The organism is Hylemonella gracilis str. Niagara R (genome assembly GCF_000600295.1).
Classification (GTDB): domain Bacteria; phylum Pseudomonadota; class Gammaproteobacteria; order Burkholderiales; family Burkholderiaceae_C; genus Hylemonella; species Hylemonella gracilis_A.
This window is the reverse complement of the sequence record NZ_JEMG01000001.1, coordinates 2,096,477-2,153,141: the sequence shown is the minus strand read 5'-3', so window position 1 is coordinate 2,153,141 and position 56,665 is coordinate 2,096,477. Positions and strand designations below refer to the sequence as shown.

47 protein-coding genes and 1 tRNA gene (1 of these 48 only partly in view) are annotated in these 56,665 nt (G+C 65.2%); 20 read left to right on the top strand and 28 right to left on the bottom strand.

Features of this window, described 5'->3' with window-relative positions:
• Positions 1 to 381, top strand: the 3' portion of a protein-coding gene (locus AZ34_RS09955; RefSeq protein WP_035607631.1) for an RNA polymerase sigma factor. The gene continues 186 nt to the left of window position 1, outside the view; only the last 381 of its 567 coding nucleotides appear in the window; its start codon lies off the left edge, out of view; its stop codon occupies positions 379 to 381.
• 20 nt (positions 382 to 401) lie between these two features.
• A complete protein-coding gene (locus tag AZ34_RS09950; RefSeq protein ID WP_035607629.1) occupies positions 402 to 1,301 on the top strand; it encodes an anti-sigma factor family protein in 900 nt (299 codons plus the stop codon).
• A 9-nt stretch (positions 1,302 to 1,310) separates the two neighbouring features.
• Here the strand turns inward: AZ34_RS09950 and AZ34_RS09945 are convergent, their stop codons facing one another.
• From AZ34_RS09945 to AZ34_RS09905, 9 genes are all read right to left on the bottom strand, one after another.
• Positions 1,311 to 2,519 (bottom strand): enoyl-CoA hydratase/isomerase family protein, encoded by a 1,209-nt coding sequence (locus AZ34_RS09945; RefSeq protein ID WP_035607626.1) that lies wholly within the window; start codon positions 2,517 to 2,519, stop codon positions 1,311 to 1,313.
• On the bottom strand, positions 2,488 to 3,447 hold the full coding sequence (locus AZ34_RS09940) for a DMT family transporter (RefSeq protein ID WP_035607620.1): 960 nt from the start codon (positions 3,445 to 3,447) through the stop codon (positions 2,488 to 2,490). The genes AZ34_RS09945 and AZ34_RS09940 overlap by 32 nt, the downstream gene beginning before the upstream one ends.
• Positions 3,448 to 3,611: 164 nt before the next feature.
• Complete coding sequence (typA, locus tag AZ34_RS09935; protein WP_035607617.1) at positions 3,612 to 5,435, bottom strand: translational GTPase TypA; 1,824 nt, start codon at positions 5,433 to 5,435, stop codon at positions 3,612 to 3,614.
• A gap of 2 nt (positions 5,436 to 5,437) precedes the next feature.
• Positions 5,438 to 6,418: a tRNA pseudouridine(55) synthase TruB gene (gene truB, locus AZ34_RS09930; protein WP_035607614.1), complete on the bottom strand. Its 981-nt coding sequence runs from the start codon at positions 6,416 to 6,418 to the stop codon at positions 5,438 to 5,440.
• Positions 6,419 to 6,424: 6 nt separating this feature from the next.
• Positions 6,425 to 6,799, bottom strand: a complete 375-nt coding sequence (gene rbfA, locus AZ34_RS09925) for a 30S ribosome-binding factor RbfA (protein ID WP_035607611.1) — start codon at positions 6,797 to 6,799, stop codon at positions 6,425 to 6,427.
• 21 nt (positions 6,800 to 6,820) lie between these two features.
• Positions 6,821 to 9,670 (bottom strand): translation initiation factor IF-2, encoded by a 2,850-nt coding sequence (gene infB, locus AZ34_RS09920; RefSeq protein WP_035607607.1) that lies wholly within the window; start codon positions 9,668 to 9,670, stop codon positions 6,821 to 6,823.
• Positions 9,671 to 9,831: 161 nt separating this feature from the next.
• Positions 9,832 to 11,367 carry a transcription termination factor NusA gene (gene nusA / locus AZ34_RS09915; protein WP_035607604.1) on the bottom strand — a complete coding sequence of 512 codons (1,536 nt, stop codon included), beginning with the start codon at positions 11,365 to 11,367 and terminating at the stop codon, positions 9,832 to 9,834.
• Positions 11,368 to 11,423: 56 nt separating this feature from the next.
• Complete coding sequence (gene rimP / locus AZ34_RS09910; protein WP_419670229.1) at positions 11,424 to 12,044, bottom strand: ribosome maturation factor RimP; 621 nt, start codon at positions 12,042 to 12,044, stop codon at positions 11,424 to 11,426.
• Positions 12,045 to 12,224: 180 nt separating this feature from the next.
• Positions 12,225 to 12,665, bottom strand: a complete 441-nt coding sequence (locus AZ34_RS09905; protein ID WP_035607601.1) for a Cd(II)/Pb(II)-responsive transcriptional regulator — start codon at positions 12,663 to 12,665, stop codon at positions 12,225 to 12,227.
• A 74-nt stretch (positions 12,666 to 12,739) separates the two neighbouring features.
• On the opposite strand from AZ34_RS09905, the gene AZ34_RS09900 reads away from it, so the two are divergent.
• Positions 12,740 to 13,378 carry a cation transporter gene (locus AZ34_RS09900; RefSeq protein WP_051509667.1) on the top strand — a complete coding sequence of 213 codons (639 nt, stop codon included), beginning with the start codon at positions 12,740 to 12,742 and terminating at the stop codon, positions 13,376 to 13,378.
• A gap of 294 nt (positions 13,379 to 13,672) precedes the next feature.
• On the opposite strand, the gene AZ34_RS09895 is transcribed toward AZ34_RS09900, so the two are convergent.
• The 4 genes from AZ34_RS09895 to AZ34_RS09880 are packed head-to-tail and all read right to left on the bottom strand — an operon-like array spanning position 13,673 to position 19,288.
• Positions 13,673 to 15,304: an ABC transporter ATP-binding protein gene (locus AZ34_RS09895; protein ID WP_035607599.1), complete on the bottom strand. Its 1,632-nt coding sequence runs from the start codon at positions 15,302 to 15,304 to the stop codon at positions 13,673 to 13,675.
• Entirely contained in the window at positions 15,301 to 16,410 is a 1,110-nt protein-coding gene (locus AZ34_RS09890; protein ID WP_081767323.1) for an ABC transporter permease, read from the bottom strand. The genes AZ34_RS09895 and AZ34_RS09890 overlap by 4 nt, the downstream gene beginning before the upstream one ends.
• A 28-nt stretch (positions 16,411 to 16,438) precedes the next feature.
• Positions 16,439 to 17,470 carry a microcin C ABC transporter permease YejB gene (locus AZ34_RS09885; RefSeq protein ID WP_035607596.1) on the bottom strand — a complete coding sequence of 344 codons (1,032 nt, stop codon included), beginning with the start codon at positions 17,468 to 17,470 and terminating at the stop codon, positions 16,439 to 16,441.
• A gap of 6 nt (positions 17,471 to 17,476) precedes the next feature.
• The gene (locus AZ34_RS09880; RefSeq protein ID WP_035611396.1) at positions 17,477 to 19,288 is read right to left on the bottom strand and encodes an extracellular solute-binding protein; all 1,812 of its coding nucleotides are present in this window, start codon (positions 19,286 to 19,288) and stop codon (positions 17,477 to 17,479) included.
• 121 nt (positions 19,289 to 19,409) lie between these two features.
• Here AZ34_RS09880 and fabI point away from each other — a divergent pair, with 121 nt between their 5' ends.
• Entirely contained in the window at positions 19,410 to 20,195 is a 786-nt protein-coding gene (fabI, locus tag AZ34_RS09875) for an enoyl-ACP reductase FabI (protein WP_035607593.1), read from the top strand.
• A gap of 219 nt (positions 20,196 to 20,414) precedes the next feature.
• On the opposite strand, the gene AZ34_RS09870 is transcribed toward fabI, so the two are convergent.
• Positions 20,415 to 21,200: a MipA/OmpV family protein gene (locus AZ34_RS09870; protein WP_081767163.1), complete on the bottom strand. Its 786-nt coding sequence runs from the start codon at positions 21,198 to 21,200 to the stop codon at positions 20,415 to 20,417.
• Positions 21,201 to 21,393: 193 nt separating this feature from the next.
• Between AZ34_RS09870 and AZ34_RS09865 the strand changes: the two genes are divergently transcribed.
• The gene (locus tag AZ34_RS09865; RefSeq protein ID WP_035607590.1) at positions 21,394 to 22,122 is read left to right on the top strand and encodes a response regulator; all 729 of its coding nucleotides are present in this window, start codon (positions 21,394 to 21,396) and stop codon (positions 22,120 to 22,122) included.
• Positions 22,123 to 23,505: an ATP-binding protein gene (locus AZ34_RS09860; protein ID WP_081767162.1), complete on the top strand. Its 1,383-nt coding sequence runs from the start codon at positions 22,123 to 22,125 to the stop codon at positions 23,503 to 23,505.
• Here the strand turns inward: AZ34_RS09860 and AZ34_RS09855 are convergent.
• Together AZ34_RS09855 and AZ34_RS09850 are read right to left on the bottom strand one after the other, a co-directional pair.
• On the bottom strand, positions 23,498 to 24,442 hold the full coding sequence (locus AZ34_RS09855; RefSeq protein WP_035607588.1) for a patatin-like phospholipase family protein: 945 nt from the start codon (positions 24,440 to 24,442) through the stop codon (positions 23,498 to 23,500). The two genes, AZ34_RS09860 and AZ34_RS09855, sit on opposite strands and share 8 nt — an antisense overlap.
• Positions 24,443 to 24,555: 113 nt before the next feature.
• Complete coding sequence (locus AZ34_RS09850) at positions 24,556 to 25,491, bottom strand: DNA ligase (protein ID WP_081767322.1); 936 nt, start codon at positions 25,489 to 25,491, stop codon at positions 24,556 to 24,558.
• A gap of 212 nt (positions 25,492 to 25,703) precedes the next feature.
• Here AZ34_RS09850 and AZ34_RS09845 point away from each other — a divergent pair, with 212 nt between their 5' ends.
• Positions 25,704 to 26,678 (top strand): helix-turn-helix domain-containing protein, encoded by a 975-nt coding sequence (locus AZ34_RS09845; RefSeq protein WP_035607586.1) that lies wholly within the window; start codon positions 25,704 to 25,706, stop codon positions 26,676 to 26,678.
• 21 nt (positions 26,679 to 26,699) lie between these two features.
• Here AZ34_RS09845 and AZ34_RS09840 read toward each other — a convergent pair whose 3' ends face one another.
• Positions 26,700 to 28,976, bottom strand: a complete 2,277-nt coding sequence (locus AZ34_RS09840) for an arginine/lysine/ornithine decarboxylase (protein ID WP_035607583.1) — start codon at positions 28,974 to 28,976, stop codon at positions 26,700 to 26,702.
• 96 nt (positions 28,977 to 29,072) lie between these two features.
• On the opposite strand from AZ34_RS09840, the gene AZ34_RS09835 reads away from it, so the two are divergent.
• The 4 genes from AZ34_RS09835 to AZ34_RS09820 all read left to right on the top strand — a co-directional run bounded on the left by AZ34_RS09835 (position 29,073) and on the right by AZ34_RS09820 (position 32,218).
• A complete protein-coding gene (locus AZ34_RS09835; protein WP_035611388.1) occupies positions 29,073 to 29,522 on the top strand; it encodes an NfeD family protein in 450 nt (149 codons plus the stop codon).
• 49 nt (positions 29,523 to 29,571) lie between these two features.
• Positions 29,572 to 30,486, top strand: coding sequence for an SPFH domain-containing protein (locus AZ34_RS09830; protein WP_035607580.1), 915 nt, complete (start codon positions 29,572 to 29,574; stop codon positions 30,484 to 30,486).
• A gap of 142 nt (positions 30,487 to 30,628) precedes the next feature.
• The gene (rarD, locus tag AZ34_RS09825) at positions 30,629 to 31,534 is read left to right on the top strand and encodes an EamA family transporter RarD (protein WP_035607577.1); all 906 of its coding nucleotides are present in this window, start codon (positions 30,629 to 30,631) and stop codon (positions 31,532 to 31,534) included.
• A 264-nt stretch (positions 31,535 to 31,798) separates the two neighbouring features.
• Entirely contained in the window at positions 31,799 to 32,218 is a 420-nt protein-coding gene (locus AZ34_RS09820; RefSeq protein ID WP_155831774.1) for a Spy/CpxP family protein refolding chaperone, read from the top strand.
• Positions 32,219 to 32,733: 515 nt separating this feature from the next.
• Here the strand turns inward: AZ34_RS09820 and AZ34_RS09815 are convergent.
• From AZ34_RS09815 to AZ34_RS09800, 4 genes are all read right to left on the bottom strand, one after another.
• Positions 32,734 to 32,823 (bottom strand) — tRNA-Ser (locus tag AZ34_RS09815).
• A gap of 109 nt (positions 32,824 to 32,932) precedes the next feature.
• Positions 32,933 to 34,093 (bottom strand): branched-chain amino acid ABC transporter substrate-binding protein, encoded by a 1,161-nt coding sequence (locus AZ34_RS09810; RefSeq protein WP_035607573.1) that lies wholly within the window; start codon positions 34,091 to 34,093, stop codon positions 32,933 to 32,935.
• A 234-nt stretch (positions 34,094 to 34,327) separates the two neighbouring features.
• Positions 34,328 to 34,786: a DNA polymerase III subunit chi gene (locus tag AZ34_RS09805; RefSeq protein WP_035607570.1), complete on the bottom strand. Its 459-nt coding sequence runs from the start codon at positions 34,784 to 34,786 to the stop codon at positions 34,328 to 34,330.
• 11 nt (positions 34,787 to 34,797) lie between these two features.
• A complete protein-coding gene (locus AZ34_RS09800) occupies positions 34,798 to 36,303 on the bottom strand; it encodes a leucyl aminopeptidase (RefSeq protein WP_035607567.1) in 1,506 nt (501 codons plus the stop codon).
• 24 nt (positions 36,304 to 36,327) lie between these two features.
• Between AZ34_RS09800 and lptF the strand changes: the two genes are divergently transcribed.
• The 4 genes from lptF to AZ34_RS18900 all read left to right on the top strand — a co-directional run bounded on the left by lptF (position 36,328) and on the right by AZ34_RS18900 (position 40,766).
• Complete coding sequence (gene lptF, locus AZ34_RS09795) at positions 36,328 to 37,449, top strand: LPS export ABC transporter permease LptF (RefSeq protein ID WP_035607563.1); 1,122 nt, start codon at positions 36,328 to 36,330, stop codon at positions 37,447 to 37,449.
• Entirely contained in the window at positions 37,446 to 38,564 is a 1,119-nt protein-coding gene (gene lptG / locus AZ34_RS09790; protein WP_081767159.1) for an LPS export ABC transporter permease LptG, read from the top strand. The genes lptF and lptG overlap by 4 nt, the downstream gene beginning before the upstream one ends.
• A 13-nt stretch (positions 38,565 to 38,577) precedes the next feature.
• Positions 38,578 to 38,955 (top strand): sirohydrochlorin chelatase, encoded by a 378-nt coding sequence (locus AZ34_RS09785; protein ID WP_035607560.1) that lies wholly within the window; start codon positions 38,578 to 38,580, stop codon positions 38,953 to 38,955.
• Positions 38,956 to 39,104: 149 nt separating this feature from the next.
• Positions 39,105 to 40,766 carry a methyl-accepting chemotaxis protein gene (locus AZ34_RS18900; protein WP_051509664.1) on the top strand — a complete coding sequence of 554 codons (1,662 nt, stop codon included), beginning with the start codon at positions 39,105 to 39,107 and terminating at the stop codon, positions 40,764 to 40,766.
• Positions 40,767 to 40,853: 87 nt separating this feature from the next.
• On the opposite strand, the gene AZ34_RS09775 is transcribed toward AZ34_RS18900, so the two are convergent.
• From AZ34_RS09775 to AZ34_RS09760, 4 genes are all read right to left on the bottom strand, one after another.
• Positions 40,854 to 41,969 (bottom strand): patatin-like phospholipase family protein, encoded by a 1,116-nt coding sequence (locus AZ34_RS09775; protein WP_035611382.1) that lies wholly within the window; start codon positions 41,967 to 41,969, stop codon positions 40,854 to 40,856.
• A gap of 64 nt (positions 41,970 to 42,033) precedes the next feature.
• Positions 42,034 to 42,843, bottom strand: a complete 810-nt coding sequence (locus tag AZ34_RS09770) for an HDOD domain-containing protein (RefSeq protein ID WP_035607557.1) — start codon at positions 42,841 to 42,843, stop codon at positions 42,034 to 42,036.
• 145 nt (positions 42,844 to 42,988) lie between these two features.
• Complete coding sequence (locus AZ34_RS09765) at positions 42,989 to 45,379, bottom strand: Tex family protein (RefSeq protein ID WP_035607554.1); 2,391 nt, start codon at positions 45,377 to 45,379, stop codon at positions 42,989 to 42,991.
• Between the two features lie 141 nt (positions 45,380 to 45,520).
• Positions 45,521 to 46,444 carry a LysR substrate-binding domain-containing protein gene (locus tag AZ34_RS09760; RefSeq protein WP_035607552.1) on the bottom strand — a complete coding sequence of 308 codons (924 nt, stop codon included), beginning with the start codon at positions 46,442 to 46,444 and terminating at the stop codon, positions 45,521 to 45,523.
• Positions 46,445 to 46,589: 145 nt separating this feature from the next.
• Here AZ34_RS09760 and AZ34_RS09755 point away from each other — a divergent pair, with 145 nt between their 5' ends.
• Genes AZ34_RS09755 through upp form a run of 3 tightly spaced genes read left to right on the top strand, consistent with a single transcriptional unit; the run spans position 46,590 to position 49,819 of the window.
• On the top strand, positions 46,590 to 47,864 hold the full coding sequence (locus AZ34_RS09755; protein ID WP_035607549.1) for a GTP cyclohydrolase II: 1,275 nt from the start codon (positions 46,590 to 46,592) through the stop codon (positions 47,862 to 47,864).
• 6 nt (positions 47,865 to 47,870) lie between these two features.
• Positions 47,871 to 49,145 carry a URC4/urg3 family protein gene (locus AZ34_RS09750; protein ID WP_051509663.1) on the top strand — a complete coding sequence of 425 codons (1,275 nt, stop codon included), beginning with the start codon at positions 47,871 to 47,873 and terminating at the stop codon, positions 49,143 to 49,145.
• A gap of 23 nt (positions 49,146 to 49,168) precedes the next feature.
• Positions 49,169 to 49,819 carry a uracil phosphoribosyltransferase gene (gene upp, locus AZ34_RS09745; protein ID WP_035607546.1) on the top strand — a complete coding sequence of 217 codons (651 nt, stop codon included), beginning with the start codon at positions 49,169 to 49,171 and terminating at the stop codon, positions 49,817 to 49,819.
• Here the strand turns inward: upp and AZ34_RS09740 are convergent.
• The 3 genes from AZ34_RS09740 to AZ34_RS09730 form a co-directional block, all read right to left on the bottom strand.
• On the bottom strand, positions 49,804 to 51,360 hold the full coding sequence (locus tag AZ34_RS09740) for a PepSY-associated TM helix domain-containing protein (protein ID WP_081767158.1): 1,557 nt from the start codon (positions 51,358 to 51,360) through the stop codon (positions 49,804 to 49,806). The two genes, upp and AZ34_RS09740, sit on opposite strands and share 16 nt — an antisense overlap.
• Before the next feature lie 25 nt (positions 51,361 to 51,385).
• The gene (locus AZ34_RS09735) at positions 51,386 to 53,467 is read right to left on the bottom strand and encodes a TonB-dependent receptor family protein (protein ID WP_231495503.1); all 2,082 of its coding nucleotides are present in this window, start codon (positions 53,465 to 53,467) and stop codon (positions 51,386 to 51,388) included.
• 188 nt (positions 53,468 to 53,655) lie between these two features.
• Positions 53,656 to 54,105 (bottom strand): hypothetical protein, encoded by a 450-nt coding sequence (locus tag AZ34_RS09730; RefSeq protein WP_051509662.1) that lies wholly within the window; start codon positions 54,103 to 54,105, stop codon positions 53,656 to 53,658.
• A gap of 147 nt (positions 54,106 to 54,252) precedes the next feature.
• On the opposite strand from AZ34_RS09730, the gene AZ34_RS09725 reads away from it, so the two are divergent.
• Together AZ34_RS09725 and AZ34_RS09720 are read left to right on the top strand one after the other, a co-directional pair.
• A complete protein-coding gene (locus AZ34_RS09725; RefSeq protein WP_035607540.1) occupies positions 54,253 to 55,248 on the top strand; it encodes a BMP family protein in 996 nt (331 codons plus the stop codon).
• 91 nt (positions 55,249 to 55,339) lie between these two features.
• On the top strand, positions 55,340 to 56,665 hold a 1,326-nt coding region (locus tag AZ34_RS09720), incomplete at its 3' end, for an ABC transporter ATP-binding protein (protein ID WP_081767157.1).

Here is a 56,665-nt window from a genome sequence, read left to right as displayed (position 1 = left end):
CATGTGGATCAGGTGCGCCGGCGAGTGCGCCAGGGTGGCCTGAACGACGCGAGTGACTGGTCAGAGCTGGACCTGGAGCCGGCGGCGCCCGAGACGACGATAGACGGCGCGCTGGACATGCAGCGCTGCCTGCTGCGCCTGCCCCCGGAGCAGCGCGAGACCTTGCTGCTCGTGACCTTGGAAGACCTCAGTTATGCCGAGGTGGCGCGCATCACCCGCGTGCCGGTGGGCACGGTGATGTCGCGCTTGTCGCGGGCGCGGCACCGGCTGCAAGCCTTGCTGGACGGCGCGCCCACGAGCGCCGGCCCTGCGGTGCCACCGGCCATGCCAGGGAGCGCCACCGAACTGCCCTCGCCCTCCCCTTTGCGCCGCTTGAAATGACAGGAAAGCCCAGAACCGCCATGGACCCGCAAGCCGAACATCGCCAGAACGAGGACGCACTGCACGCCCTGCTCGATGGCCGGCTGCCGGCCGATGCGCGCGCGGCGCTGGAGCGCCGCCTCGCGCAGGATGTGCAAGCCAGCGCCACCTTGGAGGCTTGGCGACAACAGAGCGACGCGCTGCGCCAATTGCACAAGGCCGTGCTGACCGAGCCCGTGCCCGCCTCCCTGCTGGCGGCCGCGCAACATGCGCAACAGGCTCGGCAACAGGTCTGGCAGGTGGGACGTTGGGCTGGCATGGCGGCCAGCCTGCTGCTTGCCTTCGGTCTGGGCTGGTTCACGCATGGCCGCTTGCTGCTCCCGGGGTCTGGGGCGGAGCCGCGTCTGGCGCACAGGCCTTGGCCAGATTTCATCCAGCAGGCTACCTTGGCCCATGCTGTGTATGTGCCCGAAGTGCGGCACCCGGTCGAAGTGGATGCGGCCCAGGAAGCCCATCTGGTGCAGTGGCTCTCCAAGCGGCTGGGACGCGCACTCAAGGCGCCAAAGCTGACGGAACTTGGTTTTGAACTGGTGGGTGGACGCCTGCTGCCCGGCACGGAGGGTGCACGCGCCTTGTTCATGTACCAGGACGCACGTGGCGAACGGGTCACGCTCTACCTCGGTGGCGAGCCCCTGGGCTTGCGTGATGTTGCGCCGACACATGGTGTGCCACAGCCCGTGTCGGCGGACGGCAACGCCCGCCAGGGAAATCCAGGACTTTCTGCGTCAGGGCCTGGCGCCGAGTTTCGTTACGCCCAGGACGGCGCGATCGTCAGCTTCTACTGGGTGGACGAGGGCATGGCCTATGCCTTATCGGGCCAGCTGAACCGATCGGCCTTGCTGCAACTCGCGCAGCAGGTCCACGCGCAGTTGCGGCTCTGAGACAAGCGCTCAGTCTGCCAGGTACCGCAGGGGATGGGCATGCGGTGGCCAGGGCGAGACAAAGAAGCCCGCCACCATCTCGGGAGTGACTTCCTCCAAGGTCGCCGGATGCCATTTCGGCTGGCGGTCCTTGTCGATGACCAGGGCACGTATGCCTTCCATGGTGTCCGTGGCCGCAGCGTAGCGGCCAAGGTGCCGCGTGTTGAAGCAGTGGCGCACGAGGTCACGCTCCAGACGCAGTTCCTCGGCCAGGCCCATGCCGGCGCCCCTGCGTATCAGCCGCAGCGTCACTTCGAGCATCAAGGGCGAATGGGTGCGCAGGGCCTTGAGCGTGGCTGCGGCCCAGGCAGAGTGCCCAGCGTCTTGCGCCACCTCCCGCTCCAGCGCCTGCACGATGCCGAGCACGGTGCTTGGGTCGAAGCAGCGTTCGACCGCGTCCAGAGGCAATACCGCCGCTGGCGCAGCGACCTCGTAGGCTGCGCGCCAACCCTGCAAAGATGCGCTGTCAAAGACGGGCAGACCCGCCAGCGTTTCCCAGGCTTGCGGCAGTCGCGCCGCATCAAAGCACACGTCAGCCAACCTCAGGGCCAGGGCGTCACCCGCGCCGATGACTTCACTGGTCAAGGCCAACCATTCCCCGCCCCGCTGCGGGCAACGGGCAAGAAACCAACCGCCGCCCACGTCCGGAAACAGGCCGATGTTGGTCTCAGGCATGGCCATCTTCGTGCGTGGCGTCACGATGCGCAGTGTGCGCGCTTGGGCATGCCCGAACGGGCCTGCCCGGTTCGCGCTGTCGCATTCGTTTCCCGGGGACGCCAAGGCGTTGCCTTGGCTCAGCCCCATGCCTCCGCCCATGACCACGCCGTCCATGAAGGCAATGTAGGGCTTGGGGTAATGGTGGATCAGGTGGTTGAGCGCGTATTCCTCGGTGAAGAAATCCTCCACCTCTGCATCACCGCGCAAGACCGCTTCGTGGAAGAAGCGGATGTCGCCGCCCGCGCAGAAGGCCCCATAAGGACCCTCCTTGCCTTGACCGCGAATGGCCACGGCCTGGATGGCGGGATCGTCGCGCCAGACTCGCAAAGCCTGCGTCAGGGCGCGCACCATCGGGAGCGACAGCGCGTTCAGTGCCCGGGGTCGGTTGAGCGTGATGCAGCCCAGGGTGCCGCGCACCTCCAGCAGAACTTCAGGACAGGATGGAAGGCGGGAAGTCGTCATGCTGCTTGTCCTTGTGCTGCCGGGCCCAGCCCAGGGCTTCGTTCGTGGCCAATGCACCGATGACCAGGAGGCCACCGGTCAAGGCATTCGCACCAGGAGCCTCGCCTGCGCCCAGCCAGGCCCAAAGAATGCCGAAGATCACCTCCAGCAGACCGAGCAAGGCCAACTCCGGCGCCTTGAGCACACGCGCACAGAAGACGGCCAGGACGCACGGAATACCCAGTTGCACCACGCCCAGCAAACCCAGCCAACCCAAGTCCGTGACGTCGGCCTGCCAAGGCAGCGTCAATGGCAAGGTGGCCAGGGCTGACAAGGTCGCGCCGATCAGCACCGAGGGCACCAACCCGATCGTCGCGGCGGCTTTGTCCGTCGCCGCCTGCCGGGACTGATGCTGCGCCACCGTCCATTGCACGGAGCCAGCGACGGGCACGATCAGGGCGATCAAGGAGCCCAACAGCAGTCCGCCAGATGGCCCGCCTGCATCACCGCCGAAGTTGAGTTGCGCGCCGTACATCCACACGATGCCCGCCCCCGCCACGACGATGGCGACCCAGGTGCGCAAGGGCAGTCGGTGCCCGAGCACGAAACGCGACATCAGGGCCGTGAACAAGGGCCCCAGTGCCATGGTGATCAACACATTGGCCACCGTGGTCAAGGTCAGCGCGAACATGAAGGCCGTGAACATGATGCCCCAGCACAGACCGGACAACCAGAGCGAGGGGCTGCGCCAAGGGATGCGCCGGAACACACTCCAGCCCTGCCACAGCGGCAGGATGGCGAGCAGCGTCAGCACGGTGAAGAAGCTGCGCCAGAACGTGACTTCCAGTCCTTGCGCGTGCGTGAGCTGGCGTGAAACGAGGCCCGCGATCGACCACATCAGGGTCACGAGCAACATCAGCCAGACGGCGTTTCTGTGTGTAAGACGCATAGGTTTTTCCTGTCGCGGGCTCCCGTGGAGCTGGCTTTGCCAGGCCACTGGGAGCGCCCCTTGCCACCGAAGGATGGGTTCAAGGGGCTGAAGGCTGCGGCTCCAAGCCTGAAGAACCAATGGCCTCTGGCAATGGGTACCGAGGCGCGCAGCGCCTCAGGAGGTTACTCTCTGGACGCGCGCTTGCGCTCGTGTTCCTTCAGGAAGCGCTTGCGCAAGCGGATGCTCTTGGGCGTGATCTCGACCAGCTCGTCGTCCTCGATGAATTCCACGCCGTATTCCAGCGTCAGCTCGATCGGGGGCGTGATCTTGATCGCGTCTTCCTTGCCGCTGACGCGGAAGTTGGTCAGCTGCTTGGTGCGCGTGGCGTTGACCACGAGGTCGTTGTCGCGGCTGTGGATGCCGACGATCATGCCCTCGTACACCGGGTCGTTGGCCTTGACGAACATGCGGCCACGGTCGTCCAGCTTGCCCAGGGCGTAGGTGAAGATTTCACCGTCGTCCATGGAGATCAGCACGCCGTTCTTGCGCCCACCGATGTCACCCTTGTGCGGTTCGTAGCTGTCGAAGATGTTGCTGATCAGGCCGGAACCGCGCGTCAGATTCATGAATTCGTTGGTGAAACCGATCAGGCCGCGCGCCGGAATGCGGTATTCCAGGCGCACACGGCCACGGCCGTCCGGCTCCATGTTCACCAGTTCACCCTTGCGCTCGCCCAGGGCTTGCATCACGCCGCCCTGGTGCTGTTCTTCGATATCGGCCGTGACGAGTTCGATCGGTTCGTGCTTCTCGCCATTGATGGTGCGGAACACCACGCGCGGTTTGCTCACGGCCATTTCGTAACCTTCGCGGCGCATGTTCTCCAGCAAGATGGTCAGGTGCAGTTCACCGCGGCCCATGACCTCGAACACGCCTTCTTCATCGGTCTCGTTCACGCGCAGCGCGACGTTGTGCTGCAGTTCCTTTTGCAGGCGGTCCCAGATCTGGCGGCTGGTAACGAACTTGCCTTCACGGCCGGCCAGCGGGCTGGTGTTGACGCAGAAATTCATGGTCAGGGTCGGCTCGTCGACCTTGAGCATGGGCAGGGGCGCGGGGTTGACCGGGTCGGTCACGGTGACGCCGATGCCGATGTCCTCGATGCCGTTGATCAGGACAATGTCGCCTGGGCCGGCCTCGGGGGTTTGCATGCGGTCCAGGCCTTGGAAGGTCAGCACCTGGTTAACGCGGCCTTTCACGGACTTGCCGCCCGGGCCTTCCATGACGACGACGTCCATCATGGGTTTGATCGTGCCTTGGCTCACGCGACCCACGCCGATGCGGCCCACGAAGGTGGAGAAGTCCAGCGCCGAGATCTGCAACTGCAGCGGCGCGGTCGGATCACCCGAGTTCGCGGGGACGTGCTTGAGGATGGTGTCGAACAGGGCCGACATGTCGGGACCCCACTGCTCACCCGGCGTGCCTTCGGTCAGCGAAGACCATCCGTTGATGCCCGAGGCGTAGACCACGGGAAAGTCGAGCTGCTCGTCGGTCGCGCCCAGCTTGTCGAACAGGTCGAAGGCGGCGTTGACCACCTTGTCGGGGTTGGCGCCGGGTTTGTCGACCTTGTTGACGACCACGATAGGACGCAGTCCCAGGGCCAGGGCTTTCTTGGTCACGAAGCGCGTCTGCGGCATGGGGCCTTCCTGCGCGTCGATCAACAGCAGCACACTGTCCACCATGGACAGGGCACGCTCCACTTCGCCGCCGAAGTCCGCGTGGCCGGGGGTGTCCACGATGTTGATGTGGGTGCCTTTCCAGCTGACGGCGCAGTTCTTGGCCAGAATGGTGATGCCGCGCTCCTTTTCGATGGCGTTGTTGTCCATCACGGTGTCGACGACCTTTTCGTGCTCGGCGAAGGTGCCGGACTGGCGCAGGAGTTGGTCGACCATGGTGGTCTTGCCATGGTCGACGTGGGCGATGATGGCGATGTTGCGGATTTGCTTGCTCATGGTTACGGTTCGCTTGGTGCTTGGTTTTCCAGAATCTGTTGAATTTCAATGGGACTCAACAGTCGTCCCGGTATCAGTTCGCAGGCTTTCACGTGGGCCGTGCCGAGCAGCGCGCGCGACGCCGTCTCTTTGTCTCGGGCGGGGCCGAACACAGCCACGCGCGGCGCGTCCGGCCAGGAGCCGCGGCGACGCATGCCGGACAGAAAACGTCCGGCATTGTCCGCATCCAGCATGATGGCCTCATGACCATCGAGCAGGATCTCGGCGGGACGCAGCGCACGGTGACGCCCAGTCTCCTCCAACGCTTCAAGGGTCGCCAAGTCGATGCACTGCGACTGGTCAAACGGACCCGTGGCGATGCGGCGCAGCGCGACCAGATGGCCGCCGCAGCCCAGCGCCTCCCCGATGTCCTCGCCCAGGGTACGGATGTAGGTGCCCTTGCTGCACAGCACGCGCAGGCGCAGGAACGGGGTGTCGCCCTGCAATTGCAGGTCCAGCAGCTCCAGTTCGTGGATCACGACCTCGCGGGGGGGGCGCTCAACGGTTTCGCCATCGCGGGCGTATTCGTACAGCGCCTTGCCGTCCTTCTTGAGAGCGCTGTGCATGGGTGGCACTTGTTGGATCGGCCCCATGAAGCGGTCCAGCACCTCCACCACCTGGCCGGGGGTGCAGCGCACGGGCCGCGTGGAGATCACCTCGCCCTCTGCGTCGGCGGTGCTGGTCTTGATGCCCAGGCGCACCGTGGTTTCATAGGTCTTGTCGGCGTCGAGGTGCAATTGGCTGAACTTGGTGGCCGCGCCGAAGCACAGTGGCAGCACTCCGGTGGCCAAAGGGTCCAGGGTGCCCGTGTGCCCCGCCTTTTCGGCGCGCAGCAGCCACTTGGCCTTCTGCAAAGCCTGGTTGCTGGACAGGCCCAGGGGCTTGTCCAGCAACAGCACCCCGTGCACGGGGCGCCTCACGACCCGTGCACGTGGAGCGTTCATGCCGGGTTAAACCTCGTCGTCTTTCGCACGGGACGCCACGGCCTTGGCGATCAAGGCATTCATGTCGGACGCGCGCTCGGTGGTGCGGTCGAACACGAAGTGCAGCGTGGGCACGGTGTGGATGTGCAAGCGCTTGAAGAGGCCGTTGCGCAAGAAACCCGCGGCCTGGTTCAGCGCATCCTGGGTTTCCTGCGGCTCGCCGATCAGCACGCTGAAGTACACCTTGGCGTGGGCATAGTCGGGCGTGACATCCACGCCCTGCAACGTGACCATGCCGACGCGGGGATCCTTCAGCTCGCGCGCGATCAGCTCCGACAGATCGCGCTGGATCTGGTCGGCGACCTTGTGGCCGCGGTTGACGGAAGACTTCTTCGCCGGCATGGTGGTTTGAGCGTATTGCGCTTACAGCGTGCGCGCGATTTCCTTGACCTCGAAGAACTCCAGCTGATCACCTTCCTTGATGTCGTTGTAGTTCTTGAGTTTGATACCGCACTCGAAGCCTTCCTTGACCTCGCGCACATCGTCCTTCATGCGCTTGAGGGAGTCCAGCTCGCCCGTGTAAATCACCACATTGTCGCGCAGCAGGCGGAAATGCGCGCTGCGCGTGACGTGGCCCGAGGTGACCATGCAACCCGCGACCGTGCCGATCTTGGAGGCGACGAAGACGGTGCGGATCTCGGCCATGCCAATGACTTCTTCCCGCTTCTCGGGCGCCAGCATGCCGGACATCGCCGCCTTCAACTCGTCCACGGCGTCGTAGATGATGTTGTAGTAGCGGATGTCGATGCCGTTGCCCTCGGCCAGCTTGCGCGCGCCAGCGTCGGCGCGCGTGTTGAAGCCGATGACCACGGCCTTGGAGGCGATGGCGAGGTTGATGTCGGACTCGCTGATACCGCCCACGGCAGCATAAACGAGCTGCACCTTGACCTCGTCGGTCGAGAGCTTGAGCAGGGATGCGGCCAGCGCTTCCTGCGAGCCCTGCACGTCGGCCTTGACAATGATGGGCAGGGTCTTGACCTCGCCAGCGGCGATGTCGGAGAACATGTTTTCCAGCTTGGCAGCCTGCTGCCGGGCCAGCTTGGTGTTGCGGAACTTGCCGGCACGGTAGGTCGCGATCTCGCGGGCGCGGCGCTCGTCGGTCAACACCATGAATTCGTCACCAGCCTGCGGGACCTCGGTCAGGCCCTGGATTTCGACCGGGATCGAGGGGCCAGCACTGTCGACCTTGCGGCCACTTTCGTCCAGCATGGCGCGCACGCGGCCATAGGTCTGGCCGGCCAACACCACATCACCCGCCTTGAGTGTGCCGCTTTGCACCAGCACGGTGGCCACGGGACCACGTCCCTTGTCCAGCTGGGCTTCGATGACCAAGCCCTTGGCCGCTGCGTCGACCGGCGCCTTGAGCTCCAGCACCTCAGCCTGCAGCAGCACCTGCTCCAGCAACTCGTCGATGCCCATGCCGGTCTTGGAAGACACGGCCACAAAGGGCGACTCGCCGCCGAAGTCTTCGGGCACAACCGATTCGGCCACGAGTTCGGCCTTGACCTTCTCGATATTGGCTTCGGGCTTGTCGGCCTTGGTCATGGCCACCACGATCGGGACGCCCGCTGCCTTGGCGTGCTTGACGGCTTCCTTGGTCTGCGGCATCACGCCATCGTCGGCAGCGCAGACCAGGATCACGATGTCCGTGGCCTGGGCACCGCGCGCACGCATGGCCGTGAAGGCCTCGTGACCGGGGGTGTCGAGGAAGGAGATCATGCCGCGCGGCGTCTCGACGTGGTATGCGCCAATGTGCTGCGTGATGCCGCCGGCTTCACCGGCCGCAACCTTGGTACGGCGGATGTAGTCCAGCAGCGAGGTTTTGCCGTGGTCGACGTGGCCCATGACGGTGACCACCGGGGCACGCGGCAGCGCCTCGGCCTGGTGAGCCGATGCTTCTTCCTCGGTGAAGGCCTCCGGGTCGTCCAGCGCGGCGATGATGGCTTTGTGGCCCATTTCCTCGACCACGATCATGGCGGTGTCCTGGTCCAGCGGCTGGTTGATGGTGACCATCTGACCCAGCTTCATCAGAACCTTGATGACCTCGCTGGCCTTGACCGCCATCTTGTGCGCCAACTCGGCCACGGTGATGGTCTCGGGCACGTGCACTTCAAGCACGCGCGCTTCCACAGGCGCGGCCGCGCTCTGCGCCTCCTCGCGGTCATGGTGTCCCTTGCGACCACCGCCTCGGGGGCCGCTGCGCCAGCTGCCGCGGCCGACGCCACCGCTGGAGTCGCCACGGGTCGGGATGGCCTTTTTCTTGGTCGGATCCCCCGCCCAGCTGGACGACAGCTTGGCGGACTTGATTTCCTTGCCCGGTGCGGCGGGCACACCCGGTTTGGCCGCGCCACCGCCAGTCTTGGGGGCGGTCGTGGCACTGGCGTTAGCGGGCTTGTGCAGGGTGCCCTTCTTGGCCGCCGGGGGTTCTTCCTTCTTGGGCGGAGGCGGTGGCGCCTTCTTGGCCGGGCTGGCCATCATGGTGCGGATCGCGGCGGCCTCGGCCTCGGCCTTGCGGCGGCGGGTTTCGAGGTCGGCCCGTGCTGCCTCTTCGGCAGCACGGGCCTGGGCTGCGGCCTGCTCCTTGGCAGCCTGAGCGACCGCTTGCGCGGCAGCCTGCGTCGCGGCCTGGTCAACCGCACCAGCGGCGGGGGCCTGAGCCTGGGCCGCAGCAGCGCGCGCGGCGGCCTGGGCTGCGGCTTCCTGCTCGCGTTCCCGGGCTTCCTGCTCCTCGCGCTGGCGACGGCGCTCGGCCAGTTCTTCTTCCTGGCGACGAATCAGCTCGGCCTGACGGCGGGCTTCCTCCTGGCGACGTGTCAGTTCCACCTCGTCGATCACGGGCGCAGCCGGCGTATCGGGCAGCGCGGCCTCGGCCAGGGTCGGCTCGGCTTCAACCGGGGCCTCGTTTTCACCGTCCTCACGGCGCACGAAGGTGCGCTTCTTGCGCACCTCGACTTGAATCGTGCGCGCCTTGCCCGTCGCGTCCGCCTGCTTGATCTCGGTGGTGGACTTCTTGGTCAGGGTGATCTTCTTGCGCTCGGGCGCGGCGGTGCCGTGGCTGGCCTGCAGATGGCTCAGCAGACGCTGCTTGTCCGCGTCGGTCAAGGTGTCGGCGGCGGCGCTCTTGTTGACGCCTGCGGCCTTGAGTTGTTCGATCAAGGTATCGGTCGGTTTCTTGAGTTCTGCGGCGAACTCGGCGACGGTGGTGCTGGACATGGTGTGTGACCCTGGTTTACGGCCCGGTACGTTGTGCTGGGTGGCGGCTGTTCTTGCTTTGGATGCGCCGCCAGCGCAACGATTGCCGGCCTTGAAGTTAATGCTGTGCGTTCATGGTGTTCTCTTGGTAGAGAAAGGATGGGCGGTGCAAAGGCCCGGCCTTATGAGGAAGTCCCCGAGGAGGCTGCGGCGGGCTCGTCCGTGAACCAGTGCTCGCGCGCCTTGAGGATCAGCGCCTTGGCGTCGTCTTCACCCTGACCGGTGATGGCGGTCAGTTCGTCGATGGCCAGGTCGGCCAGGTCGTCGAGCGTGTGCACTCCACCGTCGGCGAGTTTGGCGATCAGCTCGGCCGCCAGCGGCTTGCCCTGGAACTGCAGGTCGCGCAGATCTTGCGACACCTCATCCACACTTTCCTCGCGGGCGATCTCGAGCGTGAGCAGCGCGTCCTTGGCGCGGGCGCGCAGTTCGTTGACGGTGTCCTCGTCGAAAGCCTCGATCTCCAGCATTTCCTGCAGCGGGACGTAGGCCACTTCCTCCAGGCTGGTGAAGCCCTCGGTGATCAGGATGTCGGCGATCTCCTCGTCAACGTCCAGCTTTTCCATGAAGAGCTTGCGCAGCGTGCTAGTCTCGTCAGCCTGCTTCTGGGCCGACTCGGCGGCGTCCATGATGTTGATCTTCCAGCCGGTCAGCTCGGACGCCAGGCGCACGTTCTGGCCGCCTCGACCAATGGCGATGGCCAGGTTTTCCTCGTCCACCACCACATCCATGGCGTGCTTCTCTTCATCCACGACGATGGAGGACACGTTGGCGGGCGCCAGTGCGCCGATCACGAACTGGGCCGGGTCCTCGCTCCAGAGCACAATGTCCACGCGCTCGCCAGCCAGCTCGTTGGTCACGGCGTTGACGCGCGCGCCGCGCACACCCACGCAAGTGCCGATGGGGTCCACGCGCTTGTCATGCGAGAGCACGGCGATCTTGGCGCGGCTACCCGCATCGCGAGCACAGCTCTTGATCTCCAGCAAGCCCTGCTCGATCTCGGGCACTTCCTGGCGGAAGAGTTCGATCATGAACTCCGGCGCGGAACGCGACAGCAGGATGGCCGGGCCGCGTTGCTCGGTGTTGACCTCCATGATCATGGCGCGCACGCGGTCGCCAGCGCGGAAATTCTCCTTGGGGATCATTTCGCTGCGCTTGAGACGCCCCTCAACCCGTCCGCTTTCGACGATCAAATCGCCCTTGTCCATGCGCTTGACGGAACCGACGAAGATCTTCTCGCCGCGGCTCATGAAGTCGTTGAGCAGCATCTCGCGCTCGGCGTCGCGGATCTTCTGCAGGATGACCTGCTTGGCGGCCATGGCACCGATGCGGCCAATCGGCACGGACTCCACCGCCTCCTCGATGTACTCATCGACCTCGATGTCGGGAATCTGCTCCTTGGCTTCGAACAGCAGGATTTCCTGGTCGGGCAGTTGCAGGCCGGCCTCGTCGGGCACCACATGCCAGCGGCGGAAAGTTTCGTACAGGCCGGTATCGCGGTCCACCGCCACGCGGATGTCCACGTCGCCCTCGTAGAGCTTCTTGGTGGCCTGCGCGAGCGCGGCCTCGACGGCACCAAACACCACATCGCGCTCGACGTTCTTCTCGCGCGAGATGGCTTCCACCAACATCAACAATTCGCTGTTCTTGATCGAACTCATTTCTGAATCCCCTTCAACACTTCAAAACCTCAACCATTCTTTCCTGCGTCACCGCCTCACGCGTCCGTCGCGCCGCGGCCCTTGAAATTCACCACCGGCGCCAGTCTGGCCTCGCGCAGCTCATCCAGCGTGAATCCCAGCGCCTGCAGCGGCGCCGGCTCACGCTTCTTGCTCACACGTTGCCCAGGCTTGGGGGCGGGTGCGTCGCTCCAGACAATTTGCCAGCCGCCTTCGACTGTCTTCTCCAGCGTGCCACGGAACTTCTTGCGGTTCGCCGCGACCTTGCTGCCTGCCGCCGCGCCTTCGGCTCCCCGAGCGGCTTCTCCGATCGGTGCCTTGAGCGTGACGTCGATCACCTGGCCCGAAAAACGCTCGAAATCTTGTTCTTTTCGCAGCGGCCTATCAATGCCCGGCGAGGAGACTTCCAAACGCTTGTATTCGATGCCCTCGACTTCCAGCACGTACTGCAGTTGACGAGTGACCTTTTCGCAGTCCTCGACGTTCACGAACTGCTCGGGCTGGCCCGCGGTCCAGGGCAGATCGATCGTGATGCGCAAGAGCCCACCGGCGGAGCGTTCAATCTCCACCAATTCGTAACCGAGCCCGGTCACGGTCTGTTCGGCAACCTCTTGCAGCGTCAACTTGATCTTGTCCTTCGTCTGTAGCTCATGCACCATCCCGTCCGGCTCCTCGGGGCGGACACCGAGGCGTACCGCATGCGGCATGCACACTTGTGACGGGACAAATAAAAACGGGCGGTTGGATATCCGCCCGTTGGTCTAGATGCACTTTATTGTAGCCCAAATCCAGTGCAAAACCAAGCCCTGGCCCGGATTTTGCCCATGGGCGGCGCCGATTCAGCCCGGGTGAACATGGCAGGCGCAGGCCTCGCCGTGAGCCGCAGCCACCAGGTCGTTCAGGATGCCGCATCGACCGTCTTCATGCCGCCCGTCGCAGCGCGATTGCAATTGCAGTAGCTGCTTTTCCAGGGCCTGCATGCTTCTGAGGCGGGCGCGCACGCGGCTCAATTGCGCGGCCACCAAGGCATCTACCGCACCCGCATCGGTGGATGGCCCCGTCGTGTCATCGATGAAGCCCAGCAGACGCGCCACGTCGGCCAGGGGCATGTCCAGCGCGCGGCAATGCCGAATGAAGGCCAGCCGTTCCAGATGTGCCGTTTCGTAGTCACGGTAGCCGTTACCGCGCCGCGCCGGCGCTGGCAACAGACCTTGTTTCTCGTAGTACCGGATGGTTTCCACGTCCACGCCCGTTGCGGTGGCCAAATCCTTGATCTGCATGAGGTCCTCCGTCGCTGCTGGCTTGACACTGTAGTGGCTCCAGGGTTTCCAATCAGGCTGCAAGGAGAAAAACCATGTCCGCCCATTGCCATCACGACCACGATCTGCCCCCGGGGCAACCCCAGCAGCGCGCGCGTTACCGCACCATCCTCTGGATCGCCCTGCTGCTCAACGCCGGCATGTTCGCCCTGGAAATCGCGGCCGGCATCCAAGCCGGCTCCCTGTCCCTGCTGGCCGACGCCATCGACTTCGCAGGCGACGCGCTGAACTACGGGGTGTCGCTGGCGGTCCTGGCCGCAGCGCTGCATTGGCGTGCGCGCGCGGCCATCGCCAAGTCGCTGTCCATGATGGGCTTCGGCCTGTACATCCTGGCGCATGCGGTCTGGTCGGTCTGGCATGGTGAAGTGCCCGTGGCCGTGACCATGGGCGCTGTGGCCACCCTGGCCCTGGTGGTGAATGTGTCGGTGGCGGTGATGCTCTACGCCTTTCGCGAGGGTGACGCCAACATGCGCAGCGTCTGGTTGTGTTCGCGCAACGACGCCATCGGCAACGTCGCGGTCATGCTCGCCGCGCTGGGCGTCTTCGGCACCGGCGCCGCCTGGCCGGACCTGCTGGTTGCCTCGCTCATGGCCGCCCTGGCCCTGCAGGGCGGTTGGCTGGTGCTGCGTCAGGCACGCAGTGAGCTCCGGCAAGGCCGGTCTTGCAGGCCTTGATCAACGAAGCGCGCCGCACGACGGGCCAGGCACCCTGACCGGTTCACCATGATGCGCTCTGTCTGGCGCCTGCTCTTCCCAGCGGCTGCGGTGGCCCCGATACAGGCGCTGGGAGATGCTGCTTACCCAGAGATCTCGTCGGTGCTGTGGCAGGACATCGAGGACCTGAGCGCCTTGGGCGTCAACAAAACGCCCACCTTCTTCGTCAATGGACGCCCCTTGCCCAGCTTTGGCGAGGAACAGCTGTGCACCCTGGTGGCCGAGGAAATCCCACGGGCCAAGCGCGCAGACGGTTCAAGATGGGCCTGCGGCACGCACCAGGGTCTGCGTGTACGGATGCCTGGGTGCGTCCAGCAAAGCCAGCGCCGGGCCGGCTTCGACCACCTTTCCAGCCTGCATGACCAGCACCTCGTGCGCCATCGCGCGGATCACGTCCACATCGTGCGTGATGAGCAGGTAAGCCAGGCCATGGTCACGCTGCAGGCGCTGCAGCAGTTCCAGCACCTGCTTCTGGATGCTCACATCCAGCGCGCTGGTCGGCTCGTCCAGCACCAAGAGGCGTGGCCGCACCGCCAGTGCCCGCGCGATCGCGATGCGTTGGCGCTGGCCGCCTGAAAACTCATGCGGGTAGCGCTGCAGAAAGCCGGGGAACTGCCGCTCGTCCATACCGACCTCGGCAAGCACCTGCACCACCCGGGCCCGGCGCCCTGCCGCATCCAGCTCAGGCATGTGCACACCCAGGCCCTCGCCCACGATTTCCTCCACCGTGCGACGCGGCGACAGTGAGGAAAACGGGTCCTGGAAAACGACTTGAACTTTGCCTCGCAAGTCCTTGTTTTCCTTCTGATTTTTGCTCCATTTTTGCCCCAGGATGCGCAATTCACCCCCCACATCGCCGAGCGGCAACAGGCCCAGGGCGGCCAGCGCCAGGGTGGATTTGCCCGACCCCGACTCCCCGATCACACCCAGGGTGCGACCGGGGCGCAGTTCGAAATCAGCGCCCTGCACGGCAACGAATTCACCCCGCCCGAACCAGCCGCGCAGACCGGGCCGGGGGATCGGATAACGCACCCGCAAGCCACGCGCTTCCAGCAGCGGGCTTGCCGTGTCCGAGGCATGAGGCGGTGTTTCCAGCACGTCGCGCGCCGGCTTGCTGGCGATCAACCCCTGGGTGTACGCGTGCCGAGGTCGGGCGAACACCTCGTTCACCGGCCCCTGCTCCACGATGTGCCCGTTCTCCATCACGATGACACGCTGCGCGAAACGGCGCACCAGGTTGAGGTCGTGCGTGATCATCAACACGGCCATGCCGTGCTGGCGCTGCAAACCATCGAGCAGGTCCAGGATCTGTCCGCGCAGGCTCACGTCGAGCGCGGTCGTGGGCTCGTCCGCCAGCAACAGGCGTGGCTGACAGGCCAAGGCCATGGCGATCAGGGCGCGCTGGCGCTGGCCGCCACTGAGTTGGTGCGGATAGGCCGCCGCACGCCGCGCTGGTTCCGCAATACCGGTGTCCACCAACAACTCAAGGGCTCTCGCCCAGGCCGCCTTGCGCCCCATCCCCAGCTTGATCTGCAAGACCTCCGCGATCTGCTCTCCCACCGGGTAGAGCGGGTTCAGGGCCGTCATGGGCTCCTGGAAGATCATCGCGATGTCGCGCCCCCGCACGCCGCGCAAGGCGCGTTCACCCAACTGCAGCAAGTCGACCGGGCCAGGGCTGCCTTCGACCCCTGCAAACTGCGCCGAGCCGCTCACCTGCGCATCGCCCAGCAAGCGCAGCAGACTCAAGGCCGTGACCGTCTTGCCCGAGCCGGATTCACCCACCAGGGCGATCTTTTCGCCGGCCGCAATCTCAAAATCGATGCCGTGGACAACCGCCTTGCCGTCGAAGGCGACCTGCAGGTTCTGGACTTGCAACAACACACTCATGGGGCGGCCTTCCCGGTCTGCGCGGGCGCGGGTGGACTGACGTCCCGCTTGCGGGGATCCAGCGCATCGCGCAGCGCATCACCCATGAAGGTCAACAGCAGCAGCGTCAGCACCAGCACGGCGAAGGTGGACAAGGAAATCCACCAGGCGTCGATGCTGTTCTTGCCCTGGGCCAGCAGTTCGCCCAGCGAGGGGGTGCCGGGCGGCACGCCCAGACCCAGGAAATCGAGCGAGGTCAGCGCAAGAATGGCCGCGCTCATGCGGAAAGGCAGGAAGGTCACCACGGGCGTCAAGCTGTTGGGCAGCACATGCCGCCAGATGATCTGCGCATGGGACAGGCCCAGGGCACGTGCCGCGCGCACGTAGTCGAGCTGGCGGTTGCGCAGGAACTCCGCGCGCACGTAGTCGGACAGGCCCATCCAGCCGAACAGGCTCAACAGGATCAGCAAGAGCGACACACTGGGCGCGAACACGGCGCTGAAGATGATGAGCAGGTAGAGCTCGGGCATGGAACCCCAGATCTCGATGAAGCGCTGGAAAGCCAGGTCCGTCTTGCCCCCGAAGAAGCCCTGGATGGCGCCCGTGAACACACCCAGCACCACGCCTGTGACGGTGAGCGCCAGCGCAAACAGCACGCTCACCCGAAAACCGTACAGCAGCTGCGCCAGCAGGTCACGCCCCCGATCGTCCGTGCCCAACCAGTTGTCCGCCGTGGGCGCCGAGGGGTTGGGCGATTTGGCGAAGTAATTGAGCGTGTTCGGCCCGTAGGGATTAAGGGTGTACAGCACCCAGTTGCGCCCCGCGCTGAGGCGCTCCTGGATGTAGGGATCGAGGTAGTCGGTGGGCGTCTCGAAGTCCCCCCCGAAGGTGGTCTCGGGGTAGTCCTTGAGCATGGGAAAGTAGGTCTGCCCTTCGTAGCGCACGATCAGCGGCCGATCGTTGCTGATCAGCTCCGCGCACAGGCTGAGCAGCACCAGTGACACGAAGATCATCAGGCTGTAGAAGCCCAGGCGGTTGCGCCGGAAACGCAGCCAAGCCCTACGCGTGGGCGACAGGGAGCGTCCGGGGGCGGACGGGGCTGGGGCCTGGCTCGGTGTAGGCGTCATGGCCACGGGGGTGGAACGGGTCATGCCTTCAGTCAAATTTCACGCGCGGGTCCACCCACACGTAGCAGAGGTCGCTGATCAGCTTGGTCAGCAAGCCGATCAGCGTGAACAGGTACAGGGTGCCCAGCACCACGGGGTAGTCGCGGCGGATCACGCTCTCGTAACTCAACAGGCCCAGGCCGTCCAGCGAGAACAGGGTTTCGATCAGCAATGAGCCCGCGAAGAAGGCACCGATGAAAGCCGCCGGAAAGCCCGTGACGATGGGAATCAAGGCATTGCGAAAGACATGCTTCCAGAGCACCTGTCGTTCCGTCAGGCCCTTGGCACGGGCCGTGAGCACGTATTGCTTGCGGATTTCCTCAAGGAAGGCGTTCTTGGTCAACATGGCCGTCACCGCGAAACTGCCCAGAACCATGGCTATGACGGGTAAGGTGATGTGCCAGAGGTAATCTACGATGCGCGCGCCCCAGGACAGTTCTTCCCAGTTGGACGAGGTGAGTCCACGCAACGGGAACCACTGCAACTGCCCGCCAAAGATCACCAGCAAGGCCACGCCCAGCACGAAACCCGGAATGGCGTAGCCCACCAGGACAATCAACGTGGTCACCAGGTCGAAGCGCGAGCCCGCCCGCACCGCCTTGGCCACGCCCAGCGGCACGGCCACCAGGTAGCTGATGAAAAAGGTCCACAGGCCCAGGCTGATGGAGACGGGCAATTTCTCGACGATCAGCTCCCAAACATCCTTGTTCTGGAAGAAGCTGCGCCCCAGATCCAGCCGCGCGAATTGGCCGAGCATTTGGAAAAAACGCTCGTGCGCAGGTTTGTCGAAGCCGTAAAGGGCCTTGATCTGTTCCAAGCGCTGCGGGTCCACGCCCTGGTCCCCGCGGTAGCTGATGCCGCCCGATTCCGTGCCGCCACGCCCGGCAGCGGTGCGCGCCTCCACCAAGTACTGCTCCACCGGGCCACCGGGCACGAACTGGATCACCACGAAGGTGAGCAGCAGCACGCCCAGCATGGTGGGCAACATCAGCAGCAGGCGTTTGACGATGTAAGCGAACATGGGCACTCAGGGCTTGGGCAGGAACCACCAGGACGACATCAACCATTCCTCCGCCCGGGCATAGGGAGGCATGGGTTCCTTGTAGTTCAGCCGCTGCTGGTTGTACACCATGCGGTGCGAGGACAGGGTCCACTGCGGGATCAGGTAGTGGCTGTGCATGATCACCCGATCCAGCGCGCGGCAGGCCGGCAGCAACTCGGCCTTGTCGCGCGCCCTGGTCATCGCGGTGACCAGGGCGTCCACTGCCGGGCTCTTGGTGCCCGTGAGGTTGCTGGAAGCCTCCACGTCCGCGCGCTGGCTACCGAAATACTCCAGCATTTCCTGTCCAGGGTTGTGCGTGCCCTGGTAAGCCAGCGAGATGATGTCGAAGTCGAACTTGTCCAGGCGCTGCATGTACAGGGCATAGTCCACCGCTACGAAACGCAGGACGATGCCCAGCTTCTCCAGGTTGCGCGCCCAAGGCGTAACGCCGCGCAGGCCGCCTTCACGGCTGTCGAGGTATTCCAGCACCAGGGGATCACCCTGGGCGTTGCGTAGGGCACCATCGCGGTAGGTCCAGCCCGCGTCGGCCAGCAGCTGGCGCGCGCGGAGCAGGTTGTTCCGCAGCGACTGGCCCTCGCCTTCCGTGGTGGGCGGCGTGTACATGGGGCCAAACACGGCGTCCGGCACTTTGCCGCGCCAGGGCGCGAGCAAGGCCATTTCTTCTGGGCTCGGCAAACCCGTGGCCTGACATTGGGTGTTGCCGAAGAGGTCTTGCACCCGCGGATAGCTGCCGTAGAACATCTGGCGGTTCATCCATTCGTAGTCGATGGCCAGGCCCAGCGCCTCGCGCACGCGGGGGTCCTTCAGCTGCGGACGCCGCGTGTTGAGCACGTAGCTCTGAAAGCCAGCCGGAAGCAGGTGCGCCAGTTCCTTCTTCACCAGCACGCCCTGACGAAACAGCTTGCCATCGATGCGGCGCGCCCAATCGCCTGCCGAATAGATGGTCATGAAGTCGAATTCCCCGGCCTTGAGCGCTTCGAGCCGCGCGGTGTGGTCCTTGTAGATCTTGACCGTGATGCGGTCAAAGTTGTTGGCGCCCCGATTCACGTTCAGCCGACTGCCCCAATATTGGGGGTCACGCACATAGGTGATGTCGCGTCCGAAACGGACGGGGCCGATGCGGTACGGTCCGCTGCCGATGGGCGTGTCCGTCACAATCTCATCGAAGCGCTTGGGCTTGCCATCGGTCTGACGCCCCCAATCGCGGCTGAAGATGGGGATGCTGCCCACGATCAGCGGCAACTCCCGGTTGGGCACCTTGAAGCGAAAGCGGACCGTGCGCGCGTCCAGCACATCCAGGCCCGCCACCTCGTGCAGCAGGGTGGCGTAGCTGGGCATGGCATACGGACCGATCAAAGTCTCGTAACTGTGCTTGACGTCGGCTGCTTGCACGGGTTTACCGTCGTGGAAACGTGCCTCGGCCCGCAGGCGGAAGATGGCGCTGAGGCGGTCCTTGGGCACATCCACGCTTTCGGCCAGCAGGCCGTAGGCGGAAGCCGTCTCGTCCATCGAGCCGACGAGCAAGGTTTCGAAAATCAGCTGGCCCAGGTAAGCCGGAGGCGAGCCTTTGATGGTGTAGGGGTTGTATTTGTCAAAGGTGGAATAGCGCAGGTTGCTGACCATGCGCAGTTCGCCGCCCTTGGGGGCGTCGGGATTCACATAATCGAAGTGGGTGAAGCCGGGCGGGTACTTCAAGTCATCCCACAGGGCATACCCATGTGCCGCCCAGGCCGGTGCAAGACCCAGCCAGAGGAGAAAAATCAAGCAGAACCGCATGCGACAATTCTGCACCACGTTCAGCGCGGCCGGCAACGGTGAGGCCATCCACTTGCGGCGGGTGCCGCCACGCTGCATCGACATCGACACCAACACCTCTATTCCACAGGAGAGAAGAACCATGGGTTTTCTGACCGGCAAGAAGCTGCTCATCACCGGCGTGCTGAGCAACCGCTCCATCGCCTACGGCATCGCCAAGGCCTGCCATGCGCAAGGCGCTGAACTGGCTTTCAGTTACGTGGGCGAGCGCTTCAAGGACCGGATCACCGAATTCGCCGCCGAGTTCGGCTCCAAGCTGATCTTCGATTGCGACGTCGGCGACGATGCGCAGATCGAGAACCTGTTCAAGGATCTTTCAGCAACTTGGCCCAAGATCGACGGTTTTGTCCACGCCATCGGTTTCGCGCCGCGTGAGGCGATCGCGGGCGATTTCCTGGAAGGCCTGTCGCGCGAAGGCTTCAAGATCGCCCACGACATCAGCGCCTACAGCTTCCCGGCCATGGCCAAGGCGGCCCTGCCCTATCTGAACGACAAGGCGGCCGCGCTGACGCTGACCTACCTGGGCGCCGAACGCGTGGTGCCCAACTACAACACCATGGGTCTGGCCAAGGCTTCGCTGGAAGCCTCGGTGCGGTATCTGGCCGAATCGCTGGGTTCCCAACAGCGCGGCCTGCGCGCCAACGGCATTTCCGCCGGTCCCATCAAGACTCTGGCGGCCAGCGGCATCAAGGACTTCGGCAAGATGCTCTCGGCCGTGGCCGCGGCCGCGCCGATCCGCCGCAACGTGACGATCGAGGACGTGGGCAATGTCGCCGCCTTCCTGCTGTCCGACCTGGCGGCCGGCGTGTCGGGTGAGATCACCTACGTGGACGGCGGCTACAGCAAGGTGACGGCCGGCATGGCCTGAGCGGCGCCAGACGGCGCGTGGGTCGGCTGTCTTTTCAGCCGACCTTCAGTCGCGTTCGTGGCAGAGCAGTCCAGCGGCTCGCCCACCCGCCAAAGACCACACCCAGGATGCGAGCGCATCCAGGACGATCCAGGCGCAGAGGCCCATCAGTTGCCTTGCTTTTGCCCCCGCCGTCGACGGTTGGGTCGTTTGCACGGTCATGGCAGTCCTGCCTGTGGGTCAGAAGCGGTAGACCAAAGCCGTCATGGCCAGGTAGTTTTCCTTGGACTGCACGATGGGGCTGTCGGCGGCATCCCCGACCAGACGGCTCACACCGCCCGTGGTTTTCACCATCCAGTGCGGCGTGAACACGTGGGTCCAGTCGATGGTCAGCCTCAGGCTGTCCACCCCGCCACGGGGCGTGTAGGCGTCAAAGCGGCTGTTCGCCGCCTGCCTGTCGGTCACGCCAAAAAAGGTCTGGGCATAACGATCGCTGCCGGCGTGCACGCTGCCGGTCAGGGAAATCTGGTTGCTCGGCTTCGACCATACCGGTCCCGCCAGATCGACACGCCCGCCCCATCCGCGCCCGGTTTCCGTGATCGGCTGGTCCAGCGTCGCGCTCAAGCTCAGATCGCCCGGCAGGCGCACGCCGATCTGCAGCAGGACCAGCGTCGAGCCGGGAACATCGCCCATGCCCTTCAAATGGTCCGAGCCGGGCAGCAGGTAACGGTCTTCGTCGCTGCGGCCATCGTCGTACCCGAGCGCCACCGACGCAAAGACCCCATGGGAGAACTGCGTCCGGTAGCCCAGACCCTCCAGCGGATTGAGGAAGACGCCGTTGTCGAACTCGGCGGCGATGACCGGCAAAACGACGGGCTGGTAGTCCCGGCTGCCTTCGTAGCGCGGCGTCACGCCGCCCGCGAGCGACAACAGGTAGACGTTCTCGGCCTGGGCCGTTGGATGTCCCGCGAGGCCCAGGCCCAGCAGCATCAGGGGTAAGAGTGGGGAGGAAACAAAGAGGCGCATGGTCGTTAGGGTTCCAAAGTAGGAATCCCTAGTCTAGGAACACGGCGCGGTGGTGTCTGTCAAGAAGTTGCGCGAATCTGTGCGCAATTGTCTTCAAGCTTGTCCAGGCGCTCCCATGCGCCCGGGAAGACCTAGAATCCGCGCGGTCACGGGGCATCAACCACCCGAGCACTACACAAGACGGAGAGAAGCGATGGCCGAGGCAGCGCCGCTCAAACACCCCGTGCTGCTGATCGAGGACGATGACCGTCTCGCGCAGCTGATCGCGGAATACCTGGACGGCTACGAATTCGCCGTGACGATCGTGCGTCGCGGCGACCTGGCCGAAGAGGCTGTGCGCGCGCACCAGCCGGCCCTGGTCATCCTCGACCTGATGCTGCCGAACATGGACGGCATGGAAGTCTGCCGCCGGCTGCGTCGTTTCTCCAACGTGCCCGTGCTCATCCTGACGGCCCGCATCGATGTGTACGACCAGATCGCCGGCCTGGAAGTCGGCGCCGACGACTACGTGCTCAAACCCGTCGAGCCGCGCGTGCTGGTGGCGCGCGCCCGCGCCCTGCTGCGGCGCGCGCAGCCAACCGAACCGGCGCCCTCCCCCGTGGACGACGAGCGTCTGGTGTTCGGCGAGCTGCTCATCTCGCCGTCCAACCGCGCGGTGGCCTGGCGCGGCCAGCCGGTCGAGCTGAAGACGGCCGAATTCAACCTGCTGCTGGTCCTGGCCCGAGCCGCGGGCCAGGTGCTCAGCCGCGACGACATCCTCAAGCAATTGCGCGGCATCGAGTTCGACGGTCTGGACCGCACGGTGGATTCGGGCATTTCGCGCTTGCGTCGCCGTTTCGAGGATGCCTCGCCCGAACCACGCAAGATCAAGACAATCTGGGGCCGGGGTTACCTGTTCAGCCCCTCGGCTTGGGAAGAGTGAATGCTGCGCTCGCTGATCAAGCTGTACCTGCTCGTGGTGTTGGGCGCGGGCTTGTCCGTCGCGCTCATCAACCACGCCTTCCCCCTGTTGTTTCGTGAACGCATCACGGAAGAGGCCCGAGAGAGTTTCCGGGCCTTCACTTTTGTCCTGAAAGAGTACGTTCAGCGGTATCCCGGCGCGCAGCGGGAAGCGGTCCTGGCCGAGTTGCGACGACAAGCTGGAACCCGCTTTGAGCTATTGACGCTGGAGGATCTCGCGCCACGCTTGAACCCGGAACAATTGAACGACCTGCGCGCGGGCAAGCTTGTGCTTCTCAGCATGTACACGTCAGACTACATCCTGCCCTTGCCCGACGGGCTCGTCGCCCGATCCAAGTTCGACATGCTCGACAGCGGCATTCAAGCCCTGGCTTATGTCGTGGTGGCGCTGGCCATGCTGTTCTCCGTGTTGTTCTGGGTGCACTACCACTGGCGCGACCTGCGCAAGTTGCAGGACGCCGCCCGGGCCTTTGGCGCGGGGCGTTGGTCGACGCGGGTGCAGCCGTCGAGGAAATCGAACATCTATGACCTGTCGCGTCAGTTCAACGAGATGGCGCGCCAGATCGAGGACACCATCCAGCAGCAACGCGACCTGATGCACGGCATCTCGCACGAGCTCAAGACGCCGCTGGCGCGCCTGGAATTCGGCCTGGCCCTGCTGCAGTCGCCCCAAGATTCCGAGCGGGAGCGCGAACGCCAGCTGGCACTGCGCAAGGATGTGAGGGAACTGGACGAACTGGTCACCGAACTGCTGACCTTGAGTCGCCTGGAACAAGGCGCCGGACAGGCGGCGCTGATGTGGGTATCGGTCACGGAACTGATCGACAGCGTGGCCGCGGACATGGTGCATGACATCGCCGAGCGCGCGTTGCACCTGTCCGTCGTGGTCGATGGCGCCCCTGAGCAGCATGTCTGTGACCCCCGGCTGGTGGCGCGCGCCTTGCTGAACTTGTTGCGCAACGGCATCCGGTACGCGCGCCGGACCATCGTGCTGCGCGCCGAGACGGGCGCCGCGGGCGCGCTGGTGCTGAGCGTGGAAGACGATGGCCCGGGCATCCCCCCCGATGCGCGCGCGCGCGTTTTCGAACCGTTTTACCGCCAGGATGCCAGCCGGGACCGGCACACCGGCGGTTTCGGCCTGGGCCTGTCCATCGTGCGCCGCGTGGCCCTGGTGCACGGCGGTGACGTGGTGCTGGAGGAGGCCGTCACCGGAGGCGCCCGTTTTGCCATCACCCTGCCCGTGGGCGTGGCCCATGACCGCTGGCCTCACCCCCGGGGACATGGGCCGACCGAGGCCGAGCAAGAGGCAGGCCTGATGCCCAAGCACTCTGATCTGATCAGATGACCGCACTCACGCGGGTTCCATCGTGTGACGGCCCGGCTCCAGCGCGCGTGGGCTGATCCACGGCGTGTGATGAGTGCAGCGCGACCTGGATGTCGTGCAGACGCTGAGCGACGGCGCGCTGGCCGGCTTCGTACAAATAAGGCAGGGCCGATGTGTCCCAGAGGCCGACATGGCGATCTAGCGCAAGCTCAAGATGGATCACCTGCTGCCCCCGGGCTTGCGTGGCCTCGACCCGGGCCTGCATCAGGTTGTTGATCAAGGTGGTGCTGGTACGCGCCACCAGGCGTGACAAGCGGTCAACGCGACGCGGCATGCCGCCCTGGAAACCCAATGTCAGGATCAGGCGTGCTTCGGGCGCGGCTGCGATGGGCAATGGGTCGGACAGGACCCCGTCCACCAGGTGCCGCCCGTCGATGGCTACCGGAGGAAAGAGGATGGGCACGGCCATGCTGGCGCGCAAGGCGTCCACCAGCCGGCCTTGCGCGAGTGTCACCGGCTGGCCGGTGGCGGCCTCCGTCACAGCCACCCGCAAGGGCGTGGGCAACTGTTCCAGCAAGGTATCGCCGAAGGCCTGCTGGATGCGCCGCACGATCAGACGATCGTCACGCAAGGCGAAATCCGGACCGAACCCCGCCAAGCCAGGCATGAGCATCTGAGCGTAAGCGCGCCAGCGCCGCTGCTGCGTCAGCTCGGCAGACCAGAGCGTGGTGGCCAGGCGCAGCGCGCGTTCGCCATGCATGCCGCAGGCGATCTGCGCGCCAAACAGCGCGCCCGAGCTGCAACCGACGACCAGATCGGGCCGGATGCCTTCGAGGGCCAGTTGTTCCACGATGCCCAGCGCGGCGACACTGCGCACGCCCCCGCTGCCAAGCACCAGCGCCAGGGGACAGGGATGGGAATCAGGGAGGGCGGTCTGTCGTGGTGAGGAAGTCGACATGGTCACAAAGCCAGGGTGGAATGAAGCCTTGCATCTTCGGCACCTGCAGCAACCCTGTCTTCGCATCGCGCGCCGCATGGATGCGCAATGGGCGCGGATTCGTGCCTGTGACTTCAGCGGCGTGCGGCCTCGTCCGACGCCGGCAACATGAGTTCGGCATCGGCGCGCACGCGCAGGAAGGCGGCGAACCGTGGCAGGCCATCCGCCGTCAGGCCCCGGTAGCGGTAGCTGACCCAGCTGCCGGGTGGCGGTGGATGCGTGCGTTGCGCATCGCTGAAGCCCGTGCCCAGGCGAAAGCGCCGGCCATCGGGGGTCTGCACCAGCAGCGCGCCCATGCGCCCCGTGTGGCGCCCCCGACCCGGCAGATGGGACAGCACCTGGGCCTCGGCATCCTGGAAGGGCTTGACCTTGAGCAGGTCGTCGCCTCGTCCAGCCCGGTACCTCGCCTCGCCCCGGTGCAGCATCAAGCCCTCGCCGCCAGCCTGTACCGTCGCATCCAGCAGGCGGTCCAGCTCGGCCTGCGTGCCCACCCGGCGTTGTTCGACGATCTGCAACCAGGTGCTGGAAGGTGTACCGCGCAAGCCTTCCCGCAGGGCCGTCATGGCCGCCACGCGTTCGGTGAAGGAGCCGCCATGGTCTGGCAGGTCAAACACCATGAAGCGCAGTCGTTTCCAGGCGCTGTTCTCGGGCGTGATGCGCGCGACCGTGCCCGCGGTTTCTTCGAATTGGCCCCGACCTCCCCAGAGTTCGCCGTCCATGGCCTGGTCCGGCCACCCATGGGTGAACCAGGTGGGTGCGTGGATGCGGTGGCCACCGCGCGAAACCAATTGGTGCCCATCCCAGCGGGCGCGCACACCATCGAATTTTTCGCTGACCCAGTAGTCCGGCAAATGCAGGCTGGGCTGCGCGTCAGGGCGGTATTCGCCAGCGAGCAGCAGGCGCGGCGGCTGGTTCTGCGACCACGCCGAGACGGTTGCTATGGCCAGCATGCAAAGCATCAAGACGGCGACCACGCAGCGCTTTGAAGGAGGCCTGAGTGCGAAGTTCATCGGGCCATCGTAGGTCGAGGCATGCTTGCACGAAAGCAACTGCATCGGTGTGAAGCGCGAATTCTTGAAGTGCTGAATTCGATCCAGCCGCTCGGGTACACCCCGGGGCACTGGCGTTGGCCCCTATTGGATAATCCGTTCGGCACGGGACACCGATGGCGAAGATGACAGCGGTCCCAGCTCGCGCACCTCCCGATCGCCCCGAGGACACCATGTTCATGCGATGGTCCACCGACGACCTGCCCCAGACCCAGCGCTTCGAGCAATGGCGTGAGGCCTGCTCGCAGCATGTCTACGCACTCACGCCCGAACATCGGACGCGTGGAACGTTTCAGGGCAGCATCAGTCGGCACAGGCAGGGCGGACTGGACGTGACCGACATCCGGTGCGATGGTCATCTGGTGCGACGCAGCCAGCGGGACATCGATGAACAGCCCGGCGATACCTATTACATCTACCTGCAGGGACAAGGCCGCGTCTGGTTCGAGCAGCAAAGCCGCCACTGCGTCCTGGAGTCCGGCGACATGGTCATCGCCGACCCGAACATCCCCTTCAGCACGGGCACGGACCGGCTGTTTGATTTCCGGCTCTGGCGTGTCCCGCGCCGCCGACTCCAGGCGCGGCTGCGGCTGGGATCATCCGGACTGGCGATGCAACGGATCGATAAGGACTGCTCGGAACGCGAACTCATAACCCACTGGCTCGACGGCCTGCTGCATCACCACGCAGGCCTGTCCACGGCGAATTTGGAACTGGCCCTGGAGACGCTGCACATGCTGGTGGCCGGCGTCGTCGGTGCTCCGTCTGAAACGCAGGAATCGGTGCGCCGTGCCCGCCGCAGGGCCTTGCTTGCGCGCGTCCAAAGGGAGGTGGCGCAGCGCGCGCGAGAGATGGATCTGAGCCCCGAGCGCGTCGCCAGCGCTTTCGGCATGTCGGTGCGCACCCTGCACGAACTCTTCGCGCTCTCGGACCTCAGTTTCCATGAGTTCCTCACGCAGGCACGGCTGGAACGTGCACGGGCGTTGCTGCACGAGGCTGCCTGCCAACACCTCAGCACAGTCGAGATCGGCTTCGAAGCCGGCTTCGGCGAGGTGTCGACCTTCTACCGGCGTTTCAAGCAGCGTTACGGCATGACGCCGGGTGAATGCCGTGCCGGCTCTGCGCAGGCCAGCACGGCGCCGCGCTGACCACGCGCATCGGCACCCGCATCAGGCCTGCACGCAGTCCGCGAAATAGCGCTTGTTCCCGGTCGCGTCCTTGACTTCCACGAGCCCGTGGATGTCGGTCTCGAAACCCGGGCACTCCTGGTTGAACTTGCGCGCGAACTTGAGGTAGTCCACGATTTTCCTGTTGAACACCTCGCCCGGGATCAGCAGCGGGATGCCGGGCGGGTACGGCGTGATCAAGCCGACCGTGACGCGGCCTTCCAGTTCGTCTATTTCCACGCGCTCGGTGCGGCGGTGGGCGATGTGCGCGTAGGCGTCGCTGGGTTTCATCGCCGGCAACAGGTCGCTCAGGTACATCTCCGTCGTCAGGCGCGCGATGTCGTAGTTGGCGTACATCTCGTGGACGAAGTGGCAGAGGTCGCGCAGGCCCATGCGCTCGTAGCGCGGGTGCTTCTGACAGAACTCCGGCATGATGCGCCACATGGGTTGGTTCTTGTCGTAGTCGTCCTTGAACTGCTGCAAGGCCGTCAGCAAGGTGTTCCAGCGGCCCTTGGTGATGCCGATGGTGAACATGATGAAGAAGCTGTAGAGCCCCGTCTTCTCGACCACCACGCCGTGCTCGGCCAGGAACTTGGTCACGATGGCCGCCGGAATGCCGGTCTTGTCGAACTTGCCATCCAGGTTCAGGCCGGGCGTGACGATGGTGGCCTTGATCGGGTCCAGCATGTTGAAGCCATCGGCCAGCTGGCCGAAGCCGTGCCACTTGCTCTTCGCGGACCGGCCATCGCTGCGGATGATCCAGTCCTCCGCGGTGCCCATACCCTCCTCGGTCTGCCCTTCCGGGCCCCAGACCTTGAACCACCAGTCCTTGCCATACTCCTCGGCCACCTTGCGCATGGCGCGACGGAAGTCCAGCGATTCGATGATGCTTTCCTCCACCAGCGCGCGCCCGCCGGGCGGCTCCATCATCGCCGCGGCCACGTCGCAGCTGGCGATGATGCTGTACTGCGGGCTGGTGCTGGTGTGCATCAGGTAGGCCTCGTTGAAGAGGTGATGGTCCAGTTTCTGGTTCTCCGCGTCCTGCACCAGCACATGGCTGGCCTGGCTGATGCCGGCCAGCAGCTTGTGGATGGACTGGGTGGAATAGACCACCGAATTCTTGGGCCGCGCGCGCTTCTTGCCCATGGCGTGGTAGCGCCCGTAGAAGGGGTGGAATGCCGCGTGAGGCAGCCAGGCTTCGTCGAAGTGGAGGTTGTCCACGTAACCGTCAAGCAGGCTCTTGATGGTCTCGGTGTTGTAGAGCACGCCATCGTAAGTAGACTGCGTGAGCGTCATCACGCGCGGTCGCACCGATTTTTCATCGACCCCCTTCAGGAGCGGATTGGCCTTGATCTTGGCCTGGATGGCGGCAGGCTCGAACTCGCTCTGCGGAATCGGTCCGATGATGCCGTAGTGGTTGCGCGTGGGCTTGAGAAAGACCGGAATGGCGCCGGTCATGATGATGGCGTGCAGGATGCTCTTGTGGCAGTTGCGGTCCACCACCACCACATCGCCTGGCGCCACGGTGTGGTGCCAGACAATCTTGTTGCTGGTGCTGGTGCCGTTGGTCACGAAATAGCAGTGATCGGCATTGAAGATGCGCGCGGCATTGCGCTCGCTCTCGCCGATGGCACCGTTGTGGTCCAGCAGTTGGCCGAGTTCCTCCACCGCGTTGCACACATCGGCGCGCAGCATGTTCTCGCCGTAAAACTGGTGGTACATCTGGCCCACCGGGCTCTTGAGGAAGGCCACACCACCCGAATGGCCGGGGCAGTGCCAGGAGTACGACCCGTCCTCGGCGTAATCCAGCAAGGCCTTGAAGAACGGCGGCTGCACGCCTTCCAGGTAACTCTTGGCCTCGCGGATGATGTGGCGCGCCATGAACTCCGGCGTGTCTTCGTACATGTGGATGAAGCCGTGCAACTCGCGCAGGATGTCGTTGGGCAGGTGCCGGCTGGTCTTGGTCTCGCCGTAGATGTAGATGGGCACGTCGGCGTTCTTGCGCCGAACTTCCTCGATGAAGCGGCGCAGGTTCTGCACGGCGGGGGCGACCGTCACATCCGTGGCCAGCGCGAATTCCTCGTCGTCGATGGACAGGATGAAGGCGCTGGCGCGACTCTGCTGCTGGGCGAATTGCGACAGATCACCATAACTCGTCACACCCAGAACCTCGAAACCCTCTTTTTCGATGGCTTCGGCCAACGCCCGGATGCCCAGGCCGGAGGTGTTTTCGGAACGGAAGTCTTCGTCAATGATGACAATGGGGAAACGGAATTTCATACGCGAAATGTCATGTGTAGGGATATCACGAGCGCCCCGTCGCGTTGCCGCACAATGAGGATCGAACAAACCGAATTGGAACACAAGGAAAAGTCCATGGCGGATTCAACCCTCTGGTGGCTGGCCACCGGCATCCTGGTCGCGGCCGAATTGCTGAGTGGCACCTTCTACCTGCTGATGCTGGCCCTGGGCGTGGCCGCCGGTGCCCTGGCCACGCACGCCGGGTTGCCGGCCAGCGGCCAGATCACCAGCGCGGCACTGGTCGGCGCGCTGGCCGTGCTGGTCTGGTACCGCCTGCGCCGCCGCGCGCGCACCACCTCGCGCGCCAACGCCAACCGGGATGTGAACCTGGACATCGGTGAAACAGTGCAGGTCCAGCGATGGGACACCGACGGCACGGCCCGCGTGAAATACCGAGGCGCCAGTTGGTCGGCCGCCACCGCCCATCCCCAGGAGGCCCAGACACCCGGGCTCTACCGCATTGTCGAAGTGCGTGGCAACCGATTGCTGCTGAAAAGACGCGATGACGATGCGCCCGCGCCCTGAACACCCCGCCGATCAACGCGACCACGCCCTGTAACACTGAAAGTCCCCAATGGAAATAGCCATCGTCCTGCTCGTCATCGCCGTCATCTTCATCAGCCGCTCGGTCAAGGTCGTGCCACAGCAAAATGCCTGGGTCGTCGAACGCCTGGGCAAGTACCACGGCGCGTTGACACCCGGTTTGAACTTCATTTTTCCCTTCATCGACAAGGTGGCCTACAAGCACAGCCTGAAGGAAATTCCGCTCGACGTGCCCAGCCAGGTCTGCATCACGCGCGACAACACGCAGCTGCAGGTGGACGGCATCCTCTACTTTCAGGTCACCGACCCCATGCGCGCGAGCTACGGTTCCTCCAACTACATCGTGGCCGTGACCCAGCTCGCGCAGACCACGCTGCGCAGCGTGATCGGCAAGCTGGAACTCGACAAGACCTTCGAGGAACGCGACATCATCAATGCCCAGGTGGTTTCGGCCATCGACGAGGCCGCGCTGAACTGGGGCGTCAAGGTTCTGCGCTACGAAATCAAGGACCTGACACCGCCCAAGGAAATCCTGCTGGCCATGCAGTCCCAGATCACCGCCGAACGCGAAAAGCGCGCGCTGATCGCCGCGTCCGAGGGCCGGCGACAGGAACAGATCAACATCGCCACGGGCGAACGTGAAGCCTACATCGCGCGTTCCGAGGGCGAAAAACAGTCCATCATCAACAAGGCCCAGGGCGAGGCGGCGTCCATCACCGCCGTGGCCGAGGCGACGGCCGAAGCCATCGCGCGCGTGGCCGCTGCCATCCGCCAGCCCGGCGGCGAACAGGCCGTGCAGCTCAAGGTGGCCGAAAAAGCCGTCGACGCCTACGGGCAGGTGGCCGCCGACGCCAGCACCACGCTGATCATCCCTGGCAATATGAGCGAGGTTTCGGCCCTGATCGCCTCGGCGATGACCCTGGTGCGGCAAGCGCCCAAGAACTGAACCCCTGCCCTGCCCTGCGTCCACCGGCGCTGACCTCGCCGTCAGCGCCTGGATAATCCCTCCCCAGCTCGACACAAACCCTTCGGTCTGCTGCTGGCGGCGCACTTCGCGCCGCTTTTTTCGTTTGCCCTCTTTTCACTCCATGACCACCCGCCAGGGCGTAACGCTCTCCCTGCTGTCTTCCCTGCTCTTCGGGCTGATGTACTACCTCAGCACCTTGCTCGCCCCCCTCTCGGGCACGGAGGTGTATGGCTGGCGCATGCTGATGACCTGGCCCGTGATGACGGCCTTCCTGCTCATGGGCGAGCGCTGGGGCGGCATCGGCCGCGCCTGGCTGCTGGTGCGCACGACCCTGGCGCGCCTGCGTCAAGAGCCCCTGCTTTGGCTGGTGCTGCCGCTGTCGTCCGCCTTGCTGGGCGTGCAGCTCTGGCTTTTCGTCTGGGCGCCGCAGGCGCGCCACGGACTGGATGTGGCCATGGGCTACTTCCTGCTGCCGCTGACCATGGTGCTGGCGGGACGCCTCATCTACCGGGAAAAGCTCAGCGTGCTGCTGCGCGCGGCGGTGTTGGCGGCCGGCCTGGGCGTGGGGTACGAGCTTTGGCGCGCGGGCCATTTCGCCTGGCCCACCGCGCTGGTGGCGCTGGGTTACCCCGTGTATTTCGTCCTGCGGCGGCATTTCCGCACCAACCACCTGGGTGGTCTGTGGTTCGACCAACTGCTGATGCTGCCCGTGGCGGCCTGGTTCGCCTTCGGCGTGGACGGCTCGGGCTGGCATGTGTACCTGGATCGGCCCGCCCTACTGCTACTGGTGCCCCTGCTGGGCCTGATCAGCGCCAGCGCCCTGCTGCTCTACATCCTCTCCAGTCGCGGCCTGCCCATGGGTCTGCTCGGCCTGCTGGGGTATGTGGAACCCGCCGTGCTGGTGCTGATCTCCCTGCTGCTGGGGGAGCGCATCGACGCGGGGCAATGGGTGATCTACCTGGCCATCTGGATCGCCATCCTTCTGCTGATGGCGGAAGGACTCCTGCGATTGCGGGAACGCAGGTAAACAGATAGGGTGCGTCTGAGGTGACCATTCATCGTCCGCGTAAGAGGCCCCCAACCGATGGATGGTCCACGACCGAGCCAGTCTTGGGCGTCAGATTCCTCGCATCAACCTGAATCCTTGCCTACTTCGGAGTTTCCAGCCATGAAACAGCACACCTTCCTCGCAGGGCTCGCCAGCGCGTTGCTACTGGCATCGGCATCAGCGCAGCACAGCCATTCCGGCCATGGCGCCGGGCAAGACCACAAGCACAGCCCTTACGCAGGCATGCAGGCACGCACCATCAAGGCGCTGTCGGACCAGGACATCGCGGATCTGCGCGCAGGCAAAGGCATGTCACTGGCACTGCCTGCCGAACTCCATGGCTATCCGGGGCCCAGCCATGTCCTGGAATTGGCGGAGCCGCTGAAACTGTCTGAACAACAACGCCGGCAGACCCAGACCTTGCACACCCAGATGCAGGAGGAAGCCCGTGCCGCGGGGGAAGCGCTGATCACCGCGGAAACGGCATTGGATACGCTGTTCAAGAACAGGCAGATTGATGCGCGCCTTTTGTCAGAAGCCACCTCGCAGTCTGCAATGGCACAAGGGCGATTGCGTGAGACCCATCTGCGCTACCACTTGCAGATGATGGACGTGCTGACGGACGAGCAAGTGGAACTTTATGGCCGCTTGAGAGGGTATTGACGAAGGCAGGAGCCTTGTCGATCGTTTCACGGGGCTTCCATTTTTCAAAGGCGAGATATACCGTCCCCCTGGTAAATCTCCTCTGCCGCATTTGAACCAAGCCAGGCCCACGGAAATGATCCGTGGGCCTTTTCATTGACCCGCCCTGCCCTTGCCCAGGCAACTGACCGTGTCAGGCGAGTTAGAGCCGATCCGTGGTCATCGGGCCGTGGGCACTGCGAGTGCAGACATCCATCCGCAAGATCGCCAGCCATGCAGGTCCGGCTCGCGACACAGTGAAGAGGTGCCTGCGGTCGGATGAGACCGAATCCACCTAGACGAGGCGGGGGCAACCCAAACAAGCTCGACCTCGATGCCGAAAAGCAGGCCATGTGGCTGGGAAATGCCATCAGACATGCCAACAAATCATTGGTAGGTGGCCAGCATGCCCGAGACAACGCGGGACAACAAAAAACCCGCATGTCTAGGAAACATGCGGGTCTTGAGAGGTTCCGGGATTGTCCGAAACCGAATTTTGGCGGAGAGGGCGGGATTCGAACCCGCGGTAGGTATTACCCTACACACGCTTTCCAGGCGTGCGACTTAAACCGCTCATCCACCTCTCCTGCGAAGCCCGCTATTCTAGCGCAGCGAAAGCCGTCGGAATTCGCCGTGCAAAGAAAAAAGCGCCCGTTTGCACGGGCGCTTTTTTTGCTCGGAAGCTCTCAGCAGTGATCAGCGGACCACGGCGAGTTGCGTGCGGGTACCGGCCTTGTAGGTGAACAAGGTCAGCGCGCCGTTCTTGATGTCACCCTTCTCGTCGAAGGCGATGGTGCCGGTCACGCCTTGGTAGCCTTCGGTGGCAGCCAGGACGGGCAGGTACTTGGCGGGATCGGAAGAACCTGCCTTGACCATCGCAGCGACCATGACCTTGGTGGCGTCATAGACGTAGGGAGCATAGATCTGCACGTCGACGTTGTACTTGGCCTTGAAGTCAGCCTTGAACTTGTCCAGGGCGGGCTTGCCAGCCTCGTCCACGCCACCGGCTTCGGCGCAGAACACCTTGTCTTCGCCGATCGCGTCGCCAGCCAGCTTGGCGAGTTCGCCCGTGCAAATGCCGTCGCCGCCCATGAACTTGGCTTCGATGCCCAGTGCCTTCATCTGCTTGAGCATCGGGCCGGCAACGGCGTCCATACCACCGAAGAACACCACATCGGGCTTCTTGCCTTTGATGGAGGTCAGGATGGCATTGAAGTCGGTGGCCTTGTCGGTCGTGAATTCCTTGGCCACGACCTTGGCACCAGCGGCTTCGGCAGCCTTGGTGAACTCCTCGGCCACGCCTTGGCCATAAGCCGTGCGGTCATCGATCACGGCCACGTTCTTGGCGGCCAGCGTGCCCACGGCGTACTTGCCCAGCGTGCCACCCAGGTGCACGTCATCGGCCACCACGCGGAAGGTGGTCTTGTAGCCTTGGCGGGTGTACTTGGGGTTGGTGGCGGACGGGGAGATCTGCGGAATGCCAGCGTCGCTGTAAATCTTGGAAGCGGGGATGGTCGTGCCGGAATTCAGGTGGCCGATCACGCCGGCGATCTTGGCATCGGCCAGCTTCTGCGCGGCGGCAGTGCCTTGCTTGGGATCGGCGCCATCGTCTTCAGCCAGCAGCTCAAGGGTGACCTTCTGGCCACCGATGGTCACGCCAGCGGCGTTCAGTTCCTCGATGGCCATGCGGGCGCCGAGTTCGTTGTCCTTGCCCAGGTGGGCGATGGGGCCGCTGACCGGACCGACGTGGCCAATCTTGACGACGCTGGAAGCTGCCTCTTCCTTCTTGCCGCAAGCGGCCAGGAGGGCGGCGGCGGCCACGAGGGTCAGCACGCCAGTAACTTTTTTCATGGACATTTATGGACTCCAGATGTTGGGGAATTTTGCAGGTTCAAAAAAACCGCAGGCGCTAGCCTACATCAAAATTCAGCGGGGACCGAAGGGACTTTTGTAAGAGAGCGTCCCAGCCCGCTGAGTTTTTGGTGACCTGCGCCGCAGTTTCAACTCAGCTTATGCAAAAACAATGCCCGGTCCAGGAAAGCCACCCACCCGGGATCAGACATGCCCCTGCCGGGTCATGCCGAGCCGATGCTAGGAAGCCAACTGCAGATCGTGGCGAACGATGGTGTGACCCTGCTCGGTGTACCGCTTCCAGCGCTGGCGAGCCTGTTGCCGATCCTGCTCATCCAAACTGACCACCTCGATCACGCGGGCATAGTCCGCATAACCTTGGGGCATGTCAGAACCAAGATGGAGCAACACCTCGCGGTGCGGCAGGTCGGGCGCAGCGGCATCGTCGGCAAGCAAAACGGGCGACATGGCCAAGGCCACATCCACGCTCGCTTGCGGGGCTGGGCGCATGGGCAAGCGGACATGCGCGACAAAATCGGTCTGGGAAAATGTCCACAGCATGACATCCAATTTCGCCAGTGTGTCCGCAGGCGCGCTCACCACCACGCGCGCGCCCTGGGCCACGGCCTTGCGCAGCAGTCGGCAAGCATAGGCCAGCTTGTCTGGCGCATTGAAATGGAAGGCGACCTCGGTCGTCATGCGTGTCGGGTTCAGCGCTTGACGGCTGCAGCCCTGCGGGCCTTGCCCAGGGCTTGGGCAGGATGGCCCAACAGAAACTCCAGCAGCAGTCCAACAGGGCGGCCCGTGGCGCCCTTGGCCGCGCCCCCCTTCCAGGCCGTGCCCGCGATGTCCAGGTGCGCCCAGGGAAATTTCTCCGTGAAGCGCTGCAGGAATTTGGCCGCTGTCACCGCACCAGCCGCCCGGCCCGCGATATTGGCCACGTCGGCGAAATTGCTCTTGAGGCCTTCGGCATAGTCGTCGTCCAGGGGCATGCGCCATGCCAGATCCTGCGCCGCCTCGCCCGCGGCCAGCAGGCGCTGAGCCAGGTCGTCGCTGGTGCTGAACAGGCCACTGCGCACCGCGCCCAGCGCGATCACGCAGGCGCCGGTCAAGGTCGCCATGTCCACCACGGCGGCGGGCTTGAAGCGCTCGGCGTAACTCAGCGCATCGCACAGAATCAGCCGCCCTTCGGCGTCGGTGTTCAGGATTTCGATGGTTTGCCCGCTCATGCTGGTCACCACATCGCCGGGCTTGATGGCACGGCCATCGGGCATGTTCTCGCAACTAGGGATCAGGCCCACGACGTTGATCGCGGGCTGCAGTTCGGCGAGCGCGCGGAATGTGCCCAGCACGCTGGCCGCACCGCCCATGTCGAATTTCATCTCGTCCATCTCGCCTGCGGGCTTGATGGAGATGCCGCCGGTGTCGAAGGTGATGCCCTTGCCCACCAGCACGGTGGGCGCCTGACTGGGCGCCGCGCCCTTGTAATTCAGCACGATGAAACGCAGGGGTTGCTCGGAGCCCTGGGCCACGGCCATGAAGGCCCCCATCTTGAGCTTGGCGACCTCCTTCGGCCCCAGAACCTGGCAACTGATGCGCGGCAGCTTGGCCAGGGCCTGCGCGGCCGCGCCCAGGTGCGTGGGCGTGGCGTGGTTGGCGGGCCGATTGGCCCATTCCTTGGCCAGTTCAATGCCGGCCACGGTGGCCGCCGCCCTCTGGAACTCCGTCTGCACCGAATCCTTGGCCACAGACTGGGGCACGGCCAGCGTGACACGGGTCAGACTGCGCGCGTCGGCCTTGGATTTGGTGGTGGTATAGACATAACTGGCATCGGCCACAGCCATCATGGCAGCGCGCAAGCTGCCAGCCTGGGGCGCGGCGGCAAAACAGACCGTGAGCTTTTTCACGGCGGGCGTGCCGCTGCGCAGGGCTCCCAGGGCTGCGGTCACGGCCTGCCTGACCTGGCGCGGTGTCCCCGTGCCGATGCCGGCCAGCAGCACGCGCGATGCGCGCGCCGGTGAGGGCTTGTACAAGGCCAGCCACTTGCCGGCCTGGGTCTGGATATCGCCGGCCTTGAGGGCCTGGGCCACGAGGGCCGACAGCTCTTCTTTGGCCACGCTGTCGGGCTTGTAGCCGTCCTGCAGCAATACCAACAAGGCATCGCTCCCCTGCCGTGCTGTGGGATTCAGGTCTGAAATCAGCAGATCGAAGTTCATAATCCGGGTTTTCCTTCTTCGCTGATGTTATTCGATTCATCCATCCGCAAGGAACTGGCGCGCAGTTTCGGGGCCACGGCCATTGTGCTGGTGACGATCCTGGTCACCATGACGCTCATCCGCGTCCTGGGCCAGGCTTCGCGCGGCAACTTCAACCCGGCCGACGTGATGCTCGTGATGGGCTACACCGTGGTCACGTTCCTGCCCAGCATGATCAGCCTGGCCCTGTTCATCGCGGTGGTGATGACGCTGTCACGCCTCTATGCCGACAGCGAGATGGTGATCTGGTTTTCCAGCCGAATCGGGCTGGCTCGCCTATTGCCCGCCCTGCTACGGTTCGCCTGGCCGGTGTTGTTGGCCGTCGCCCTGCTGTCTCTGTTGGCCCTGCCCTGGGCCAAAACCCAAATCAGCGAACTGCAGCGCCAGTTCGCGCAGCGCAATGATCTGGAACGCATCCAACCCGGACAGTTCCAGACATCGTCCGACGGATCCAAGGTGTTCTTCGTCGAAAAGGGTGACATCGGCGAACTCAAGGCCAACAATGTCTTCGTCGCCACGGAAGAGAACGGCAAGAAAACAGTGATCTCCGCCCGACGGGGTTACACCGAGCTGGTCGGAGGAGACCGTTTTCTGGTGCTTGAACATGGGCAGCGCCTCGAGAGCCGCGCAGACGAGCCCGGCGTTCGAGTGGCCGAGTTCGAACACTACCGAATGCTGGTACTTGAGGACCCCTTGCGTGGTCGCGGCGCGCTGTCCTTGGGCTCGCGTCCGACGCTCGACCTCCTGCTCACGCCAACGCGGGAAAATCTCGGGGAGTTGTCGATGCGCCTGGGACACCCCCTGGTCGCGCTGCAACTGCTCATCTTCGCACTGGCCTACACCCGCGTGAACCCGCGGGTCAGTCGCACAGGCAATCTGATTTTTTCCCTGATGCTGTTCCAGATCCTGCAGAACCTGATCACCATCGGGCAGAGCTGGATACGGCAGGGCCGTCTCGACTTCGGTACGTACATGCTGGCGACCCATGGCGGTCTGTTGCTGCTGGCCCTGGTCTGGCTCGCGCTTCGGCACCAGGCTTGGGACTGGCACACGCTGTTGCCCAGTCACCGCCGAGCCACCCTCGCGCAAGGAAAGGCACAGCCATGATCATGACCCCCACCCTGCGCCGCTTGCTGTTCCGTGAAATCCTGCTCACGACCACCTTCGTGACCCTGGCATTCCTGGCGCTCTTCATCTTCTTCGACTTCATTGACCAACTGTCTTCGGTTGGTCGGGCGGATCGCCCGGGTTTCCACATTCCACAGGCATTGGCCTATGTGTTGCTGCTCGCGCCGGCACATCTTTACGAATTGCTGCCCATCACGGTACTGATCGGCACCATCTACGTGATGACGCGGCTGGCACAGAGCTCGGAATTCACCATTCTGCGCACCAGCGGGCTAGGGCCCTGGCGCGCCCTGCTCATGCTGCTGGCTGCGGGAATCATGTTTGCCGCGACCACTTTTGTGATCGGTGACTACCTCAGCCCCTGGTCCAACCAGACGGCAGAGTCCTACCGCGCCCAATTTCGATCGGGCGCGGGCCCCGTCGGAAAGGCTGGCGCCTGGCTGCGCGAGCGCGAGCCCTACGCCAAGTACGGCATCAACATCGGCGCCTTGCTACCTGATGGCACCCTGGAACGGGTGCGCATCTACGAGATCGACAACGCAGGCAATCTGGTCTCGACCCTGCAAGCGCCTAGGGCCCGTTTCAACAGCGACCAGAGTTGGACGCTGCTGGAGGTCGAGCGCACCGAGTTCATCGCGGCCGGCTCCGATGTCCATCGCATCGAAACCACGCGTTTGCCCTCGTACCGCTGGCCCACCAACATCTCACCTGAGATGATCGCTGCCGCCGTACTCGACCCCAACCGCATGAACGCGGTTGATCTCTTTCAGTACATCCGGCATCTGGAAGACAACGCTCAGAGTGCCGATCGCTACGAAATCCAATTTTGGAAGAAAGTGTTCTATCCCTTGTCCTGCTTGGTCATGGTGATGATGGCCCTGCCCTTCGCCTACCTGCATTTCCGCAACCAAGGCATCTCGCTCTATGTCTTCGGCGGCGTAATGGCGGGCGTGACCTTCTTTTTCCTCAACAGCATGTTCGGTTACATCGGCGAATTGCGACAGTGGACGCCCTGGATCGCCGCAGCCACGCCCGGCCTGATCTTCATGCTCATTTCGCTCGCGGCCTTCGCTTGGTTGGTACTCAAACGATGAAACGGACCCGTTGATGCAGGGCTACATCCTTTTCGCGCACGGTTCGCGCGATCCACTATGGCGCGAGCCGATCGAGGCCGTGGCGGCGCGCATGCGTGAACAACTCGCACTGTCTAAACCGAGCGCAGCCGCACCTCGGGTCGCTTGCGCCTACCTGGAATTGATGGCACCGACCCTACCCGCCTGCGTCGACGATCTTGCGGCTCAGGGGGTGCGTGAGTTCACCATCGTTCCCATGTTCCTGGGGCAAGGTCGCCACGCCCGGGAAGATCTGCCCGAACTCATCGGGCAACTGCGCGCCCAGCACCCGGAATTGCGCTTTGCCCAGCGTCCGGCCGTGGGCGAAGATCCGGAAATAGTTGACACTTTGGCCCGGTTGATTTTGCGCTGAGCCCCGTCTTGGCGTGATGCTTGCTTGGTGCGTTTGAGAACCCGCGCACCAACCGCCATGCAACCCCGGGTCCGCACCGGGTTGTGAAAGGCGTCGCGCTTTTTAGAATCCCCAGCCCATCCAGTGATGGGTAGACAGGGAAGACCGGAATGCTCGAGCTTCAGAACAACAAACATGGGCGCGGTAGCCCACGCCCACGCCTCAGCCTGTCGCAGCAGTTCATGCTGCTGATCGCTCTCCTCGTCGCAGGCTTCACGATCTACGGGGCCTGGTCCTTCAAGACCTTGAACGACCTGCGCGTCAACGGCGCGCTCTACAAGCGCATCATCCAGGGCAAGGACCTGATCGCCGACATCCTGCCCCCGCCCGCCTACATCATCGAGTCCTACCTGACCACGCGGCAGATGATGGACGCGAACACCGACAAGCAGGTGACCGAGCTGACCGCGCGCCTCAAGCGCCTGCGCGACGAGTACGAGGCACGACACGCCTTCTGGCGCACCGAGTCGCTGGAGCCGGAGATTGCCCGCGCCATGCTGGAAGACTCGTACCAGCCCGCGCGCAAGTTCTACGCACGGGCCTTCGATGATTTCATTCCCGCGCTCGAGAAGAGCGACTGGACACGCGCGCAGACCGTGCTGGGCGAACTGGCTCAGTTGTACGAGGAACACCGGCAGGTGATCGACAAGGTGGTTGAGATGACCATTGCGCGCAACGCCCGTGACGAGGCGCGGGCCCAGGAGCGCATCGTCACGGACAGCCTGGTGATGCTGGGCATTCTCCTGCTCGCGCTCATCGTGGCCAGCGCCGCCGCGCTGTTGATCGCGCGCGGCACGGTGCGTCTGTTGGGTGGGGAGCCCGCTTATGCCATGGGCATCGCCGACCTGGTGGCTGATGGCGACCTCAGCCACGCCATCGAGGTGCGGCAAGGCACACAGGCCAGCCTGCTGGGCGCGATGCGACGCATGCAGTCCAAGCTGACCCAGATGGTGCACCGCATACGCGAAAGCGCAGCTTCCATCGGCGCCTCGGCACACGAAATCCTGGGCGGCAACCACGACCTCTCGGGCCGCACGGCGCAACAGGCCGCGGCCCTGGAGGAAACCACCGGTTCCATGCAGGAACTCGCCTCCGCCGTCAAGCAGAACGCGGTCAATGCCCGGCAGGCCCACCAGTTGGCGACGACGGCCTCCTCGGTCGCGGAGCGTGGCGGCAGCGCCGTGAACGAGGTGGTGCACACCATGGAGTCCATCGCCGAAAGCTCCCGGCAGATCTCGGACATCATCTCGGTGATCGAGGGCATTGCCTTCCAGACCAATATCCTGGCCCTCAATGCCGCGGTTGAAGCGGCACGCGCTGGCGAGCAGGGCAAGGGTTTCGCCGTCGTGGCGAGTGAAGTGCGGGCGCTGGCCCAGCGCAGCGCCGACGCGGCCAAGCAGATCAAGGCACTGATCCATGACTCCACCGCCCGAGTCCAAACCGGCACCCAGCAAGTGGGGCAAGCCGGCGCCACCATGCAAGACATCGTCTCGGCCGTGCGCACGGTCACGGACATCATGGGAGAAATCTCCCTCGCCTCGGAAGAACAGTCCAGCGGCATCGACCAAGTGAACCGCGCGGTGACGCAGATGGACGAAGTCACCCAACAGAACGCCGCGCTGGTGGAGCAGATCGCGGCGGCGGCGAATGCCCTGAACACGCAAGCGCAGCACCTGAATCAAGCCATCGCGGCTTTCCGGATTGCCGGTGGTGTTTCCGGCTCGGACCCTGCAGCCACGCCGGCACGCAAAGCCCTGGCGTTGCCGGGCTGATCGCACCCCCCTGCCAAACCCGCGCGCCTACGGACCCCGAGCAACCCGAGTGGCCCCTGCTAGACACCACCGCTTTGCGGTGATGCACTAGAGGGCCTGCACGCGGGAAGGATCCGGTTTTTCCAGCCAGGCCGCGAACTCCTCGGCCAGTTGCACGCTGGCCGCCGTGGCCTGCGTCCACACCTGGACGCGCTCCAGCCAGCCGTCGCGATCCCGCATGTCATACCGCGTGAAGTCCGTGCGGTCGGGCAGCTTGGCGTTCGGCAAGGTCTTCACCCAGTCGGGATTGGGCGCCAGTAGCAGCATGTGGTCCAGAAACGGCGTCGCGCGGTGGCGCCGCTTCAATGCCTTGTCGAGCCAGCCTGGCACGACGGCCTGCTGGAAATGCGGGTACAGCACGATGCCCGGGCTGGTCCCAAGCGACTGGCGGTAGTCCAGGTGCAGGTGGTAGTCGGTGATGCCACCATCCCAGTACGCACCCGGCAAGGCGCCGGCGATGTCATGCACGGCCCGCAACATGAAGGGGATGGAGCAGCTGGCCTGCACGGCGGCCTGGAAATTGGCCTCGGTCAGGGCGAACTGGTGCGTGCGGTAGTCGCGCGTGCCGAAGGGCAGAGTCGCCAAGCCTCCCGGCACATTGCCATCACGGACCGAAAACACCACCCGCTCCAGCCAAGCACCCATGGCCTTGCGACTGACCACGTTCGAGAAGAACGCGCCCAGATAACCCAAGGGTGTGCGCAGACGGCCTTCCCGGCCCAGCACATGGCGACCACGAGAGGTCACCACATGCAGGCGCCAGCGCGGATGGTTCAACACCTCGTGCACCCGTCCGCCATAAAAGCGCTCCAGGCTGGCGCCGAACTCGCGGCTGACCTGCTCCGGCGGTGGCAGCCGACGGCCCGCCTGCGGCTCGTAATGCTGGTGGATGTAATCGTGCTCCAGACGTTGGAAGGCGGCCACCGGATCGTTCAGGCAGGCCGTAGCCATGCGCCAGGCGCCGATGGACGCGCCGATCAGGTCGATGCGGTGCTCGCTGTCCGCCAGCCATTGGCCGAACAGAAAACGGTCCAGCGGGCCGAGGATCAGGCCCTTCGGCCCTCCGGCCGCGCCGGGGATCACGCGCACGTCGCTGGGACGCAGGCCTTGGGTTTCGATGTGCCGACGTGCTTGGGGGCCGGCGTAGATGCGCAGTGCGGGAATCAAGGTGGCAGACGGAGTGAAAAGTGATAAGTGAAAGCTTGAGAGAACGATAACCGGGCGCTGGTCAATGCGGCTGCGCCGACCAGTCGATCGGGTCCTGCTGCAGGACCAGGTCGATGTCGAGGTCCAGCACCTCGCCCACTGCGCCCGGAAAGGTCACGGCCAGCGCACGCGCGTCCAGGCGTGCCTCTAAGGCACGGGCACGCCAGGTCGCCAGATGGATCACGCCGGCCAGCGGTTCATAGACCTCGTTGGAAAACGGCGCGTACTGGTGCTCCAGCGCGTCGATGATGGACTGGGGAAACTGACAGCGCCGCGCGTAGGCGCCACCCACCTGGGCATAGTTGTAGCCCAGCTGCTGCAGCTCGACGCGGGCGCGGTGCAGGTCCAGCGGATCGCATTCGCGGTTCAGCTCGGTCATCCGGGTCGGCATGCCGGCATGCATCAGCAATTCGCCCACCGCATGGATCAGGCCGCAGGTGAAGGCCGCGCCGGGGTTTTGCCGCGTGATGCCCGCCAGTGAGCGCGACAGCCTGGCGACGTTGAGGCTGTAATTCCAGAACTGCGGGAGAATCATGCCAGGCACACTGCGCAAGGACACAGCGCTTGCGGCTGCGCTCGCCATCTGACGGATATCCGCCAGGTCCAGCACCGCCAGCGCTTCCGCAGCGCTGTGCACCTTGCCGGTCATTTCGAAACGCGGTGCATTGGCGGCTCGCAGCACGCCGGTGGTGAGCACCGGGTCCGCGCTGATGAGTTGGGTCACCTGCCGCAAATCGGGTGGGTCGCGCCGCAACTCGCTGAGCAGCAAGGCGATGACCTTGGGGATGCTGGGCAGCACGATGGGTGCGTCCAGCAAGACGCTCAACTCCATCGGCTTCGACTCCGAACGCTCCAGACACCAAGCTCACACGGCTGCATGCCGAACATTATCCACGTCTCAGACTTGCAAGAGACTGACGTAACGGCAGGCCAGCGCCCCGGCCCCCTGGAATCGGCATCAGGCCGGGACGTGATCCTCAGCGCTTGAGCTTGGCGAAAGCCGCCGCCATGGCGGACGGTGCAGAGGGTTCGTCACGGCGGCGCTGGGGCTGTTGTGCTTGTCCGCGCCCCGGGCCTTCATAGCGGTTCTCACGCGGCGCACCATCCCGCATGGGCCGCGCGGCCGTGGTGTCCAGCTTCATGGTCAGGCTGATGCGCTGACGCGCCAGGTCAACTTCCAGCACCTTGACCTTCACGATGTCGCCGGTTTTGACGACCTCGCGTGCGTCGTTGACGAACTTGTTGCTCAACTGGCTCACATGCACCAGGCCGTCCTGGTGCACGCCCAGGTCGATGAAGGCGCCGAACTGAGCCACATTGCTCACGGTGCCCTCGAGCACCATGCCTTCGCGCAGGTCCTTGAGGTCTTCCACACCCTCGTTGAAACGCGCCACCTTGAAATCCGGCCGTGGGTCGCGCCCCGGTTTTTCAAGTTCGCCCAGGATGTCCTTGACCGTGATCACGCCGAACTTCTCGTTGGCGAACAGTTCGGGCTTGAGGGTCTTGAGCATCTCGGCCCGGCCCATCAGTTCGGCCACGGGGCGGCCGGTTCTTTCGATGATCTGTTCCACCACGGGATAGGTCTCGGGGTGCACACCCGTCATGTCCAAGGGATTTTCGCCACCGCGAATGCGCAGGAAACCAGCGCTCTGTTCGAAGGTCTTGGCGCCCAGGCCCGTGACCTTGAGCAACTCCTGCCGGCTTTTGAAGGCACCATTGGACTCGCGCCAGCGCACCACGGCCTGCGCCACGGTGTTCGATAGACCCGAGACGCGCGCCAGCAGCGGCGCGCTGGCCGTGTTGAGGTCCACGCCCACGGCGTTCACGCAGTCCTCCACCACCGCGTCCAGGGTGCGCGCGAGTTCGCTCTGGTTCACGTCGTGCTGGTACTGGCCCACGCCGATGCTCTTGGGGTCGATCTTCACCAGTTCAGCCAAGGGGTCCTGCAGGCGGCGCGCGATGCTGGCCGCTCCGCGCAGGCTCACGTCCACGTCCGGCATTTCCTTGGACGCGTATTCGCTGGCGCTGTAGACCGAGGCGCCCGCCTCGCTGACCACCACCTTCTCGATCGCCCGCTCGGCCTTGGACGCCATCTTGATCAGGTCGGCCGCGAGCTTGTCGGTCTCCCGGCTGGCCGTGCCATTGCCGATCGCGATCAGGTTCACGCCGTGCTTTTCGACCAGCTTGGCCAGGGCGTAGAGGGAGCCGTCCCAGTCACGCCGGGGCTCGTGCGGGTAGACCGTGGCCGTGTCCACCAGCTTGCCGGTGGCATCCACCACGGCCACCTTCACACCGGTGCGGATGCCCGGGTCCAGGCCCATGACCACGCGCGGCCCGGCCGGCGCGGCCAGCAGCAGGTCGCGCAGGTTGTCGGCGAAGACCTTGATGGCGACCTTCTCCGCCTCCTCGCGCAGGCGCGTGAACAAATCACGTTCGATGGACAGACTCAGCTTGACGCGCCAGGCCCAGGCCACGCATTTGCGCAGCAGGTCGTCGGCGGCGCGGCCTTGGTGGCGCCAGCCCAGGTGCAAGGCGATGCGACCTTCGGCCAGCGACGGCTGCTGCGCCGCTGCCTTCGAATCGGCGGCTGCAGCCGGTTCGGCCGGCGTGGGCAGCACCAACTTGGCGTCGAGGAACTCCAACTGGCGCCCGCGGAACACGGCCAACGCCCGGTGCGAAGGCACGCGCCCAATGGGTTCGTCGTAGTCGAAATAATCGCGGAACTTCGCGATGTCGGGGTTGTTCTCGTCCTTGCCCGCGGCCAGCTTGCTTTGGAAGAGCCCCTCGGCCCAGAGCCAGGCTCGCAGGTTCTGCACCAAGGTCGCGTCCTCGGCCCAGCGCTCGGACAGGATGTCGCGCACGCCGTCGAGCACGGCGGCCACGGTGGTGAAATCGTCGCCCGCCTCGGTCTTGTCCTTCAGCACATAGGCCTGCGCCTGCGCTTGAGGGTCCAGGCTCGGGTCGGCCCAGAGCAGATCGGCCAGCGGTTCGATGCCGGCTTCGCGCGCGATCTGCCCCTTGGTGCGGCGCTTGGGCTTGTAGGGCAGGTAGAGGTCTTCGAGTTCCTGCTTGGTCGGCGCGGCCTCAATGGCGGCGCGCAACTCTGGCGTGAGCTTGCCCTGTTCCTCGATGCTTTTCAGGATGGCGGCGCGGCGCTCTTCCAGCTCGCGCAGATAGGCCAGCCTGGCCTCCAGCTCGCGCAGCTGCGTGTCGTCCAGTCCGTCCGTGGCTTCCTTGCGGTAGCGCGCGATGAAGGGCACGGTGGCGCCACCATCGAGCAAGGCCACGGCGCTCTCCACCTGCGCGGGCCGGACCCGGATTTCCTCTGCGATCTGGGTGATGATTTTCTGCGCGGTGCTGCTCTGCATCTGTCTAAACTCTCCGTGCGCGGGCGCATCTGCATCGCCCGCCCTGAACAAAGCCCGCGAGTGTGCCATAGCCCCTTCGCAGGCAGGTATTACCCGTCCTCGCGCCTTCCGCGATCGCCTCGCTCCCCGCGCCTGCCCTGCTCAGCGCGCGGTTTCGACGTGCAGGTGCCGCACGAAGAGCTGCGCCGCGGCCGGCAGGGCCTCGAAGTCACGCGCGTACAGATTGAGTTCGCGCCGCGCCCAAAGGTCGGTGAGCGCGACGGCTTTCAGGCCCAGGTGCTGGCCCAGGGCCTGGTAGGCGCCCTCGGGCATGACGCCCAAGCCCAGGCCGTTCTCAACCATGCGACACAAGGCACTCAGACTGTCCACCTCGATGGTGCGTCGCAGCACGCGCCGCGCCAGGCTGGCCTCGCGCGTCAGCACCTGGCCCACGGTGCTGCTATCGCGCAGGCCGATCTGGGGAAAGTCCAGCGCCCGCGCGTAGTCCACCTTGCTCAAGCGCGCCAGCGTGTGCCCCTTGGGAACCACCAGCACCAGTTGCTCGCTGCGGTAGGGGCGCATGGCCAGGCCCAGCACGTCTTCGCTTTCCCCGCAGATGCCCAGGTCGGCCGCGCCCTCACGCACCGCCTGCGCCACGGCGCGGCTGGCGGCCTGGCGCAGCTCCACGCGCACGTCCGGATGCCGGCGCACGAAAACCGCCATGTCGGCGGGCAGGAACTGCTCCACCGCCGAGGCACTCGCGCACAAGCGCACATGGCCACGCACGCCGCTGGCGAACTCGTCCAGGTCCACGCGCAAGTGCTCGGCCGCCGACAGAATGGCGTGGGCATGACGTAGCAGTTGCTGGCCCAGCGGCGTCGGCTGCACGCCTCGGGCATGGCGCGTCAACAAGGGCGCGCCAGCCAACGCTTCCAGTTCAGCGATGCGCTTGCTGACCGCGGAAGCCACCATCTGGCCCTGGGCCGCGGCGCCTGCGATGCTGCCGCTTTCGCAGACCAGGCTGTAGAGGTCCAGCGTGCCCAGATCGAGCTGGCGCAGGAAACTGCGGGGAGACAGGCGAGACATGGCGGTGGAGTCGAAGTCCGAGTCGGGCGTGTCTCAGTTTAGCAAGCCATCGCGAAATGGAACGGCTGACTGAAATTTCGGAACTTCCTCGGGCGGCCGAATTTCCCCTAGCATGCCCAGCACCTTGTCTTTTTGCAGGCCGCCCATGACCATTGAAACGCCCAACCCGCCCCGCCACATCCGCCTGACCTCGCACAGCGGTGGCCAGAATGCGCCGGCCATCCACTGGGGCGCGGCCACGCCCGCCGAGCGCGGCCCCATCATCGGGACCACGGCCCAGCGTGAACGACGCAACGTCATCGGCACCCACAGCGGCAGCTACAGCATCTACCGCGCCCTGGCCGTCGCGGCGGGCGCGCTCTCGCCCAAGCACAAGGCCGACCTGACCAACACCGCGCCCACCGACGCCATCGGTCCCTACCCGCAATGGCGTGAGCCCGGCAAGATCGTGAGCCTGGACCCCTGGGGCGCGCTGGTCGCCGATGTCTACGCCCAGGACATCGCGGCGGGCGACGACATCCGCCCGACCATCGCCGTGACCAAGGCGCATGTGATCCTGCCCGAGGTGATCGAAGCGGTGCAGAAGGGACGGCTCCAGCCCGATGGCGAGATCCTCACCGCCGACGGCGCCGCCCTGGTCACCAAGGCCGCCATCGAACCCGTCTGGTGGCTGCCCGGCGTGGCCGAACGTTTCGGCTGCAGCCTGGCCGACCTGCGCCGTGTGCTGTTCGAGGAAACCGGCGGCATGTACCCCGAACTGGTCACACGCCCCGACCTTGAAGTGTTCCTGCCGCCCATCGGCGGCCAGACCATCTACATCTTCGGCGAGCCGCGTGACCTCGCTGACACGAACGTCGAACTGACCGCGCGCGTGCACGACGAATGCAATGGCTCGGATGTGTTCGGCTCCGACATCTGCACCTGCCGGCCTTACCTCACCCACGCCATCGAGGAATGCATCCGTGGCGCGCAACCGAAGGAAGCCGGTGGCCGCGGCGGCGTGGGTCTGATCGCCTACTCGCGCAAGGAAGGTCGTGCGTTGGGCGAAGTGACCAAGTTCCTCGTCTACAACGCGCGCAAGCGCCAGGTGGGCGGCGACACCGCCGACAAGTACTTCCTGCGCACCGAATGCGTGGCGGGCGTGCAGGACATGCGCTTCCAGGAACTGATGCCCGACGTGCTGCACTGGCTGGGCATCCGCAAGATCCACCGCCTGGTCTCGATGAGCAATATGAAATACGACGCCATCACCGGCTCGGGCATCGAAGTCGGCGAGCGCGTCAACATTCCCGACGAACTGATTCCCGCCGACGCGCAGGTGGAAATGCAGGCCAAGATGGCAGCCGGCTACTTCACGCCGGGTGAGGTGCCCGATGCGGACGCCCTCAAGGCCACTCAGGGCCGTGGCCTGAAGGACTGACGCGGCATGACGGAACAGCAAACACCACTGGCCCAGGCCACGCAAGAATCCCGGACAGCCGCGGACCTGCTGCGCACGACGGACGCCGTGCGGACGCGCGCCCACGCCCTGCTCGCGCGAGCCCGACGTGGCGAGTCCGCCTGGTTCACGGTGCACGATCTGGCGCTGGCCGAAGCCGCCGCTCTGGTGGCCGAAGTCACCCGCGAACGCTACCCCGATCTGAACATCCCCTACCACAGCCGCTGGCGGCATTTCGAAGCGGGCGGCGTCAACCGCGCGGCCTGGCTGAACGCCCTGCTGGGCAAGGCGACGCCCGCCGAAAAGGCTAGGGCCCAGATCGACCTGGCCCTGGTCAGCGTGCTGCTGGACGCGGGTGCGGGGCCGGACTGGTCCTACCAGGAAGCCGGTGGCGGCCCGAGCAACAGCCACGCCGTCTACGCCCGCTCCGAAGGCCTGGGCGTGGCCAGTTTCCACGCCTTCATGGCCGGCCTCTTCTCCAGCGACCATGACCACCCTCTGCAGGCCGATGCGGCGGGCTTGCAACGCGTGACCGCCGAAACGCTGGGCGCGGCCTTCCAGGTGTCAGGCCACAATCCGCTCGTCGGTCTGGAAGGCCGCGCGGCCCTGCTGCGCCGGCTGGGTGCAGTGATGGCGGCGAACACCACCGTGTTCGGCACGCCACCGCGCCCAGGCGGCCTGTTTGATCTGCTCGTGAACAGGAGCCCCGGCAAAGTGCAGGCCCATGACATCCTGAGCGCCCTGCTCGCCCACCTCTCCCCGATCTGGCCGGCGCAGAACCACATCGGCGACATCGCCCTGGGCGATTGTTGGCCGCACAGCGCCGTGGAAGGTCCGGGGCTGAGTCAAGGTTGGATGCCCTTCCACAAGCTTTCGCAATGGCTGACCTACTCGCTGCTGGAACCCTTTGAATGGGCTGGCATCCCCGTGGAGGGACTGGATGCGCTGACCGGCCTGCCCGAGTACCGCAACGGTGGCCTGCTGCTGGACGTGGGCGTGCTGCGGCCGCGCGCACCGGGGCAGCCGGAGCGCCCCTGGGAAGCGGGCGACGAATTCATCGTCGAATGGCGCGCGCTCACCGTGGCCCTGCTGGACGAACTGGCGCCGCGGGTGCGTGAAAAACTCGGCCTCACCGAAGCACAGATGCCGCTGGCCTGCGTCCTGGAAGGCGGCACCTGGGCCGCGGGCCGGGCACTGGCACGGCGCTTGCGGGAAGGCGGCGCGCCACCGCTTAACATCGTGAGTGACGGCACCGTCTTTTGAGCATCAACGAGAGCTAAAACACCATGAGCACCTCCAGCACCCTTCCCGGCAACGTCCATCTCATCACCCATCCCCTGGTCCAGCACAAGCTCACGCTGATGCGCAAGAAGGAGGCCAGCACCAACAGCTTTCGCCGCCTGCTGGGTGAACTGGCCAGCCTGATGGCCTACGAAGTCACGCGTGACATGCCGCTGCAGGACGTGGAGATCGAGACGCCGCTGGAAACCACCACCGGCAAGGTCATCGATGGCAAGAAGCTGGTCTTCGTTTCCATCCTGCGCGCCGGCAACGGCCTGCTGGACGGCATGCTCAATGTGGTGCCCGGCGCGCGCGTGGGCCACATCGGCCTGTACCGCGACCCCAAGACCCTGGTTGCCGTGGAGTACTACTTCAAGATGCCCCAGAGTATGAACGAACGCGACATCGTCGTGGTCGATCCCATGCTGGCCACCGGCAACTCAGCCATCGCGGCGCTGGACCGCCTGAAGGAACTCAGCCCCAAGTCCATCAAGTTCGTCTGCCTGCTGACCTGCCCCGAAGGCGTCGCGGCCCTGCACGCCGCCCATCCCGACGTACCGATCTATACCGCCGCCGTGGACCGCCAACTCAATGACCATGGCTACATCCTGCCGGGCCTGGGCGACGCAGGCGACCGGATTTACGGCACCAAGTGAGCATGGCGGCGCTGGCGCCAACACGCCAGGCCGATCAGGGTGTCGATGAGCAGCGCCGCGACCATGGACAAGCCCAGCAGCGGATAGAGCAGGCCCAGCAGCACGGCAACCGCCACCGCGCCCCGCGTGGCGCGATCACCCTGGCGGCGCTGCGGCGCGGCGAGCTGTCCACGGGGCCGGCGCTTCCACCACATCGTCAGCCCCGTCACCGCGAGCGCCACGATGGACAAACACCCCGCCAGCATCAGCAGGCGGTTGAACTCGCCGAACTGTCGGCCGGTGTGCAGAGCGATCCCCCATTCCGTGACACGCCCCGCGATGCCGTAATCCTTGTAACCCACGTCGGCCAGCACGGCGCCCGTGTAGCGATCCAGGTGCAGCACCCGCTCGCCGCGCACGTCGGCGGGAAAGGACATGGCGGTGTAGACGCCTTGCGGCCCGCTGGGCAGGCGGACCGGTGTGCCGTTGGGCATGCCCTGCTGCGCGAAGATGCGCAGCGCCGCGTTCAAGCCGATGGATGACGCCACACCCGTGTCGGCCATGGCAGCGGGTTTCAGAGACACCTGATCATGGCCATGCGCATCATGCGTCTCTGACTCCGGCGCGGCGGGAGCCACGCCGGATTGCGGCAAAGGCACCCGCTCCAGCGTCCAGGGCACGGCGTTCAGCCCCTCCAGCGGCGCGGCAGCCTGCGCAGTGGCCATGGCAGGCAGCGTGGAAGACGGCCCAGGCCCCCAGAGGTATTTCGGCAGGCCGATGCCCAGCTCACCGCTGATGCGACCGAACTGCTGGCCCCAGAAGGCCGACCAAGGCATGCCGGTGACGGCCAGGAACACAATGACCGCCCCCGCGAACACGCCGATGAGCGCATGCAGGTCACGCCACCACAGGCGCTGCCTGGGCATGCCGCGCACGCGCAGCGTGCCTGCAAGGCCGGTCTGGGGCTGCATGGCTTTCCCGCGTGGCCACCACAGGAAGACGCCGGAAACCACCAGCGCGATGGCCCAGCCCGCCACGATTTCGATGATGTGGTTGCCCACCGGACCGGTGATCACCAGCGAATGCAGGCGCTTGACCACCTCCATCAGCTTGCGTTCGTCGCGCAGGCTGCCCAGCACCCGCGCCGTGGCTGGATGGACGTAGACCGACCGCATCGCGCCCTCGGCCGTCCGGACGCCGACCTCGGCACTGCGGTGAGGCCCGGCGGGCGGGATGTACCGCACGACCTCACCCGGCACGACGCCAAGCGCGGCGGCCACCAGCGTTTCGGCGTCCAAGGTCGGGGCGTTGTCGGCCTCGACCTGCAACAGGTGCGCGTAGACCCGTGACTCGATCGGCTCCTTGTAAAGGTAGAGCGCGCCGGTGATGGCGAGCAGCAGCAGAAAAGGCAGGCAGATCAGCCCGGCGTAGAAATGCCAGCGCCAGACCAGCCGGTACAAACTGGCACTCGTGGCGGCATTTGAGGTGGCGCCAGCGGCCGTGCTGGGGGTAGTGGTGGACGCCGCGCCTGGCGCGACGGGTTCGGGTGCTTGCGCATGCATGGGATGTGTTCCGTTCCGTCTGATCTCAGAACTTCAGGCGCGCGCCCACGTAGACAGAACGCGATTCACCCGGCGTCAGGATGGCGTCACTCGTGGCGGCTTGGTCCTTGACCGTGAGCACGGAGACATAGTTCTCGTCCGTCAGATTGCGCAGCTCACCGAACACTTCCCAGTCCTTGCCGCTCAGGCCGGCACGCAGACCAACCAAGGTATAGCCGTCCACCTGGTAGCTGTTCTCGAAGTCGGCGTAACGCTCACCCACGACCTCGAAGGTCGGCCCGGCGAAGAAACCTGCCTGGCGGTACAGCACCTCACCCTTGAGCACGTACTTGGGCGCGGCGGGCAGGTCGTTGTCTCCGTACAGGCTGTCGCCGTCAAACTTGAAATGGTTGAGGGTCAGGCTCAGCAAAGGGGCGATGCTGGCGCCCCCGCCCAACGCGACACTCGCGCCGACCGCAGCCTCGATGCCCGCGTGGATGGTGTGGTCCACATTGGTGGACAGGCTGGTACCGGGCGAGGCAGGATCATCCCTGGACAGGATTTCATTGCGCAGCTTGGCGTAATAGACGGAGACATCCCAGTGCCACTTGCTGGCCCCCGCCGGCTGCGTGCTGCGCGTACCGATTTCCAGCACCGTGCCTTCCATGGCATCCAGCGCCGTGTCGCCCCCGCGCACGTCGTCTTCCAGTTCGTACAGCGTCGGCGCTTCATAGAGCCGGCTCACGCTGGTGTAGAGCTGGGCTGCGGATGTGACCTGGTACAGCAGGCCCGCGCGGGGGTTGACGCTCTCGTAGTCGCCCTTGGGATTGTTGACCGCGCCATTCGACACCGTGACGCCCCGGGCCTCGCGACTGGCGGCGACTCCTTGCGCGCCATAGACCACCGTCCAACGCGGCGCGAACTGCCAGCGATCCAACAGGAAGAGTTCGGTGCTCTCCCCCTGGTTGTCCACGCGGGTCGAAATGCTCCGGCTGCCACCGGGTGTATAGCGGTAGTTGCCGCCTTCCACCTCGGTCCGGCCGAGGTTCAGTCCCGCCAGCAGGTCGTGCGCGCCCAGGCGTTGCTGGTAGCGCAACATGCCACCCAGATTGCGCTGCTCGGTGTCGATCAAGAGACTGAAGAACTGCGAATACACGATGGGGTGGTAGAGCTGCTGGACCTCATAGGAGAAGCCCACGGTCAGGCTGCGGTCGGCGTCCAGAGCCAGCACCGTCTTGTTGGCCAGGCGCCAGGTTTCAACGTTGTATCGGTAGTCGCCGGTCACGTTGCTGGCGTTGGCCTGCTCGGGGTCGTCCTTCCACTGAGCGCGCGTGAGTGCGCCTGGCAGTTCCTGGTCGTTGTGGATGTAGCTTGCATAGAAGCGGGTCTGTGCGTCGTTTCCTAGCTGCCAACCCGCGTTGGCGTAAAGGCTCTGACGCTCCTGCGCCATGTGCTCGCGGTAGCCCTCGGACTGCTTGGCCTCGGCCGTGACCAGGGCGTCAAAACCACCGTTGACCGCGCCCACGGTCACGCTGCCCTGCCGCAGGCCATGGCTGCCGACCTGGAGCGCGACCTCCGAATCGGTATCACGCGCGGTAGGCGTGATGAAATCGATCGCGCCGCCCAGGGTGCTGGCGCCGTAAGCCAGGGCATTGGCGCCCCGGGCCACGATGCCGTAACGCATAGCCTGTGGGTCCAACGCGCGGTTGTGGTTGTTGCCGTCGGCGGCCGTCACGGGCAGGCCGTCCTGCAGGAGCTTGATGCCGTTGCCGTCGTAGTTCGTGGCATCCAGGTTCGAACCCCGGCTGGACAGGAAGGCGCCATCGCCGGTGGTGCCCGCAGCCGTCCAAACCCCGGGCACGTAACGCAACACGTCGGCCAGGCTGGTGACGCTGCGTTGCTTCAATTCCTCGCCATCCACCAGGGTGACGCCCCCCGGCGTGGCCGTCTGCTCGGTGGCCAGTTGTTGTTGCAGCTGTTGGGCGCCGCTGTCCGCGCCCTCGCTGCTTGCGCTCACCGTGACGGCAGGCAATTGGGGTGCAGAAGCGGGCGTGGATGGGGTTTGCGCCTGGGCGGAGGGCAGCAGAACAAGCGCGCCGATCAGTGCGGCGCAAGGCATGTGTTTCATGGTCGGATTCAACGGTTGCCGAGCAACACGGCGCGTGTCGTGCGTGACGCGGCGTGTGCCTCGGATAAAAGGAAGCGGCCGCGCTGGGCAGCGCGCGGCTCGCAAGAAAAGAGAAACCACCGGCAGGAACTGCCGGGAACAGAACAGGCGTTGCGGCGCGGAATCGGGGATTCGGCCGTCAGCCCGGATCAGGCCCGCAGCGTGGGCGGCCCTTGCGCTGGCGGAGCCAGTGCATGGCGGTGCATGAGCACCGGGTCGGACCAGACCGGCAGGCGCAACTGCGCCACGGCCACGGGGGCCTGGGTCAGCGTGGCCTGAGCCGGCAGCGCCAGCGCCGTTCCCAGCGCGCAGAGCTGGGAACAGACCGACACATGGGCAACACCGTCACCGTCCGTGCCGGCGGGCGCATCCAGCCCGGCCCGGATCTCGGCCGGCAGGGTTGCCCACATTTCAGCGGCCCCGTCCCTGTCACCGCACCACCAGGAAGACGGGTTCTGAGGCGCCGCCATCATCGTGGCGTGGGCCAGCAACGGCAGGCAGAGCTGGGCAAACCAGGCCAGCAAGACCAGGCCCAGGCGCCCGCGTGCAACTGCACGCGCAAGCGTGAGCGGGCGGTGGCCGAGGGCTGGGGTTTTCATGGGCGGGCGGGATTATAGTGAGCGCCCAAGCCCGGCCTCCGTTGCCGAAGCCGCCACACATGCGTGTTCAGGCGCGGCACTCTTCTTGCTATTCCCATGGCTGCACTTGATTTCTCGTTCATCCACGCACAAGAAGGAGCGTTTTCCATGCGCATGCATCGCCGCCCCCTGCTCGTCGGCCTGACCCTGGCCGCGCTGAGCGCCGTTTTTCCCCCCGTCGCCCTGGCGCAGGCCAAGCTCAAGGTGGCCGCGGTCTACACCGTGCCCTTCGAACAGCAATGGGTCAGCCGCATCCACAAGGCCCTCAAGGCCGCCGAGGCGCGCGGCGAGATCGAATACAAGGCCAGCGAGAACGTGGCCAACGCCGACTACGAGCGTGTGCTGCGCGAGTACGCCACGGCAGGTTACCAGTTGATCGTGGGCGAGATCTTCGGCGTCGAAACCGCGGGCCGCAAGGTCGCCAAGGACTTCCCCAAGACCAGCTTCCTCTTCGGCTCCTCGGGCAAGGCACAGGCACCCAACATGTCGGTGTTCGACAATTACATCCAGGAACCGGCGTACCTGACCGGCATGATCGCGGGCGGCATGACCAAGAGCAACAAGATCGGCATCGTCGGCGGTTTTCCCATTCCCGAAGTCAACCGCCTCATGAATGCTTTCATGGAAGGCGCCAAGGAAGTGAACCCCAAGGTCGAGTTCACCGTCAGCTTCATCAACAGCTGGTTCGATCCGCCCAAGGCCAAGGAAGCCGCTTTCGCAATGATCGCAAAGGGCGCGGACGTGATGTACGCCGAACGTTTTGGTGTCGCCGATGCCGCCAAGGAACGCAAGGTGCTGGCCATCGGCAACGTGATCAACACCCAGGCCGACTACCCCGACACCGTGGTCGCCTCGGCGCTCTGGCACATGGAGCCCAGCATCGACCGCGCGATCAAGCTGGTCAAGGAAGGCAAGTTCACCGCCGAGGACTACGGCGTCTACTCGCACATGAAACACAAGGGCAGCTCGCTGGCGCCCCTGGGCAGCTTCGAGAAAAAGATTCCGGCCGACATCGTGGCCAAGGTCCGTGCCAAGGAAGCCGCCATCTACGCCGGCACCTTCCAGGTCAAGATCAACGACGGCCAGCCCAAATCCAGCAAGTAAGCTCATCCCCAGGCTACGCGCCTCGTTGGGCGCTGCGGTGTTCCCCGATGGCTGATCGGTACATTCGGGCGTGTCGGCGTTGAACCTTCTCATGCAGCAAACAGCCACCCCAGTCCTGCGTCTCTCCGGCATCAGCAAACGTTTCGGCGCGCTGGTCGCGAACGACAACATCTCGCTGGACCTGCAGGCGGGCGAGGTGCTGGCCCTGCTGGGCGAGAACGGCGCCGGCAAGTCCACCCTGGTATCCATCCTCTTCGGGCACTACGTCGCCGACGATGGCCATGTCGAGGTTTTCGGCCAGCGTCTGCCCCCAGGCAAACCGCAGGCGGCCCTGGCTGCGGGCATCGGCATGGTGCACCAGCACTTCACGCTGGCCGACAACCTGTCCGTGCTGGACAACGTGATGTTGGGCACCGAGCCGCTGTGGCACCCCTACACGCGCCGCACGGCCGCGCGCCAGAAACTGCTGGCCACGGCCGAGCGCTTTGGTTTATCCGTGGACCCCGAAGCCCGGGTCGGCTCGCTCTCGGTCGGCGAACGCCAGCGGGTGGAACTCCTCAAGGCCCTGGTACGCGGCGCGCGCATCCTGATCCTGGACGAGCCCACGGCCGTGCTCACACCCCAGGAAAGCGAGGCCCTGTTCGCCACGCTCGGGCAGATGGTCGCGCAAGGGCTGTCTATTGTCTTCATCAGCCACAAACTGGCTGAGGTGCTGCGGGTCTCTCACCGCGTCGCCGTCTTGCGCGCGGGCAAGCTGGTGGCCGAGGCGCCGACGCGCGAGACCACGCAGGCCCGGCTCGCGTCATGGATGGTCGGCCACGAGGTCGCCGTGCCGCGGCGTCGACCCGCCACAGGCATTGGCCAGGCGGTCTGCGTGCTGGAGCGGGTCCATGCCCGCAACGGATTGCGCGATGTTTCACTGTCCCTGCGCGCGGGCGAAATCGTGGCCGTGGCCGGTGTCTCGGGCAACGGCCAGGTCGCACTGGCCGACCTGCTCTGCGGCGTGCGCACTGCAGACAGCGGCTCGCTTTCGCTGCACGGCGAGACGCTGAGGCCTGAGCCGGCCTGGCTGGTGCGCCAGGGCGTGGCCCGCATCCCCGAGGACCGGCATGCGGCCGGCGTGATCGGTGACCTGCCCCTGTGGGAAAACGCCGTCTCGGAACGGCTGCGCGAGCCAGCTTTCAGCTGGCGCAAATTCTGGGTGCGTCGTGGCGCGGCACGCTCGCACGCGCGGCGCCTGGTCAGCAGCTTCGACGTGCGCGGCGGCGGGCTGGACGCACCCGCGCGCGCGCTGTCCGGCGGAAACATGCAAAAACTCATCCTGGGCCGGGCGCTGCTCTTGCCCGATGGACGCCCCCCCCGCCTCGCCGCCGGGCCGCCCCAAGGCGAGGCGGCCCCCTCGGGGGGCAGCGAACCT

What these genes read in the sequence shown, in the direction of transcription:
- lptG (WP_081767159.1), top strand. Translation starts at nt 37,446, where the DNA reads ATGATCATGACCCCCACCCTGCGCCGCTTGCTGTTCCGTGAAATCCTG.
- lptF (WP_035607563.1), top strand. Translation starts at nt 36,328, where the DNA reads ATGTTATTCGATTCATCCATCCGCAAGGAACTGGCGCGCAGTTTCGGG.
- AZ34_RS09890 (WP_081767323.1), bottom strand. Translation starts at nt 16,410, where the DNA reads ATGACGCCTACACCGAGCCAGGCCCCAGCCCCGTCCGCCCCCGGACGC.
- AZ34_RS09855 (WP_035607588.1), bottom strand. Translation starts at nt 24,442, where the DNA reads ATGTCGACTTCCTCACCACGACAGACCGCCCTCCCTGATTCCCATCCC.
- nusA (WP_035607604.1), bottom strand. Translation starts at nt 11,367, where the DNA reads ATGAGTTCGATCAAGAACAGCGAATTGTTGATGTTGGTGGAAGCCATC.
- AZ34_RS09895 (WP_035607599.1), bottom strand. Translation starts at nt 15,304, where the DNA reads ATGAGTGTGTTGTTGCAAGTCCAGAACCTGCAGGTCGCCTTCGACGGC.
- AZ34_RS09760 (WP_035607552.1), bottom strand. Translation starts at nt 46,444, where the DNA reads ATGTCTCGCCTGTCTCCCCGCAGTTTCCTGCGCCAGCTCGATCTGGGC.
- AZ34_RS09765 (WP_035607554.1), bottom strand. Translation starts at nt 45,379, where the DNA reads ATGCAGAGCAGCACCGCGCAGAAAATCATCACCCAGATCGCAGAGGAA.
- AZ34_RS09740 (WP_081767158.1), bottom strand. Translation starts at nt 51,360, where the DNA reads ATGCATGCGCAAGCACCCGAACCCGTCGCGCCAGGCGCGGCGTCCACC.
- rarD (WP_035607577.1), top strand. Translation starts at nt 30,629, where the DNA reads ATGACCACCCGCCAGGGCGTAACGCTCTCCCTGCTGTCTTCCCTGCTC.
- AZ34_RS09830 (WP_035607580.1), top strand. Translation starts at nt 29,572, where the DNA reads ATGGAAATAGCCATCGTCCTGCTCGTCATCGCCGTCATCTTCATCAGC.
- AZ34_RS09755 (WP_035607549.1), top strand. Translation starts at nt 46,590, where the DNA reads ATGACCATTGAAACGCCCAACCCGCCCCGCCACATCCGCCTGACCTCG.
- infB (WP_035607607.1), bottom strand. Translation starts at nt 9,670, where the DNA reads ATGTCCAGCACCACCGTCGCCGAGTTCGCCGCAGAACTCAAGAAACCG.
- AZ34_RS09835 (WP_035611388.1), top strand. Translation starts at nt 29,073, where the DNA reads ATGGCGGATTCAACCCTCTGGTGGCTGGCCACCGGCATCCTGGTCGCG.
- AZ34_RS09870 (WP_081767163.1), bottom strand. Translation starts at nt 21,200, where the DNA reads ATGCGCCTCTTTGTTTCCTCCCCACTCTTACCCCTGATGCTGCTGGGC.
- AZ34_RS09845 (WP_035607586.1), top strand. Translation starts at nt 25,704, where the DNA reads ATGTTCATGCGATGGTCCACCGACGACCTGCCCCAGACCCAGCGCTTC.
- AZ34_RS09730 (WP_051509662.1), bottom strand. Translation starts at nt 54,105, where the DNA reads ATGAAAACCCCAGCCCTCGGCCACCGCCCGCTCACGCTTGCGCGTGCA.
- upp (WP_035607546.1), top strand. Translation starts at nt 49,169, where the DNA reads ATGAGCACCTCCAGCACCCTTCCCGGCAACGTCCATCTCATCACCCAT.
- fabI (WP_035607593.1), top strand. Translation starts at nt 19,410, where the DNA reads ATGGGTTTTCTGACCGGCAAGAAGCTGCTCATCACCGGCGTGCTGAGC.
- AZ34_RS09900 (WP_051509667.1), top strand. Translation starts at nt 12,740, where the DNA reads ATGTCCGCCCATTGCCATCACGACCACGATCTGCCCCCGGGGCAACCC.
- AZ34_RS09750 (WP_051509663.1), top strand. Translation starts at nt 47,871, where the DNA reads ATGACGGAACAGCAAACACCACTGGCCCAGGCCACGCAAGAATCCCGG.
- AZ34_RS09820 (WP_155831774.1), top strand. Translation starts at nt 31,799, where the DNA reads ATGCAGGCACGCACCATCAAGGCGCTGTCGGACCAGGACATCGCGGAT.
- AZ34_RS09905 (WP_035607601.1), bottom strand. Translation starts at nt 12,665, where the DNA reads ATGCAGATCAAGGATTTGGCCACCGCAACGGGCGTGGACGTGGAAACC.
- rbfA (WP_035607611.1), bottom strand. Translation starts at nt 6,799, where the DNA reads ATGCCGGCGAAGAAGTCTTCCGTCAACCGCGGCCACAAGGTCGCCGAC.
- rimP (WP_419670229.1), bottom strand. Translation starts at nt 12,044, where the DNA reads ATGGTGCATGAGCTACAGACGAAGGACAAGATCAAGTTGACGCTGCAA.
- AZ34_RS09785 (WP_035607560.1), top strand. Translation starts at nt 38,578, where the DNA reads ATGCAGGGCTACATCCTTTTCGCGCACGGTTCGCGCGATCCACTATGG.
- AZ34_RS09865 (WP_035607590.1), top strand. Translation starts at nt 21,394, where the DNA reads ATGGCCGAGGCAGCGCCGCTCAAACACCCCGTGCTGCTGATCGAGGAC.
- AZ34_RS09725 (WP_035607540.1), top strand. Translation starts at nt 54,253, where the DNA reads ATGCGCATGCATCGCCGCCCCCTGCTCGTCGGCCTGACCCTGGCCGCG.
- AZ34_RS09945 (WP_035607626.1), bottom strand. Translation starts at nt 2,519, where the DNA reads ATGACGACTTCCCGCCTTCCATCCTGTCCTGAAGTTCTGCTGGAGGTG.
- AZ34_RS09770 (WP_035607557.1), bottom strand. Translation starts at nt 42,843, where the DNA reads ATGGAGTTGAGCGTCTTGCTGGACGCACCCATCGTGCTGCCCAGCATC.
- AZ34_RS09860 (WP_081767162.1), top strand. Translation starts at nt 22,123, where the DNA reads ATGCTGCGCTCGCTGATCAAGCTGTACCTGCTCGTGGTGTTGGGCGCG.
- AZ34_RS09950 (WP_035607629.1), top strand. Translation starts at nt 402, where the DNA reads ATGGACCCGCAAGCCGAACATCGCCAGAACGAGGACGCACTGCACGCC.
- AZ34_RS09810 (WP_035607573.1), bottom strand. Translation starts at nt 34,093, where the DNA reads ATGTCCATGAAAAAAGTTACTGGCGTGCTGACCCTCGTGGCCGCCGCC.
- AZ34_RS18900 (WP_051509664.1), top strand. Translation starts at nt 39,105, where the DNA reads ATGCTCGAGCTTCAGAACAACAAACATGGGCGCGGTAGCCCACGCCCA.
- AZ34_RS09940 (WP_035607620.1), bottom strand. Translation starts at nt 3,447, where the DNA reads ATGCGTCTTACACACAGAAACGCCGTCTGGCTGATGTTGCTCGTGACC.
- AZ34_RS09805 (WP_035607570.1), bottom strand. Translation starts at nt 34,786, where the DNA reads ATGACGACCGAGGTCGCCTTCCATTTCAATGCGCCAGACAAGCTGGCC.
- typA (WP_035607617.1), bottom strand. Translation starts at nt 5,435, where the DNA reads ATGAGCAAGCAAATCCGCAACATCGCCATCATCGCCCACGTCGACCAT.
- AZ34_RS09880 (WP_035611396.1), bottom strand. Translation starts at nt 19,288, where the DNA reads ATGCGGTTCTGCTTGATTTTTCTCCTCTGGCTGGGTCTTGCACCGGCC.
- AZ34_RS09840 (WP_035607583.1), bottom strand. Translation starts at nt 28,976, where the DNA reads ATGAAATTCCGTTTCCCCATTGTCATCATTGACGAAGACTTCCGTTCC.
- truB (WP_035607614.1), bottom strand. Translation starts at nt 6,418, where the DNA reads ATGAACGCTCCACGTGCACGGGTCGTGAGGCGCCCCGTGCACGGGGTG.
- AZ34_RS09885 (WP_035607596.1), bottom strand. Translation starts at nt 17,470, where the DNA reads ATGTTCGCTTACATCGTCAAACGCCTGCTGCTGATGTTGCCCACCATG.
- AZ34_RS09800 (WP_035607567.1), bottom strand. Translation starts at nt 36,303, where the DNA reads ATGAACTTCGATCTGCTGATTTCAGACCTGAATCCCACAGCACGGCAG.
- AZ34_RS09850 (WP_081767322.1), bottom strand. Translation starts at nt 25,491, where the DNA reads ATGAACTTCGCACTCAGGCCTCCTTCAAAGCGCTGCGTGGTCGCCGTC.
- AZ34_RS09735 (WP_231495503.1), bottom strand. Translation starts at nt 53,467, where the DNA reads ATGAAACACATGCCTTGCGCCGCACTGATCGGCGCGCTTGTTCTGCTG.